Annotated in this window: 42 protein-coding genes and 1 pseudogene (1 of these 43 running past the window's edge); 13 read left to right on the top strand and 30 right to left on the bottom strand. The window is 74.0% G+C overall.

Going from position 1 to position 57,671, the window contains the following annotated elements; all coding sequences use genetic code 11:
• The 4 genes in view from IH44_RS0104100 to IH44_RS0104085 are tightly spaced (at most 6 nt apart) and all read right to left on the bottom strand, a layout consistent with a single transcriptional unit that may run on beyond the window.
• Positions 1-1,549 carry the 5' portion of an IucA/IucC family siderophore biosynthesis protein gene (locus IH44_RS0104100; protein ID WP_369794892.1) on the bottom strand. 230 nt of this gene lie to the left of the window's left edge, so only the first 1,549 of its 1,779 coding nucleotides appear in the window; it begins with the start codon at positions 1,547-1,549; the stop codon falls past the left edge of the window.
• Positions 1,530-2,957, bottom strand: a complete 1,428-nt coding sequence (locus IH44_RS0104095; protein ID WP_030457996.1) for a lysine N(6)-hydroxylase/L-ornithine N(5)-oxygenase family protein — start codon at positions 2,955-2,957, stop codon at positions 1,530-1,532. Before IH44_RS0104095 ends, IH44_RS0104100 begins: the two co-directional genes overlap by 20 nt.
• Positions 2,958-2,963: 6 nt before the next feature.
• Positions 2,964-3,521: a GNAT family N-acetyltransferase gene (locus IH44_RS0104090; protein WP_030457995.1), complete on the bottom strand. Its 558-nt coding sequence runs from the start codon at positions 3,519-3,521 to the stop codon at positions 2,964-2,966.
• Positions 3,518-5,278: an IucA/IucC family siderophore biosynthesis protein gene (locus IH44_RS0104085; RefSeq protein WP_051816533.1), complete on the bottom strand. Its 1,761-nt coding sequence runs from the start codon at positions 5,276-5,278 to the stop codon at positions 3,518-3,520. The genes IH44_RS0104090 and IH44_RS0104085 overlap by 4 nt, the downstream gene beginning before the upstream one ends.
• A 254-nt stretch (positions 5,279-5,532) precedes the next feature.
• Here IH44_RS0104085 and IH44_RS46190 point away from each other — a divergent pair, with 254 nt between their 5' ends.
• Entirely contained in the window at positions 5,533-6,687 is a 1,155-nt protein-coding gene (locus tag IH44_RS46190) for a serine protease (RefSeq protein ID WP_157852088.1), read from the top strand.
• A gap of 80 nt (positions 6,688-6,767) precedes the next feature.
• Positions 6,768-7,931 carry a serine protease gene (locus tag IH44_RS0104075; RefSeq protein ID WP_035953859.1) on the top strand — a complete coding sequence of 388 codons (1,164 nt, stop codon included), beginning with the start codon at positions 6,768-6,770 and terminating at the stop codon, positions 7,929-7,931.
• 110 nt (positions 7,932-8,041) lie between these two features.
• Here IH44_RS0104075 and hflX read toward each other — a convergent pair whose 3' ends face one another.
• The 5 genes from hflX to miaA all read right to left on the bottom strand — a co-directional run bounded on the left by hflX (position 8,042) and on the right by miaA (position 14,744).
• Entirely contained in the window at positions 8,042-9,541 is a 1,500-nt protein-coding gene (gene hflX / locus IH44_RS0104070; RefSeq protein ID WP_030457991.1) for a GTPase HflX, read from the bottom strand.
• Between the two features lies 1 nt (position 9,542).
• Positions 9,543-11,906, bottom strand: coding sequence for a bifunctional (p)ppGpp synthetase/guanosine-3',5'-bis(diphosphate) 3'-pyrophosphohydrolase (locus IH44_RS0104065; protein ID WP_030457990.1), 2,364 nt, complete (start codon positions 11,904-11,906; stop codon positions 9,543-9,545).
• Positions 11,907-12,082: 176 nt separating this feature from the next.
• A complete protein-coding gene (dapF, locus tag IH44_RS0104060) occupies positions 12,083-12,961 on the bottom strand; it encodes a diaminopimelate epimerase (RefSeq protein WP_232794811.1) in 879 nt (292 codons plus the stop codon).
• A 63-nt stretch (positions 12,962-13,024) separates the two neighbouring features.
• The gene (locus tag IH44_RS0104055; RefSeq protein WP_030457988.1) at positions 13,025-13,510 is read right to left on the bottom strand and encodes a hypothetical protein; all 486 of its coding nucleotides are present in this window, start codon (positions 13,508-13,510) and stop codon (positions 13,025-13,027) included.
• A 253-nt stretch (positions 13,511-13,763) separates the two neighbouring features.
• Positions 13,764-14,744 (bottom strand): tRNA (adenosine(37)-N6)-dimethylallyltransferase MiaA, encoded by a 981-nt coding sequence (gene miaA / locus IH44_RS0104050; RefSeq protein ID WP_051816531.1) that lies wholly within the window; start codon positions 14,742-14,744, stop codon positions 13,764-13,766.
• A gap of 109 nt (positions 14,745-14,853) precedes the next feature.
• On the opposite strand from miaA, the gene IH44_RS0104045 reads away from it, so the two are divergent.
• On the top strand, positions 14,854-15,075 hold the full coding sequence (locus IH44_RS0104045; RefSeq protein WP_030457986.1) for an antitoxin: 222 nt from the start codon (positions 14,854-14,856) through the stop codon (positions 15,073-15,075).
• Between the two features lie 58 nt (positions 15,076-15,133).
• Here the strand turns inward: IH44_RS0104045 and IH44_RS0104040 are convergent, their stop codons facing one another.
• Both IH44_RS0104040 and miaB read right to left on the bottom strand, forming a co-directional pair.
• The gene (locus IH44_RS0104040; protein ID WP_030457985.1) at positions 15,134-15,826 is read right to left on the bottom strand and encodes a hypothetical protein; all 693 of its coding nucleotides are present in this window, start codon (positions 15,824-15,826) and stop codon (positions 15,134-15,136) included.
• 359 nt (positions 15,827-16,185) lie between these two features.
• The gene (gene miaB / locus IH44_RS0104035) at positions 16,186-17,676 is read right to left on the bottom strand and encodes a tRNA (N6-isopentenyl adenosine(37)-C2)-methylthiotransferase MiaB (RefSeq protein ID WP_030457984.1); all 1,491 of its coding nucleotides are present in this window, start codon (positions 17,674-17,676) and stop codon (positions 16,186-16,188) included.
• 73 nt (positions 17,677-17,749) lie between these two features.
• Here miaB and IH44_RS0104030 point away from each other — a divergent pair, with 73 nt between their 5' ends.
• Positions 17,750-18,787, top strand: a complete 1,038-nt coding sequence (locus IH44_RS0104030; protein ID WP_035953854.1) for a TAXI family TRAP transporter solute-binding subunit — start codon at positions 17,750-17,752, stop codon at positions 18,785-18,787.
• Between the two features lie 30 nt (positions 18,788-18,817).
• Here the strand turns inward: IH44_RS0104030 and IH44_RS0104025 are convergent, their stop codons facing one another.
• Together IH44_RS0104025 and IH44_RS0104020 are read right to left on the bottom strand one after the other, a co-directional pair.
• Entirely contained in the window at positions 18,818-20,248 is a 1,431-nt protein-coding gene (locus IH44_RS0104025; RefSeq protein WP_030457982.1) for a HAMP domain-containing sensor histidine kinase, read from the bottom strand.
• A gap of 6 nt (positions 20,249-20,254) precedes the next feature.
• Complete coding sequence (locus IH44_RS0104020) at positions 20,255-21,016, bottom strand: response regulator transcription factor (protein WP_030457981.1); 762 nt, start codon at positions 21,014-21,016, stop codon at positions 20,255-20,257.
• A 442-nt stretch (positions 21,017-21,458) separates the two neighbouring features.
• Between IH44_RS0104020 and IH44_RS0104015 the strand changes: the two genes are divergently transcribed.
• From IH44_RS0104015 to IH44_RS0103995, 5 genes are all read left to right on the top strand, one after another.
• Positions 21,459-22,241 carry an amino acid ABC transporter ATP-binding protein gene (locus tag IH44_RS0104015; protein ID WP_030457980.1) on the top strand — a complete coding sequence of 261 codons (783 nt, stop codon included), beginning with the start codon at positions 21,459-21,461 and terminating at the stop codon, positions 22,239-22,241.
• Positions 22,242-22,318: 77 nt separating this feature from the next.
• On the top strand, positions 22,319-23,236 hold the full coding sequence (locus IH44_RS0104010; RefSeq protein ID WP_030457979.1) for a glutamate ABC transporter substrate-binding protein: 918 nt from the start codon (positions 22,319-22,321) through the stop codon (positions 23,234-23,236).
• A gap of 40 nt (positions 23,237-23,276) precedes the next feature.
• On the top strand, positions 23,277-23,927 hold the full coding sequence (locus tag IH44_RS0104005) for an amino acid ABC transporter permease (RefSeq protein WP_030457978.1): 651 nt from the start codon (positions 23,277-23,279) through the stop codon (positions 23,925-23,927).
• Positions 23,924-24,751, top strand: coding sequence for an amino acid ABC transporter permease (locus IH44_RS0104000; RefSeq protein ID WP_030457977.1), 828 nt, complete (start codon positions 23,924-23,926; stop codon positions 24,749-24,751). The genes IH44_RS0104005 and IH44_RS0104000 overlap by 4 nt, the downstream gene beginning before the upstream one ends.
• A gap of 107 nt (positions 24,752-24,858) precedes the next feature.
• On the top strand, positions 24,859-26,529 hold the full coding sequence (locus IH44_RS0103995; RefSeq protein ID WP_035953851.1) for an FAD-dependent monooxygenase: 1,671 nt from the start codon (positions 24,859-24,861) through the stop codon (positions 26,527-26,529).
• Positions 26,530-26,720: 191 nt separating this feature from the next.
• Here IH44_RS0103995 and rny read toward each other — a convergent pair whose 3' ends face one another.
• From rny to IH44_RS0103955, 8 genes are all read right to left on the bottom strand, one after another.
• A complete protein-coding gene (gene rny / locus IH44_RS0103990; protein ID WP_030457975.1) occupies positions 26,721-28,124 on the bottom strand; it encodes a ribonuclease Y in 1,404 nt (467 codons plus the stop codon).
• A gap of 224 nt (positions 28,125-28,348) precedes the next feature.
• Positions 28,349-29,353, bottom strand: a complete 1,005-nt coding sequence (locus tag IH44_RS47625; RefSeq protein WP_081966710.1) for a regulatory protein RecX — start codon at positions 29,351-29,353, stop codon at positions 28,349-28,351.
• A 4-nt stretch (positions 29,354-29,357) separates the two neighbouring features.
• Positions 29,358-30,458, bottom strand: a complete 1,101-nt coding sequence (gene recA, locus IH44_RS0103980) for a recombinase RecA (protein WP_030457973.1) — start codon at positions 30,456-30,458, stop codon at positions 29,358-29,360.
• A gap of 235 nt (positions 30,459-30,693) precedes the next feature.
• Positions 30,694-31,620, bottom strand: a complete 927-nt coding sequence (locus tag IH44_RS0103975; RefSeq protein ID WP_030457972.1) for a hypothetical protein — start codon at positions 31,618-31,620, stop codon at positions 30,694-30,696.
• The gene (locus IH44_RS0103970) at positions 31,617-32,150 is read right to left on the bottom strand and encodes a SigE family RNA polymerase sigma factor (protein WP_030457971.1); all 534 of its coding nucleotides are present in this window, start codon (positions 32,148-32,150) and stop codon (positions 31,617-31,619) included. Before IH44_RS0103970 ends, IH44_RS0103975 begins: the two co-directional genes overlap by 4 nt.
• 57 nt (positions 32,151-32,207) lie before the next feature.
• Positions 32,208-33,704, bottom strand: a complete 1,497-nt coding sequence (locus IH44_RS40555) for an AI-2E family transporter (RefSeq protein ID WP_369794891.1) — start codon at positions 33,702-33,704, stop codon at positions 32,208-32,210.
• Between the two features lie 34 nt (positions 33,705-33,738).
• Positions 33,739-33,933: a DUF3046 domain-containing protein gene (locus tag IH44_RS0103960; protein ID WP_030457969.1), complete on the bottom strand. Its 195-nt coding sequence runs from the start codon at positions 33,931-33,933 to the stop codon at positions 33,739-33,741.
• A 34-nt stretch (positions 33,934-33,967) separates the two neighbouring features.
• On the bottom strand, positions 33,968-35,566 hold the full coding sequence (locus IH44_RS0103955; RefSeq protein WP_030457968.1) for a S8 family serine peptidase: 1,599 nt from the start codon (positions 35,564-35,566) through the stop codon (positions 33,968-33,970).
• Positions 35,567-35,716: 150 nt separating this feature from the next.
• On the opposite strand from IH44_RS0103955, the gene IH44_RS0103950 reads away from it, so the two are divergent.
• Positions 35,717-40,318: an ATP-dependent helicase gene (locus tag IH44_RS0103950; protein ID WP_030457967.1), complete on the top strand. Its 4,602-nt coding sequence runs from the start codon at positions 35,717-35,719 to the stop codon at positions 40,316-40,318.
• Positions 40,319-40,330: 12 nt separating this feature from the next.
• Here the strand turns inward: IH44_RS0103950 and IH44_RS0103945 are convergent, their stop codons facing one another.
• The 9 genes from IH44_RS0103945 to IH44_RS0103905 all read right to left on the bottom strand — a co-directional run bounded on the left by IH44_RS0103945 (position 40,331) and on the right by IH44_RS0103905 (position 53,143).
• Positions 40,331-40,588: a hypothetical protein gene (locus tag IH44_RS0103945; RefSeq protein ID WP_030457966.1), complete on the bottom strand. Its 258-nt coding sequence runs from the start codon at positions 40,586-40,588 to the stop codon at positions 40,331-40,333.
• Positions 40,589-40,640: 52 nt separating this feature from the next.
• Positions 40,641-41,009 carry a helix-turn-helix domain-containing protein gene (locus IH44_RS0103940; RefSeq protein ID WP_030457965.1) on the bottom strand — a complete coding sequence of 123 codons (369 nt, stop codon included), beginning with the start codon at positions 41,007-41,009 and terminating at the stop codon, positions 40,641-40,643.
• A 314-nt stretch (positions 41,010-41,323) separates the two neighbouring features.
• Positions 41,324-41,809: a CinA family protein gene (locus IH44_RS0103935; RefSeq protein WP_051816530.1), complete on the bottom strand. Its 486-nt coding sequence runs from the start codon at positions 41,807-41,809 to the stop codon at positions 41,324-41,326.
• Positions 41,802-42,434 (bottom strand): CDP-diacylglycerol--glycerol-3-phosphate 3-phosphatidyltransferase, encoded by a 633-nt coding sequence (gene pgsA, locus IH44_RS0103930; RefSeq protein WP_030457963.1) that lies wholly within the window; start codon positions 42,432-42,434, stop codon positions 41,802-41,804. The genes IH44_RS0103935 and pgsA overlap by 8 nt, the downstream gene beginning before the upstream one ends.
• Positions 42,431-43,894, bottom strand: coding sequence for a 30S ribosomal protein S12 methylthiotransferase RimO (gene rimO / locus IH44_RS0103925; protein WP_030457962.1), 1,464 nt, complete (start codon positions 43,892-43,894; stop codon positions 42,431-42,433). Before rimO ends, pgsA begins: the two co-directional genes overlap by 4 nt.
• A gap of 82 nt (positions 43,895-43,976) precedes the next feature.
• Positions 43,977-44,834, bottom strand: a complete 858-nt coding sequence (locus IH44_RS0103920) for a RodZ domain-containing protein (protein ID WP_030457961.1) — start codon at positions 44,832-44,834, stop codon at positions 43,977-43,979.
• 195 nt (positions 44,835-45,029) lie between these two features.
• A complete protein-coding gene (locus IH44_RS0103915; RefSeq protein WP_030457960.1) occupies positions 45,030-47,717 on the bottom strand; it encodes a DNA translocase FtsK in 2,688 nt (895 codons plus the stop codon).
• A gap of 121 nt (positions 47,718-47,838) precedes the next feature.
• Positions 47,839-48,474, bottom strand: a complete 636-nt coding sequence (locus tag IH44_RS0103910) for a two-component system response regulator (protein WP_030457959.1) — start codon at positions 48,472-48,474, stop codon at positions 47,839-47,841.
• 202 nt (positions 48,475-48,676) lie between these two features.
• The gene (locus IH44_RS0103905) at positions 48,677-53,143 is read right to left on the bottom strand and encodes a HAMP domain-containing protein (protein ID WP_198544943.1); all 4,467 of its coding nucleotides are present in this window, start codon (positions 53,141-53,143) and stop codon (positions 48,677-48,679) included.
• Positions 53,144-53,650: 507 nt separating this feature from the next.
• On the opposite strand from IH44_RS0103905, the gene IH44_RS0103900 reads away from it, so the two are divergent.
• From IH44_RS0103900 to IH44_RS0103890, 3 genes and pseudogenes are all read left to right on the top strand, one after another.
• Complete coding sequence (locus IH44_RS0103900; protein WP_030457957.1) at positions 53,651-56,200, top strand: SpoIIE family protein phosphatase; 2,550 nt, start codon at positions 53,651-53,653, stop codon at positions 56,198-56,200.
• A 304-nt stretch (positions 56,201-56,504) separates the two neighbouring features.
• A complete protein-coding gene (locus IH44_RS0103895) occupies positions 56,505-57,059 on the top strand; it encodes a GPR1/FUN34/YaaH family transporter (protein WP_030457956.1) in 555 nt (184 codons plus the stop codon).
• A gap of 191 nt (positions 57,060-57,250) precedes the next feature.
• Positions 57,251-57,671: pseudogene (locus IH44_RS0103890) on the top strand (hypothetical protein); the annotation flags it as partial.

The raw sequence follows: 57,671 nt of genomic DNA, 5'->3' as shown, positions 1-57,671 counted from the left end.
GGATCTCGGCGCGCAGCAGTTCCCAGAACTCCGCTTCCGGCAGGTCGAGTTGGTCCTCCAGCAGCGGGGCGAGGTAGCGGTGGACGCCGATGAACAGGCCGGAGTGCAGGAACTGGCAGAGGTAGTCCGGGTCCTCCCGGTTGAGCACGTCGGCGATCTCCGCGGGCAGGCCGGCGAGTTCGGGCAGCGGCCGGTCGCTGAGGTTGACGTCGTCGACGAAGTCCTTGACGGCGAGCCGGACCGGGACGTCGTCGCGGTCGAAGACCACGATGGCGTTCTCGCCGTGCGGGGAGAACACCAGGCCGTAGCGGTACAGGAAGTGCAGCAGCGGCGGCAGCATCGCGGCGAACAGCCGGCGCACCCACTCCCGGGGCTCCAGGCCGGAGCGGGCGACGAGTTCGGCGGTCAGCGCCCGCCCGTCGGAGCCGGTCTGCAGCAGCGCGGCCAGGGTGCGGGCCCGCTCGCCGGGTTCCAGGTACCGGCCGAGCGGTTCGCGCCAGATCGCGCCGAGCAGTTCCTTGTACTGGTAGGGCGCGTCGGGCAGGTCCCGGTACAGCGGGTGCTCGACGGTGACCGAGGCGATCTCGCCGAGCAGGATCACCCGGCACTCGTCGCGCAGGTACGGGTCGGTGTCGCGCAGGTGGTGGATCCAGGCGGTGACGGCGGGCGCGGCGAGGGCGCGTTCGGTGGGCAGGCCGCGCCAGACCAGGGTGTTGAGGATGGCGAGCGGCAGTTTGACGGTGCAGCGGTCGGGGCGGCTGAGGTTGAAGAAGGAGCGGATGGACTGCTGGGGCAGCCGCAGGTCGCCGTCGCTGGGCAGCGGGATGATCCGGCCGTCGGCGATCCACGGCGCGAACAGGCCGACCACGGTCTCGTCCCACTGCCAGGGGTGCACCGGGAGCAGCCAGAACTCGTCGGCTCGCTCGCCGAGTTGGGTGCGGAAGGCGGGGTCGAGCTCGGTGTCGTAGACGGTCGGGTCACCGCGGAACTCGGCCAGGCTCTTGTGCACGGCGAGCCAGGGCAGCGGGCGGGGCAGCCGGGCCTCCGGGGTCCAGCCGGCCGCGTCGGTGGCGGAGAAGCCGAGCCGGCCCTTGTTGGCGACGATCCACGGGTGGCCGGTCTGCCGGCCCTCCAGGGCGACGTGGTCGAGGTCGGCGAGTTCGGCGGCGGTCAGCGCGGTGGCCCGCAGGTGGGCGTCGGCGATCAGGGTGGCGGTGAGTTCGCGGACCAGGTGGCCGGTGGTGTCGCCGCTCGCCCCGAGGACGTGCCGGGCCTGCTGGAGGAAGCGCAGCGGGTCGTCGCCGCCCTCGATCGAGGCCGGCTCGACCCGCCAGCTGCCGTACGCGCCGCGGCGGGCGGCGAACCGGTAGTCGGCGTCGGGGAGGCGCAGCAGGTAGCGGCCGTCGCCGTCGGGCTGCGGGTGGAGCAGTTCCTCGTAGGCGAATTCGCCGAGCAGTTTGGCGAGCATGTCCCGTCCGGCGGCCTGCCAGTGCCCGGTGGTGAGCTGGGGTGGCAGGTGGAGCACGGGGTCAGCGGCTGGCTGCGGCACGCTCGGTTCCTTCCTGGGGTCGTGGGAGCACCGCCGGCTGCGGGGCGGGTGCGGGTCCGGGGGCGGCGGGCGGGGCGAATGCTGGGGCGGAGGGCGGGAGGAACGTCGTCCAGGCGGTGCGGTGGGGCAGCGGGTGGAGGGTCTTGCCCGCGACGGCGTTGAGGATCACGGCGGCGCGGTGCGCGCCGAGCCCGAGGTCCGGGGTGCCGACACCGTGAGTGTGCAGCTCGGCGTTCTGGACGTACAGACCGCCGGTGAGTTCCGGCCGGGTGGCGACCCGGTGGTCGAGGTCGACCCGGTAGCGGCCCTGCTCGTCCCAGTCGATCAGGTCGGCGATCGGGTCGAGGGCGGCGGGGCGCACCGCGCGGTAGCCGGTGGCGAGCACCACGGCGTCGGTGCGGACCAGGTGGCGGCGGCCGGAGTCGCCGTGCCGGCAGTGCAGTTCGAGGTCGCCGCCGGGGCCCTGGGCGGCCTCGGTGACGGCGGTGCCGGGGAGGATCTCGACGGGTTCGGCGTCGATCGGGCGGCCGACGGTGCGCTCGTACAGGTGGTCGTGGATCTCGGCGAGGGTCTCGGCGCTGGCGGCCTTGTGCAGCTGCCACTGGGCGGGGACGAGGGCGTCCCGGACCTCGGCGGGCAGGCCGTGGAAGTAGCGGGTGTAGTCGGGGGTGAACTGCTCCAGGCCGAGCTTGGAGTACTCCATCGGGGCGATCGCCCGGGTGCGGGTGAGCCAGCGCAGCCGGGTGCCGTCGCCGGCCCGGTGGCGCAGCAGGTCGAGGAAGACCTCGGCGCCGGACTGGCCGGATCCGACCACCGTGACGTCCCGGGCGGCGTCCAGGGCGCGGCGCCGGGTCAGGTAGTCGGCGGAGTGCAGCACGGCGGGGTGGCGGTCCAGCGGGGCGAAGGCCGCGGGGCGGACGGGTTCGGTGCCGGTGCCGAGCACGAGGTGGCGGGCCCGGTGCACCGCGCCGGCGGCGTGCACCAGGTAGAGCCGCTCCTCGGCGTCCCAGTGGACGGCGGTGACGGGGCTGCCGAAGCGGCAGTTCGGGAGCCGGTCGGCGGCCCACCGGCAGTAGTGGTCGTACTCGCGGCGGGGCAGTTGGAAGCGCTCGCCGAAGTAGAACGGGAACAGCCGCTGCTGGTCGCGCAGGTAGTTGAGGAACGACCACGGGTTGGTCGGGTCGACCAGGGTGACCAGGTCGGCCAGGAACGGGACCTGCATCCGGGCGCCGTCGACGAGCATGCCGGGGTGCCAGCGGAACTCGGGCCTGGCGTCGAGGAACAGCGCGCTGACGGTCTCGGCCCGGTCGGCGAGCGCGGCCAGCGAGAGGTTGAACGGGCCGATGCCGACGCCGATCAGGTCGTACGGCTCGGGCGGCCGGCCCGCCGTGTCGTCGTGGGAGGTCATGTCGTCCTAGGTGTCCGCGGGGGTGTCGGCGCGCCGGCGGATCATCAGGGCGGCGCGCTTGTCGGGCAGGTCGAGGTCGGCGACGCGGTCGAACCCGGCGCGCGCGAACGCCCGGACGGAGGGCGTGTTGCGGACGTCGGGTTCGGCGAGCACCCGGGTGCAGCGGGGTTCGCGCCGCAGCAGCCGGGTGGCGATCGCGTCGAGCAGCGGGGCGGCCAGGCCCCGGCCGCGGGCGGCGGGGGCCAGCAGCAGGTGCACGCCCAGGTCGTGCGGGCGGGCGGGGTAGTGCGCGGCCAGCGGGTCGAGGTCGGCCCGGTACAGCTCGAAGTAGCCGGTGGGCGTGCCGTCGAGCAGGGCCAGGACGGGGCGGCTGCGGCCGTCGCCGTCGAGCTGGGCGGCGAGGTGGTCGGCGGTGGTCCGCGGCGGGCCGGCGAGGGCCCACCAGCGGTCGGTGTCCGGGTCGTTCATCCAGCCGGTGAGCAGCTCCAGGTCGGCGTCCAACCGCACGGTGGGCAGGACGAGTTCACCGGCCGCGGTGGGTATCGTCCCGGTCTCCGGGATCACGCCCGGGCCACCGGGTTGTCGATCTCGACGTACACCGACTGGGTCTCGACCGGGCCGACCAGTTCGTCCAGGCCGTGCAGCCGGGTGAGCAGGTTGGCCTTGCAGCGCAGGGTGGGCGCGTCCAGCAGGTGGGCGGGCAGCGCGGAGCCGGTGGCGGTGGCGGCGGGGCCGGCCAGGAAGCGGCGCAGCGCGGCCAGCAGCAGCTGCTCGTCGGCGAGGCCCTGGGAGCCGAAGGCGCCGATCAGGCCGAGCACGTGGTTGATGCCGAGGTAGTAGGCGAAGCGCTCGTCGGCGACCGCGTCGGGCACGAAGGTGTCGCTGTGCGCGCCGAGTCCGGGCAGCCGCTCGTGCAGCCGGTCGGCGTGCGAGGCGCGGAAGTAGTAGCCCTGGTTGTCGCGGTAGCGGCCGCCGGCGGGCCAGCCCTGGGGGTCCAGCAGGACCAGGCTGTTCTGCTGGTGGGCCTCCAGCGCGATGCCGGCCCGCCCGTCCAGCCAGAGGATCGGCAGGACGACGGTGTCCAGGTAGCGCAGGAACCACTCGGTGGCGACGGTCGGCACCGGGCGGCCGGTGCGGGCGGCCAACTCGTCGAGGACGTCCGCCAGTTGCGAGCCGAGCCGGTCCAGCGGCCGTTCGGCGACCAGTCCGGCCACGCACAGCGCCCGGTCGGCGGGCCCGAACGGCAGCTGCCGCAGCACGGTGTCCAGGCCGTTGGGTTCGCCGAGCGCGGGGTGGTCGACGCCGATCCAGGCCGGGTCGCGGACGATGTCGAAGCCGGGGTGGGCGGCCCGCCACTCGGCGGCCAGGCCGGACTCCAGCAGGCGGTGCACCTCGGCGCCCCGGTGCAGTTCCTTGCGGAGGTTCTCCCGGCGGGAGTTGGTGATCCGCAGGCCGAGCGAGAGCTTGAGCATCCACGGGGTGCCGGGGCGGCAGACGGTGCGCACCGAGCTGGTGGGGTGCCAGGGCTCGCCGTGCTGGCCGAGGTCGGTGAGCAGGCCCTGTTCGAGCAGGTCGGCGACGGCCGGGCGGAGCACCAGTTCGCGGGCCTGCCAGGGGTGCAGCGGCAGGACGGCCGTGTCGGCGGGCAGCGGGCGGCCGTACAGCCCGGCGGTGAGCTGCTCGACGGGGGTGCCGGCGGCGGAGTCGCCGGCCAGCAGCGAGCGGTGCACGGCCCACCAGTGCAGCCGGAAGCTGCCGTGCAGCTCCGGGGAGTACGCGGCGGACTGGGCGGGGCCGAGGCCGTCGCGGCTCTTCGGGGTGGGGTGCAGCGGGTGGCCGAGCAGCAGGGCCTGCTCGGCGCGCAGGAACGGGTCGGCGGGGGCGGCGGGGGCGGCCCGGCGGTGGGCGAGGATCTCCGCGGTGCGGGCCGAGGAGTCGGCCACCCGGGCGGTCAGGTCGGCGAGTTGGCCGGGTTCGGGGCGGCCGGTGGCGCCGGCCACCAGGGCGGCGACGGTGACCGCGTCGACCGGGTGCTCGGCGGTGCCGGTGGAGACGGTGGCCGGGCCGAACCGGTGCCAGCCGCAGGCCGACCAGTGCCGCACCGGCGCGGACAGCTGCGCGGCGCCGCCGAGCACCGGGATCCGCAGCAGGTCGCCGTCCGGGCGCTCGGCCGCGGTCTCCCGGGCCCAGCAGCGCAACAGGCTCTCGGTGGCGGCGTGTTCGGCGGCCACGGCCGGGTCGGGGTCGAGCAGCGGGTCCGGGGTGGGGTGCCCGGCCGCCGGCCGGGCGGCCGGGGGGACGCCGGTGAGGGTGCTGGCCAAATCCGCTCCTTGTAGCCGCGTGACTGCCTACGGGTAAGGGTTGCCTGTCCACCACCGCCGGGCACAAGGACGGCTCACTCGTTCCGGTGAGTTTCGGGCGATCCCTCACCCCCAGGTGTGAGCGGGCGGCATCCTGACGGACCGTCACCATCACGGTTCGGTGTCCGGACGTCAACGGCAGGGGCACCGCCCGTCCGCCGCGTCGGACCCGGATGGAAGACTGTCCCGGGGAGTCGGTCCGTTCTGGGGGGTTGATGGTGAGGGCACGGGGGGTGGTGGCCCTGCTGTCCGCGGCCGCCGTGGTGGCGGGCGGGACGAGCGCCTGCACCTCGACCGGCGGCGGCGGGGACGACGGGGCGCCGCGCAGCTTCGCCGAGTTGAAGCAGTGGGGGTACGCCGAGTGGGACCGCTGGGCGCAGCACCACGGCTTCCGCAACCCGGCGGTGCCGGGCCTGTGGAGCGCCGAGAAGATGGACCAGGCCCCGCCGCAGCAGCCCGCCCCGGCCCCGGACGGACCGTCCGCCGCGCCGTCGCCGTCGCTCCCGGTGAGCACCTCGGCGAGCGCGCCGGCGAGCGGGCCGGAGAGCGGGCCCGCGTCCGGCCCGGCCACCGCGTCCCCCTCCCCCGCCGCGCCGCCGCCGGTGGCCGCGCAGCCGGTGCCGCGCCCGTACACCAGCTACCCGGCGTCCGGGAAGGTCTTCATGACCGCGCCGAACGGCGGCACCGGCCAGTGCTCGGCCACCGTGGTCGCCGACCCGGCGCACCCGGGGAAGAGCAACCTGGTGTGGACGGCCGCGCACTGCGTGCACGAGGGCAAGGGCGGCGACTGGTACCGGAACCTGGTGTTCGTCCCGGCCTACAACAGCTCCGGCGCGGCCAGCGACCACCGGAAGGCGACGCTCGCCGAGGTCGCCCCGCTCGGGCAGTGGTGGGCCGACAAGGTGATCACCTCGCCGCTGTGGACCACCGAGGGCACCAAGGGCGGGGGCGCCGCGAACCAGTACGACTTCGCGGTGGTCAAGGTGCGCGGCCCGGAGGGCGAGACCCGCTCGCTGGAGGAGGCCGTCGGCACTGCCGTGCCGGTGTGGTTCGACGCCCCGCGCGAGCAGTTGGCGATCCAGGCCTGGGGGTACCCGGCCCTCGCGCCGTTCGACGGGCAGGAGTTGGAGCGCTGCGACTCCGGCCGGCCGGGCTCGCGTAGCTTCGACCCGGCCCGGCCCCCGATGCTGGTGATCGGCTGCACCATGACGGCCGGCGCGTCGGGCGGCGGCTGGTTCGCCGACGGCCCGGACGGCCGCCAGCGGCTGGTCAGCAACACCTCGATCGGCACCCCGGCGCACACCGCCCTGAACGGGCCCTACCTGGAGGACGTGGCCCGCCAGGCGCTCGACTACATCTCCCGGAAGTGACCGCCGCCGGCCGCCTCCGTCCGGCCCGGCCCCGGCCCCGACTCCGCACCCATTCCGACACCGACCACGGGGGAACACCCATGACCGACCAGCACCGCATAGCGCGCCGAGTCCGGAGCGCGGCCGCGGCCGCCCTGGTGACGGTGCTCGCCGTCACCACCGCCGCCTGCTCCCAGAAGCCGGTCCCGTCGCCGCCGCCCGTCAAGTCCTCGGCGTCCGGGTCGAAGGACTCCGTGGACATCGGCGACCTGCAGAACTTCCTCTCCCAGGCGCCGAACTGGAACGCCGACGACTGGAAGAAGTGGGCGTCCAAGAACGGCTTCAAGCCGGAGGACATCGAGGCGATCAAGAGCTTCTGGAACAAGAAGAAGCCCGCCGACCCGAAGAAGACCACCTCGATCGCCCCGGACGAGAAGGCCCCCTCGATCCGGGACGTGGTCTTCCCGTCCGTCGTCCAGGCCAAGGCCCAGCCGCACCCGTACGGTGCGGACACCGCCGTGATCGGCAAGATCTTCTTCGAGAGCGACGAGGGCACCGCGGTCTGCTCGGGCACCGTGGTCGCCGACCCGGGCAACCCCGGCCGGAGCAACCTGGTGTGGACGGCCGCGCACTGCGCCCACGGCGGCAAGGGCAAGGGCTACTTCACCAAGCTGATGTTCGCGCCCAGCTACAACCGCACCGGCGTCACCAGCAACGGCAAGGGCCAGAACGCCACCTGGGAGGAGGTCGCCCCGCTCGGCCGCTGGCTGGCCACCGACATGCTGGTGATGCCGCAGTGGACCCAGGAGGGCAACCTGGTGGGCACCGCGGCCAACCAGTTCGACTTCGCGGTGATCCGGGTGGCCTCGCTGGACGGCTCGAACATCTCGCTGGAGGAGACCGTCGGCAGCTCGGTGCCGATCCTGTTCAACGCCAAGCCGGAGGACATCACCGCGCCCAAGGCGTACGGCTACCCGGCCGGGAAGCCGTACGACGGCGAGGAGTTGGAGCACTGCGACTCCACCGCCAAGCTCACCCCGTTCGTCTTCGACCGCTCGCGCCCGCCGATGCTGGCCATCGGCTGCAGCATGACCGGCGGTTCCTCCGGCGGCGGCTGGATCACCCGGCAGAACGGCAAGCCGGTGCTGTTCTCCAACGTCTCGATCGGCGACAACGGCAACCGCTGGCAGGCCGGCCCGACCCTCGGGCCGGACGCCAAGAAGATGTTCGACGCCTTCCTGGCCAAGGAGTCGGGCAACCGGTAGCCGCCGGAACGCCGACGGGCGGGCGGCGCACCCCTCGCAGGGTGCGCCGCCCGCCCGTTCGCTACGGCTTCGTCCGCTACGGCGGGTAGCGGGTGCCGGTACCGGTGCCGTCAGGCCGCGACGACCGCGTACCGCTCCAGCTCGCCGGCCAGCACGGCCGCCACCTTGGCGTGCAGCAGGGTGCCGTCCGCCGTGTGCTCGGTGGAGATCAGCTCGCCCTCCGCGTGCACCCGGGAGACCAGGTCGCCGCGGGTATAGGGGACCAGGGCCTTGACCTCCACCGCGGGGCGGGGCAGTTCCCGGTCGATCAGGGCGAGCAGTTCCTCGATGCCCTGGCCGCTGCGGGCCGACACCACCAGGGCGTGCGGCTCGCGGCGCAGCAGGCGCTGGAGGACCAGCGGGTCCGCCGCGTCGGCCTTGTTGATCACCACGATCTCCGGCACGTTCTGCGCGTCGACCGAGACGATCACCTCGCGGACGGCGGCGAGCTGGGTCTCCGGCTCGGGGTGCGAGCCGTCCACCACGTGCAGGATGAGGTCGGCGTCGGCGACCTCCTCCATGGTGGAGCGGAACGCCTCGACCAGGTGGTGCGGCAGGTGCCGGACGAAGCCGACCGTGTCGGCCAGCGTGTAGAGCCGGCCGCTCGGGGTCTCGGCCCGGCGGACCGTCGGGTCCAGGGTGGCGAACAGCGCGTTCTCCACCAGGACGCCGGCCCCGGTGAGCCGGTTGAGCAGCGAGGACTTGCCCGCGTTGGTGTACCCGGCGATGGCCACCGACGGGACGTGGTTGCGCCGCCGCTCCTGCCGCTTGGTGTCGCGGCCCTTCTTCATGTCGGCGATCTCCTTGCGGAGCTTCGCCATCTTCTCGCGGATCCGCCGCCGGTCGGTCTCGATCTTGGTCTCACCGGGACCGCGGGTGGCCATGCCGCCGCCCGAGGAGCCGGAGCCACCGCCACCCATCTGCCGGGACAGCGACTGACCCCAGCCGCGCAGGCGCGGCAGCATGTACTGCATCTGCGCGAGCGAGACCTGCGCCTTGCCCTCCCGGGACTTGGCGTGCTGGGCGAAGATGTCCAGGATCAGGGCGGTGCGGTCGACCACCTTGACCTTGACCACGTCCTCCAGGTGGATCAGCTGACCGGGCGTCAGCTCACCGTCGCAGACCACGGTGTCGGCGCCGGTGGAGGCGACGATGTCGCGCAGCTCCTTGGCCTTGCCGGAGCCGATGTAGGTGGCCGCGTCGGGCTTGTCGCGGCGCTGGATCACGCCGTCCAGGACTTCGGAGCCGGCCGTCTCGGCGAGGGCGGCGAGCTCGGCCATCGAGTTCTCCGCCTCCTCCAGCGTGCCGTCCGTCCACACGCCGACGAGCACCACGCGCTCCAGGCGGAGCTGGCGGTACTCGACTTCGGTGACGTCCTGCAGTTCGGTGGAGAGTCCGCTCACGCGCCGGAGCGCGGCGCGCTCGGAGCGGTCGTACTGCTCTCCGTCGTAGTTGCCGAGGCCCTCGTCGATCGCCGCGAGGTCCTCGTCCATCAGGGCTTCCGCCTTGAGGTCGGCGAGTCGGCTGGCGGACTCGCTCGATCGGGTGCGGCTGTCGAACGTGGAGGTCATTTCATCCTTGGGTTGATCGGATCGTGCTCTCGGACAACACGGCGGAGCCGCCGTGAATTCCCCACGATGGTTGCACGTCCGCTGTGCCCGAGTCATCCCTTTTACCAGCCGCCCCCTCCGGCCCGGCCACCGCCCCCGCTGCCGCCCCCGCCCCCGCCGCCGCCTCCGCGGCCGCTCCGTCCGGCCCGGACTCCGGCCCGCCGGGCCGGTACACGTCGTACACGCCCGACACCCGGAGCACCGCCCGCATCACCGCGGGCAGCACCGCGGCGTCGGGCAGCTCCAGGGTGTAGCTGTGCCGCACCCGCAGCTGGCGGGGCGGCTCGACCTCGGCGGAGAAGATCGACGCGCCCTCGCCGGAGATCGCCGCGGTCAGGTCGGCGAGCAGCCGGGGCCGGTTGAGCGCCTCGGCGTGCAGGGTGGCCCGGTAGCCCCACTGCGGGGCGCCGCCGGGCAGCCAGCGGACCCCGACCGGGCGGCGGCCGCCGCGCAGCATCCGGGTGCCGGTGGGACAGCCCGCCCGGTGCACCGCGACGATCCCGCCGCGCAGCGCGATGCCGGTCACCTCGTCGGGCGGGACGGGCGTGCAGCAGCGGGCCAACCGGACGGCCGCGCCAGGCAGTTCGGGCACCTCGGCGGGCGCGACGGCCTCGCCGGGGCCGGCGCCGGCGACGGCACCGGGCGCGACGGCGGGCGGGGCGACGGCGGCGGGCCCGGGCGGCCCGGCGGGCCCGGGCGCGGGCACGGACGCGGGCTCAGACTCGGGCAGCTCGGCGGGCGCGGCCGGGCGGGCGGCCAGCCGCCGTTCGACGGCGAGCCGGGCGCCGGGGGTGCGGACGTACTCCAGCCACTGCGGGTCGGGCCCGCTGTCCTCGCCGTCGGGGGCGAGCAGCAGGCCGAACACGTCGCCGTCGCGCAGTTCGGTGGAGAGCGCGGCGAGCCGGCCGTTGACCCGGGCGCCGATACATCGGTGGCCGGTCTCCTCGCCGAGCAGGTAGGCGGCGTCCAGGCAGCTGGAGCCGGCCGGCAGGTGCAGGGTGGCGCCGTCCTCGGTGACGGCGGTGATCTCGCGGTCGTCGCGCAGGTCGGCGGTGAGCGCGGACCAGAAGGCGTCCGGGTCGGGGGTGTCCTGCTGCCAGTCGAGCAGCCGGGCCAGCCAGCCGGGGCGGGCCGGGTCGGTGCGGTCCTCGGGGTCGTCGGCGGTGCCGGGCCGGTCGGCGGTGCGCGGGTCGCCGAGGGCGACCACGCCGGTCTCGGCGACCTCGTGCATCCGCCGGGTGCGGACCAGGACCTCGATCACCTCGCCGCCGGTCAGCGCGACCGCGGTGTGCAGCGACTGGTACAGGTTGAACTTGGGGGCGGCGACGAAGTCCTTGAACTCGCCGGGCAGCGGCGTCCAGCAGGTGTGCAGCTCGCCGAGCACGGCGTAGCAGTCGGCGTTCTCCTCGACCACCACCAGCAGCCGCCCGAAGTCGGCGGGCCGCAGCCCGGCGCCGTCCGGCCCGGCCCCGCGCTTGATCATCACCCGGTGCAGCGAGACCAGGTGCCGGGGCCGGACGGTGACGGCGGCGGGGATGCCGGCCTCGGCGAGCTGGCGGCCGAGCTCGGCGGCGAACGGGGCGAGCACGCCGTCCGTCCAGCCGCCGGCCACCGCGCCGGTGTGCTCGTACTCCTCGGGGTGCAGGGTGGCGAAGACGATGTCCTCCAGCTCCGCCTTGACCATCTGGATGCCGAGCCGTTCGGCGAGCGGGATCAGCACGTCCCGGGTGACCTTGGCGATCCGCACCTGGCTGGCCGGCTTCATGTGCCGGATGGTGCGCATGTTGTGCAGCCGGTCGGCGAGCTTGATCACCATCACCCGGACGTCGTCGCCGGTGGCGACCAGCATCTTGCGGAAGGTCTCCGGCTCGGCGGCGGCCCCGAAGTCGACCTTCTCCAGTTTGGTGACGCCGTCCACCAGGTACGCCACCTCGGGCCCGAAGACCTCGGCGACCTGATCGAGCGTCACCTCGGTGTCCTCGACGGTGTCGTGCAGCAGCGAGGCCACCAGCGTGGTGGTGTCCGCGCCGAGCTGGGCGAGGATCATCGTCACCGCGAGCGGGTGGGTGATGTACGGCTCGCCGCTCTTCCGGGTCTGCCCGCGGTGGCTCTCCTCGGCGAGCCGGTACGCCCTGGTCAGCAGGGGTACGTCGGCCTGCGGGCGGTGCACCCGGTGGGCCTGGACGATCGGCTCGATGGCGTCGGGGACGGGCGTCCGCCCGGTGGCGAGCAGTGCCGCCCGGCCGGCCCGGCCGAGTGCCGCGCGGCTGAACCGGCCCGCCGGCTGCTTGGACGGCGGACCCGCCAGCTCGGAGCGGATGGTCATCTGCACCTCCGGCAGCAACACCGGAGCGACGGCCGACCCGGTGGTCCATGCTACCGAGCAGAGCACGTTGCGCGAGCCCCCGCTTCCCCTCTGTCACCCGGATCACTCGAACGGGCGGATTAGCCGGAAGGCCGGATGGGAAGCGGGAGCTGACGCCCCGTCGCGCTGACCTGCGGTCAGAGCAGGACGCCCTCCGCGACGATCACCGCGGGGCCGGTCATCTCGATCCGGCCGTCCGGGAACTCCTCGATCAGCAGTCGACCGCCCGGCAGGTCGACCGTGTAGCGGACGGCCTCCCCGGTGACCGCCGGGTCGGCACCGTCCCGCCGGATCGCCGCCACCGCGACGGCGCAGGCGCCGGTGCCGCAGGAGCGGGTCTCGCCGGAGCCGCGCTCGTGCACCCGCATCGCCACGTGCCGCTCGCCGCGGTCCACCACGAACTCCACGTTGACGCCCTGCGGGTACGCGCCCGCGGGGGCGGTGGCCGGGGCGTCGAGCAGGGTGCCCGCGTGCGCCAGGTCCGCGACGAACGCGACGGCGTGCGGGTTGCCCATGTTGACGTTCAGCGCGGGCCAGCTGCGGCCGTCCACGGTGACGGTGATGCCGTCCGGGCCGGGCAGCACGGCGCGGCCCATGTCCACGGTGATCTCGCCCGGGGTGCCGTCCGCGGCGTCCGCGGCGATCCGCACCTTCTTGACCCCGCCGCGGGTGGCCACCGCCAGCTCGCCCGGCTTCGCGTGCCCGGCGTGCACCAGGTACCGGGCGAACACCCGCACCCCGTTGCCGCACATCTCGGCGATCGAGCCGTCCGCGTTGCGGTAGTCCATGAACCACTCGGCCTCGTCGGCCATCCCCGCCGCGGCCGGCTCGGCCGCCGAGCGGACCACCCGCAGCACGCCGTCCGCGCCGATCCCGGCCCGCCGGTCGCACAACTCGGCGACGGTGGCCGCCGGCAGGTCGATCCGCCCGTCCGGGTCGGGGACGATCACGAAGTCGTTCTGGGTGCCGTGCCCCTTGAGGAAGGCCGTTCCGCTGATACCGCTGCGCTCGCTCACACCGCCGATGGTAACGAAGCCCGCCGGAGCCCCGTCGAGGACGGACGGCTGCCGAGACGGGTCCTAACCGCGCAGGTGGACGACCCGCCAGAGGGCGAGCGCCACGGCCGCCGCCGCCAGCAGGGTGTACAGCACGATGGCCTTCCAGCCGGCCCGCTCGGTGCTGCCGCGGCGCGGCACGCCCGGCCACTTGTAGCCGGCCCGGCGGGCCGCCATCGCGCCCCAGCCGACCGAGGCCGCGGTGATCAGCAGGCCGAGCATCCCGATCATCGCGGTCGCGCCCTCGCTGCCGAAGGCCAGCGGGAAGGCGAACATCAGTGAGCCGAACATCACCGTCGCGGCGATCGGCAGGATCTGCCACCAGCGCAACCGGCGGCGCGGCCGGATGTCCCGCTCGTGGACCACGCCCGGCGCGGCGGCCAGGTCGTCGATCGCGGGCAGCGCCACGGCGTAGGAGGTGGTGGGGACGGCGAGCTCGGGGAGGGTCTCGGACCCGTCGGAGACGTCGCCGAGCAGCTCATCGGTTTCGGGGCCGGTACCCGTTGACACGCGGCCTCCCCTGACGGCTCGACACGAGCTCCGGAGCTCGCGGGCGGTGAGGCCGGCCCGCGTGCCGGGCCTCGGTGCTACCGATGATGGCACGTACCAACACCCGGGCAGGGCGTCCCACGGGTCGATCGGGTGATCCGATGCCAGGACGTGATCCCGCCGTGACCGCCGGTGCCTTCTGCACCTGCGTCTGCCGGTGCAGACGCCGCGAGCCTGGCCGGATCCCATCCGCCCGGCAGCCGAAACGCGCCGGTCAGCCCGCCGCGCCCGGCTCTTCCGGACGGTGGATCAGTTCCAGTGCCCGGCCCAGCAGCTCGACCGGATCGGCGCCCTCCGGCCGTTCCAGCCAGTGGATCCGCGGGTCCCGGCGGAACCAGGACTCCTGCCGCCGGGCGAACCGCCGGGTGGCCCGCACGGTCTCCGCCCGCGCCTCGTCCTCGGTGCACTCCCCGGCGAAGAACGCCAGCACCTGCTGGTAGCCGAGCGCCCGGCTCGCGGTCAGCCCCTCGCGCAGCCCGGCCTTCTCCAACTCCCGCACCTCGTCCAGCAGCCCGGCCTCCCACATCCGGTCCACCCGCAGCTCGATCCGCCGGTCCAGCTCCGGCCGCGGCACCTGGACGCCGATCTGCACCGCCGCGTACACCGCCCGCTGGGTCGGCAGGCTGGCCGTGAACGGCCGCCCGGTGATCTCGATGACCTCCAGCGCCCGGACGATCCGCCGCCCGTTGCTGGTCAGGATCGCCTCCGCCGCGGCCGGGTCCAGCTCCGCCAGCCGCCGGTGCAGGACGCCGGGGCCGACCCGCTCCAACTCCTCCTCCAGCCGGGCCCGCACCGCCGGATCGGTGCCCGGGAACTCCATCTCGTCGACCGCCGCCCGCACGTACAGGCCCGACCCGCCGACCAGCACCGGCACCTGCCCCGCCGCCAGCTGCCGGTCCATCTCGGCCCGCGCCAGGCGCTGGTACTCGGCCACCGAGGCGGCCTCGGTCACCTCCCACACGTCCAGCAGGTGGTGCGGGACGCCGCCCCGCTCCGCCACCGTCAGCTTGGCGGTACCGATGTCCATGCCCCGGTACAGCTGCATCGAGTCGGTGTTCACCACCTCCCCGCCCAGCTCGCGGGCGATCGCCACCGCCAGGTCGGACTTGCCGGCCGCCGTCGAACCGACCACCGAGACCACCCGGGGCAGCACGTCGGGACGCGCGGGAGAAGAGGAGGAAGAGGAACCGCTCACCCCCCCAGTCTCGCAAAAGCCGGGCACCTCCCGTGTCACCGCGTCGTTCACCGGGGAGGATCAGCTATGTCTGATCCGGAAATGACCCGAATTGCGAAAGGTGGATGCCATGGGCCTGATGGACAACCTCAAGGGCAAGGCCGAGGAGCTCAAGGACAAGGCCAGCGAACTGGCCGGGAAGCACGGCGACAAGCTCGACGGCATGGTGGACAAGGCCGGCGAGGCCATCGACAAGGCCACCAAGCACAAGTACAGCGACAAGATCGAGAAGGGCGCCTCGGCGACCAAGCACGCCCGCGACGACTTCGCCGCCAAGCCCAAGGACGACTGAGCCCCCGGCCCGCCCGGCGCGCTCTGAGCCCTCAGAGCACTCAGGGCCCTCAGAGCGCTCAGCGCCAGGAGGCCACCAGGTAGCCGACGCCGTACGGGGCGTCCTCGTAGCGCAGTTCACCGCCGAGCGCGGCGCCCTCCGCGGCGCCCGCCAGCACCTGCCACGGGGCACGCCCCTCGGCCATCAACTCCGCCGACAGCCCCGCGTCCAACCCGGCCAGCGCCGCCGCGTCCGCCCCCGCCAGCGCGAGCGCCACCGCCCGGTCGTGGCCCTCGGCCCGCTCGTCCAGGTACCCGGGCGCCTTCACCGAACGCCGGGCACTGCCGTCACCGAGCACCAACAGCCCCACCCGGTCCGCGAGTTCGGCCAGCCCCCGACCCAGCCCCAGCAGCCGCTCCGGCGCCGTGTCCGGCCGCACCGCGACCGCGTGCGCCGGCACCCGCACGCCCGCCTCCTCCAACAGCCACGCCCCCACCGTCAACGCGGGCGACAACTCCGGCCCCGCCACCCCGCCCGACGGCAACCGCACCGCCTTCGCCACCCCGTACCGACGGAACGACCCCGCCCCGCCCTCCGTCCACACCCCGGCCCGCTCCCCGGTCCCGACCACCACCACCAGATCGACCCCGGCCAGCTCCCCCACCGCCGCCAGACACGCCTCCCGCAACCCCGCCACCTCACCGGCGGCCCCCACCGCCACCTCCGGCACGAGCAACGGCGGACACGGGCACACAGCGGCGGCAACAAGCATGCCGATCACTCTACGCGGAGCCCCCGCCCCAAAAGCAGCGACGCAGAGAGACCCGCTGCGCCAGCCCCTGCGAAACCAGGGGCGCGGTGAGGACTGCAGCAGGCCCACCCGAGCGAAACCGGGGGCGCGGGGAACTGCTACAGGCCCACCCGAGCGAAAACAGGGGCGCGGGGAGGACTGCAGCAGGCCCACTCGAGCGAAACCGGGGGCGCGGGGAACTGCGCGGCCAACCGAGCACCCACAGCCAGATCGCCTCGCAGGACAACCACTTGCACTATCCCGCGATCTCGCTGACGTGCTCCTCCGCTGCGCGCAGTTCCCCGCGCCCCCGATCTCGCACCATCCCGCCCGCGCAGCGACTACTCGCAGCCGCAGCCACCCGCCGCCGCAGCCTCCGTCCGCACCGGAACCCCGATCGTCGGCAGCCCCAGCATCACGCCCGCGGGCTTCGCCGCCGGCGCCGCCTGCCGCTTCTCCCACGCGTCGCCCGCCCGGGTGCGGCGCACGCCGAGCACGGGCCCCTCCGCGAGGAGGTGGTGCGGGGCGGCGTAGGTGATCTCGACGGTGACCATGTCGCCGGGGCGGACGCCGCCCTCCGGCCGGGAGAAGTGCACCAGCCGGTTGTCGGGGGCGCGCCCGGAGAGCCGGTCGGTGCGGTCGTCCTTCTTGCCCTCGCCCTCGGCGACCAGGATCTCCAGCTTGCGGCCGACCTGCTTCTTGTTCTCCTCCCAGGAGATCTCCTCCTGGAGGGCGATCAGCCGGTCGTAGCGCTCCTGCACCACGGCTTTGGGCACCTGGTCGGCCATCTCGGCGGCCGGCGTCCCCGGGCGCTTGGAGTACTGGAAGGTGAAGGCGTTGGCGAACCGGGCCTCGCGGACCACGTGCAGGGTCTGCTCGAAGTCCTCGTCGGTCTCGCCGGGGAAGCCGACGATGATGTCGGTGGAGATCGCGGCGTCCGGCATCGCGGCCCGGACCTTCTCGATGATGCCGAGGAAGCGCTCCTGCCGGTAGGAGCGCCGCATGGCGCGCAGCACGGTGTCGGAGCCGGACTGCAGCGGCATGTGCAGCTGGTGCATCACGTTGGGCGTCTCGGCCATCGCGGCGATCACGTCGTCGGTGAAGTCCTTCGGGTGCGGCGAGGTGAAGCGGACCCGCTCCAGGCCCTCGATCTCCCCGCACGCCCGCAGCAGCTTGGAGAACGCCTGCCGGTCGCCCAGGTCGGAGCCGTACGCGTTGACGTTCTGCCCGAGCAGGGTGACCTCGACGACGCCCTCGGCGACCAGTGCCTCGACCTCGGCGAGGATGTCGCCGGGGCGGCGGTCCTCCTCCTTGCCGCGCAGGGCGGGGACGATGCAGAAGGTGCAGGTGTTGTTGCAGCCGACCGAGATGGCGACCCAGGCCGCGTACGCGGACTCGCGCCGGGTGGGCAGGGTGGAGGGGAAGGTCTCCAGCGACTCGAGGATCTCGACCTGGGCCTTGCGCTCGACGGCGGCGCGCTCCAGCAGCGCGGGCAGGTGGCCGATGTTGTGGGTGCCGAAGACGACGTCGACCCAGGGGGCCTTGCGGACGATGGTCTCGCGGTCCTTCTGGGCGAGGCAGCCGCCGACGGCGATCTGCATGCCGCGGTTGGCCTGCTTGGCGGGGGCGAGCCGGCCGAGGTTGCCGTACAGCTTGTTGTCGGCGTTCTCGCGGACCGCGCAGGTGTTGAAGACCACCAGGTCGGGATCGCCGTCGCCGTCGGCCTTGGCGTAGCCGGCCTCCTCCAGCAGCCCGGACAGGCGCTCGGAGTCGTGGACGTTCATCTGGCAGCCGTACGTGACGACCTTGTAAGTTCGCAAGCTCTCCTCCATACCCACAGAGCCAAGGGTACGGGCAGCGGGAAGGGCCTCCCGCCGGGCGGTGGGGGCTGGCAGTATCCACGGCATGGCTGCTGCGAACCTCCTCTCCCGCCCCGCCGCCGGGCTGCGCTCCGCGGCGCGTTCCGTCCTGCGCGGCCGGCTGCTGCGGATCGTCGTGGTGCTGCTGCTGGTGGCGGGGGGCGCGGGCGGCTGGTGGGTGTCCTCGGCCCGGTCCTCGTCGGGCCCGCACGGGCGGGTGGCGTTCGCCACCGGGGTGGACGGCGGGGTGTACGACCGGTACGGGGTGCTGCTGCAGCAGTACCTGGGCGACCACATGCCGGGGCTGAAGGTCCAGCTGGACAACTCCGAGGGCTCGCTGGACAACCTGGAGCGGCTGGTCTCGGGCCGGGACGACTTCGCGGTGGCCACGGCGGACGCGGTGGCGACCTTCGACAACCCGGGGAAGCCGAAGCTGCGGGCGATCGCCCGGCTGTACGACGACTACATGCAGCTGGTGGTGCCGGCCGGCTCGCCGGTGCACTCGGTGGCGGACCTGCGCGGGCTGCGGGTCGGGGTGGGGCAGGCCAAGTCGGGGGTGAACCTGGTGACCCGGCGGCTACTGGAGGCGGCCGGCCTGGACCCGGACAGGGACGTGCGGCCGGCGCCGGTCAGCGTCGTCCAGGCGGCGGACGGGCTGCAGCGCAAGGAGCTGGACGCGTTCTTCTGGTCGGGCGGCCTGCCGACCACGGCGCTGTCCAACCTGTCGGAGCACGTCCCGATCCGGATCGTGCCGATGGGCGACCTGTCCGACCCGCTGCACCGGCTGGCCGGGCCGGGGATGGACGCGTACCGGGCGGCGACCATCCCCGCGGACGCCTACCCGAACGTGGAGCCGGAGCGGACGCCGGTGCCGACGGTGGCGGTGCCGAACCTGCTGGTGACCCGGGCCGACGTGGACCCGGCGCTGGTGGAGGCGCTGACCCGGGCGGTGATCGACAGCCGGGACGACATCGGCCGCCAGGTGCACGCCGCCCAGCTGGTGGACCTGCGCACCGCCGTGTACACCGACCCGCTGCCGCTGCACGACGGCGCCAAGCGCTACTACCTGTCCGTCAAGCCCTGAGCCCCCGAATCCTGCGACCCCGGGCCCGGCTCAGCGCCGCCCCCGGCGCCGGGGCACGCTGAGCCGCACGGTCAGGCCGTTCGGCTCGGCGGGCGCGAAGTCCAGGCCGCCGCCGCCGGCCAGCAGCAGGGTGCGGGCGATGGACAGGCCGAGGCCGGAGCCGTCGATGTTCTGGTGCCGGGAGGAGCGCCAGAACCGGTCGCCGACCCGGGCCAGCTCCTCCTCGGTGAGGCCCGGTCCGGCGTCGGTGACGGTGGCGGTGACCTCGTCCTTGCCGATCAGCAGCCCGACCCGGACCTCGCCGCCGGCCGGGGTGAACTTCAGCGCGTTGTCCAGGACGGCGTCCAGCGCGCTGCCGAAGCCGATCGGGTCGGCCCAGGCGTGCGCCATCGGCGGGCCCTCCCAGTGCAGGGCGACGCCGCGCTGCCCGGCGAGCGGGCGCCAGGCGTCGGCCCGGGTGCGGACCAGGTCGACCAGGTCGACCGGTTCGGGCTCGGGCCGGGAGCCCTCGGCGGTGGCCAGGCCCAGCAGGTCGTCCAGCACCCGGGCCAGCCGGGCGCCCTCCTCGCGGACCGCGACGAGCTCCTCCTCGTGGCCCTCGGGCAGGTCGAGGCCGATCAGCTCGACCCGGAGCAGCAGCGCGGCCAGCGGGTTGCGCAGCTGGTGCGAGGCGTCGGCGACGAACGCCCGCTGCTGGTCGATGGCGAGCACCACGTGGTCCGCCATGTCGTTGAACGAGCGGGCCAGCCGCCGCAGTTCGGGCGGCCCGCCGCTGGGGGCGACCCGGGCGCCGAGCCGACCGGTGGCGATGTCGTGGGTGGCCCGGTCCAGGGTGCGGACGGGGCGCAGCACCCAGCCGGTGAGCCGGACGGCGAGCAGGATGGCGACGATCATGGCGAGCGCCTCGCCGCCGGCCAGCACCATCCAGCGGTGCAGGATCCGCGAGCGCAGGCCGCCGGTGGGCGATTCGGTGAGCACCACGGCGATGACGTCGCCGTCGCGGACCACCGGCAGGGCGACGGCCAGGGTGCGGTCGGGGGTCCACGGCCAGACCTGCGGCGGGTTGTGGCTGCGGCGGCCGGCCAGCGCCTCGTGGTACGCCTGCTGGCCGGGGCCGGCGGCGGGGGGCCGCCAGCCGGCCGGGGAGACCGCGATGGCACTGCCGTCGCGCTGGAACAGGCCGATCCGGGCGCCGTACAGCTCGTGGTAGCGCTCGGCCTCGGTGGTGAGGGCGTGCAGCCGGCCGACGTCGCCGGGGCCGGGTTCCGGGTCGCCCTTGACGGCGGTGGTGAGGCGGCCCTGGGTGGGCAGGTCCTGGGCGAAGCGGGCGGCGTCGTCGATCCGGTCGACGACCACCTTCGACTGCTCGGAGGCGGCGATCAGGTAGGCCAGGGGCACCCCGAGCGCGGCCAGCACGCAGGCCATCAGGGCGATCAGGATGCCGAGCAGGCGGTTGCGCACGTGCGGTCAGCGCTCCGCCGGGCCGTCGCCGGGGGCGGTGCCGGGGCCGCCGTCGGACGGGTCGGGCTGGTCCGGCTGGTCGGGGATCAGCCGGTAGCCGACGCCGCGGACGGCCTCGACCAGGCCGGGCAGGCCGAGCTTGGTGCGCAGCGAGCCGATGTGCACCTCCAGGGTGCGGCCGTTGCCCTCCCAGCCGGAGCGCCAGACCTCGCTGAAGATCTGCTCCCGGCGGTAGACCACGCCGGGGCTCTGGGCGAGCAGCGCCAGCAGGTCGAACTCCTTGCGGGTGAGCGGGACGTCGCGGCCCTCGACCGAGACCCGGCGGCGCTCGCGGTCGATCTCGACGCCGCGGGAGGCCAGCGGACCGGACGGCTCGGGGCCGCTCTCCTCGGCGCCGCGGGGGGTGCCGCGGCGGGCCACGGCGTGGATCCGGGCCAGCAGCTCGCCCATGTCGTAGGGCTTGACCACGTAGTCGTCGGCGCCCAGGTTGAGGCCGTGGATCCGGGAGCGGATGTCGGCCCGCGCGGTCACCATGATGACCGGGACGCCGCTGCCGGCCCGGATCCGGCTGCACACCTCGAAGCCGTCCCGGTCGGGCAGGCCGAGGTCGAGCAGCACCACCCGGTAGGGGTCGCTGCCGTCCGGGACGAGCGCGTCCAGCGCCTCGTGGCCGCTGCGGGCGTGCCGGACCTGGAAGCCGTGCCGGCCGAGCACCGCGACCAGGGCGGCGGCCACGCGGTCGTCGTCCTCGACCAGGAGCAGGCGCATCGGGTTCCCCTTCCGGCGTTCGTTCGGTCTGTTCGGTCTGTTCGCTCTGTTTCGGTCCGCGCGTCCGGGCCGGTGCGGAGGCCCGCGGGCCCGCGGGCCGCGCGGTGGCGCGGTTCGCGGTCCGGCGTTGTCATGGCTCGGCCGGTGGCGGATCCGGGCCATCCTGGCATCCATGCCCATCCGGCGTCACCCGGTCAACCGGGTTGCCCGGTCCGTTACCCAGCCGGTATCCGCTACCCGTCGACTACCCGGCGTAGCCGAACCGTGATCCTCAAGTTCAGCTCAGATCGGCTGACGAGGAGTCGTGTACCTGCCTAAAGTCACCCCAGTCCGGGGGCCGTGGGCTCCGCCGGCTCCGGCCCCCGGACATCAGACGGACCATCACCGGCTCTGCGGCCCCAGCGCGTTGGCCCGGGTTGGCAGGACGAGGGAGCGAGCCGCGATGACCGAGAACAGTGCCGACCTGCGCGAGCCCGAGGACGGCGGGGCCGCCCCGCTGGTGTCGCTGCGCGGGGTGAACAAGCACTTCGGCGCGCTGCACGTGCTGCAGGACATCGACCTGGACATCGCCCAGGGCGAGGTCGTGGTGCTGATCGGCCCGTCCGGCTCCGGCAAGTCCACGCTGTGCCGCACCATCAACCGGCTGGAGACCATCGACTCCGGCACCATCGAGGTGGACGGCCGCCCGCTGCCCGCCGAGGGCCGCGAACTGGCCCGGCTGCGCTCCCAGGTCGGCATGGTGTTCCAGTCCTTCAACCTGTTCGCGCACAAGACCGTGCTGCAGAACGTGGTGCTGGCCCAGGTGAAGGTCGGCCGGGTGCCGAAGGCCGAGGCCGAGAAGACCGCCCGCGAACTGCTGGAGCGGGTCGGCGTCGGCGCACAGGCCGACAAGTTCCCCGCCCAGCTGTCCGGCGGCCAGCAGCAGCGGGTGGCGATCGCCCGCGCGCTGGCGATGAACCCCAAGGTGATGCTGTTCGACGAGCCCACCTCGGCCCTCGACCCGGAGATGGTCAACGAGGTGCTGGAGGTGATGCGTTCGCTCGCCGCCAAGGGCATGACCATGGTGGTGGTCACCCACGAGATGGGCTTCGCGCGCTCGGCCGCCAACCGCGTCCTGTTCATGGCGGACGGCCGGATCGTCGAGCAGAACACCCCCGAGGCGTTCTTCACCGCGCCGCGCAGCGACCGCGCCAAGGACTTCCTTTCGAAGATCCTGCACCACTGAGCCAGCCATTGTTCTAGCGTCAGTTCGCAATTTGCCCGGAGCCAGCGATGGCCCCTACCGAGGAGAAGAACGACCGCATGAAGGCCCGTCGTACCGTAGCCGCCGCCCTGTCCGTGCTCGCCCTGACCGCGGTCGCGGCCTGCGGCAAGGACGGAACGCCGAACTCGGACAGCAACAAGGGCGGCTCGGCCGCCCCGCAGCTGCCCACCTACCAGGTGAACGCCGACGCCAAGCTGGACGGCTCGCCGGTGTGGACCAAGGCCAAGGCCGCCGGCAAGCTCCGCATCGGCGCCAAGTCGGACCAGCCGTTCCTCGGCTTCGAGGACGTGCAGACCGGCAAGCGCAACGGCTTCGACATCGAGATCGCCAAGATGGTCGCCGCCGACCTCGGCTTCTCCCCGGACCAGATCCAGTTCACCACCATCAACTCCAGCGCCCGCGAGACCTCGATCGCCGGTGACCAGATCGACTACTACGTCGGCACCTACTCGATCAACGACAACCGCAAGAAGCAGATCGACTTCGCCGGCCCGTACTACATCGCCGGCCAGTCGCTGCTGGTGAACAAGGACAACACCGCCATCACGGACGCGAAGTCCACCGAGGGCAAGGCCGTCTGCACCGTCACCGGGTCCACCTCGGTCGACAACATCAAGACCTACAACGCCAAGGTCACCACCTTCGACAGCTACTCGCTCTGCGTGGAGAAGCTGCTCACCAAGGAGGTCGACGCGGTCACCACCGACGACGCGATCCTCAAGGGCTACGCCGCGAAGAACCAGGGCAAGCTCAAGGTCGTCGGCGAGCCGTTCTCCAAGGAGCGCTACGGCATCGGCCTGAAGAAGGGCGACGCGGTGCTGCAGAAGGCGATCAACGACGCCCTCAAGAAGCACGAGGACAACGGCGACTGGAAGAAGGCGTACGACGCCACCCTGGGCCTGTCCGGCTCCGCCGCCCCGGCGGTCCCCGAGCTGGACCCGACCACCGCCTCCTGACGCCCGTCCCGACCGATACCGAGAAAGGAGGGCCGCCGGCATGGGCATACCGTTCGAGGACGGCAACTTCTCGCTGTTCGTCCGCGGGTTCCTGGGGACGATCGAACTGAGCGCGCTCAGTGCCCTGTTCGCCCTGCTGCTGGGCTTCATGCTGGCGGCCTTCCGCGTCTCGCCGGTCCCGGTGCTGCGGGGCTTCGGCACCGCCTGGGTGACGATCTTCCGCAACACCCCGCTGACCCTGATGTTCTTCGCGGTGACCTTCGTGCTGCCGCGGCTGGACGTGCACATCAGCAGCTTCACCGCCGCGGTGGCCGCGCTCAGCATCTACACCGGCAGCTTCGTCTGCGAGGTGCTGCGCGCGGGCATCAACACCGTGCCGCTGGGCCAGGCCGAGGCCGCCCGCTCGCTGGGCATGGGCTTCGGCCAGACCCTCGGCCTGGTGGTGCTGCCGCAGGCGGCCCGCGCGGTGCTCGCGCCGATGGGCTCGGTGTTCATCGCGCTGCCCCGCAACTCGGCCATCGGCGGTGCCTTCAACGTGTTCGAGCTGTTCAGCGTGCAGAAGACCCTGACCGAGAAGGGCTACGCCATCTTCGCCATCTTCTTCTGGGTCGCCCTGGCCTATCTGGTGATCAGCTTCGCGGTCGGCGCGGTCTTCTCCGCCCTGGAGCGGCGCACGGCGGTGGCCCGATGAGCACCCGCACCGCCTCCGTCCTGTACGACGTCCCCGGCCCGCGGGCCCGGCGCCGCTACCTGGTGGCCGGCGTGCTCGGCACGCTCGGCATCGCCGCCCTGCTCTGGTGGGTCGTCTCCACCCTGGCCGACCAGGGCCAGTTCGACGCCTCGCTGTGGGACGCCTTCCAGTACACCGCCGTCCAGCAGCGGATCCTCGACGGCGTGCTGGCCACCCTGGAGACCTTCGCGCTGGCCGCGGCCGGCTCGCTGGTCCTCGGCTCCCTGCTCGCGGTCGGACGGCTGTCCGACCACCGCCCGGTGCGGGCGGTGTGCACCGTCGTGGTCCAGTTCTTCCGGGCCATGCCGCTGGTCATCATGATCTTCGCGCTGTACCAGGCGGTGTTCACCGCCAAGCCGATGTGGGGCCTGGTCATCGGCCTGACCCTGTACAACGGCGCCGTGCAGGCCGAGATCATCCGCTCCGGCATCAACGCCGTCCCGCGCGGCCAGGCCGAGGCCGCCCACGCCCTGGGCCTGCGCAAGACCCAGGTGATGAGCCTGGTGCTCGTCCCGCAGGCGGTCCGGACGATGCTGCCCGCGATCATCGGCCAGCTGGTCGTCACCCTCAAGGACACCTCGCTCGGCTACATCATCACGTACTCCGAGCTGCTGTACGTGGGCAAGCTGATCGCCTCCAACTCCGACGGCTACCCGTACATCCCGGTCGTCCTGGTGATCACCCCGATCTACATCGTCATGTGCCTCGCCCTCAGCGGCCTGGCCCGCTGGATCGAGTCCCGCGGCCGCCGCGGCGCGACCCGTCGCGGCGCAGCCGCTGCTTGACGGACACCCAGGTGATCTGTTGCATTGCTCTTCGTGACACCACCTGGGACCTCCCACCCGGCATATGACGCACCGGCGGCCGCCGCCGCCCGCCCGAAGGCCCCGACATGGACGCGGTGATCATCGTCGGGGCCGGGCCGGTCGGCCTCGCCCTGGCCCTCGCCCTGGCCCGCAACGACGTCCCCAGCACCGTCCTGGACGAGGGCACCGGCGTCAGCCCGGAGAGCCCCCGCACCGTCGTGCTCGGCGGCGACACCACCGCCTTCCTGGCCCGGATCGGCTACACCCGGGTGGTCTCCGACGCCGCCCGCTGGGACGCCTTCACCATCTGGCGCCGCCGCGCCGAGGTGCTGCGCCTGCCGCTGGACGCCGAACCCGTCCTGCACCTCGCCCAGCACCGCCTCCAGCGCGGCCTGCGCGACGCCGTCGCCGCCACCCCGCTGATCCACCTGCTCCCCCGCCACAAGGTGGTCGAACTCGCCCAGGACCACGACGGGGTGACGGTCCGCACCACCTCCGCCGGCCAGGACGCCTGGTGGCGCGGCAGCCACCTGGTCGGCTGCGACGGCGCCCGCTCCACCGTCCGCAAACTGCTCAAGGTCCGCTTCCCCGGCCGCCCCGCCGTCGACCGGCACGCCGTCGCCACCGTCCGGGTCGACCTACCCTTCCTCGGCGAGGCCCGGATCCACCGCGAACCCCCGTGGCGCGGCGACCGCGAAGCCTCCGCCCGCCCGCTGCCCGACGGCCTCTGGCGGCTCGACTGGCGGCTGCCCCCCGGCCGCCCCCAGCCCACCGAGCCCGTCGACCCGCACGCCACCTGGCCCGGCATCGTCACCGGCGACACCCTGCTCACCCGGGTCACCTCCGCGCTGACCGGCTGGTGCGGCGAACTCCCGCCCCACCAACTCCTCGCCGCCGCCGACCACACCTACCAGCAGCGCCTGGCCGGCCGCTTCCGCACCGGCCGCTGCTTCCTGGCCGGCGACGCCGCCCACCTGCACGGCGCCCTCGGCATGCAGAACCTCGCCGACGGCCTGCGCGACGCCGACAACCTCTCCTGGCGGCTCGCCCTCGCCCGGCACCTGCCCCCCACCGGTGACCGCGCCGACCGCGCCCTGCTCGACGGCTACGAGGCCGAACGCCGCGGCGCGGTCGGCGCCCGGCTGCGCGCCGTCGACCAGAGCATGCCGCTGCTGCGCCCGCTGCGCGGCTGGGCCGAGACCCGCCGCTCGCTGCTCTCCGGCTCCTTCCGCAAGAACGCCCCGCTCCTGGCCGACGGCCAACTCGGCACCGGCCGCTTCGGCGGCGCCCCCGCCTACCCGGCCGCCCCCTCCGGCGTCGCCCCCCGGGTCCCCGAACAGCGCGGCGCCCAGCGCGGCACCTCCCTGACCGAACAACTCCCGGCCACCGCCCCCGGCGTCCTGGTCCCCGACCTCCCGGTGGTCACCGCCGACGGCACCGCCGACACCCTCCGGGCCCGCCTCGGCGGCCCCTTCCTGCTGGTCCTGGTCGCCCCCGGCACCACCGTCTGGTCAGCCGAACACTGGCTCGGCGCCGGCCTGATGCCCCGCCTCGCCGAACTCGCCGCCGCCCTCCCCGTCCCCACCGAAGTCCTGGTCACCGACACCTACCCCGGCGCCACCCCCCACACCGTCCTCCTGGTCCGCCCCGACGGCCACCTCCTCGGCACCACCCCCGGCCTCCACCCCGAAACCCTCCACGCCCTCACCGCCCCCCTCTCCCCCCAGCCGGGCCTGGAACAAGAGAAGACCCGGTAGGGGCGCGAGGAACTGCGCGCCCAGCCACCCCCACACCCGCACGGACAAGACCACACGCGCCACACCAGGGGCGCGAGGAACTGCGCGCCCAGCCACCCCCACACCCGCAAGATCGCGCCCCCGACAACCAGTTGCCGCCCGGGGCGCCCCTCCCTGCGCGCCCCTCCCCTGCCGATCCCCACCTCCCCTCTCTACCGCGCAACCTCCGTCGCCCGCGACTCCCGCACCACCGTGATCCGGATCTGCCCCGGGTACGTCAGCTCCTCCCGCACCTGCCGGGCCACCTCCTTGGCGATCTCCTGCGCCCGCAGGTCGTCCACCGCCTCCGGCTGCACCATCACCCGGACCTCCCGCCCGGCCTGCATCGCGTACACCTTGGTGACGCCCTCGTGCGCCCGGGCGATCTCCTCCAGCCGCTCCAGCCGGCGCACGTACGCCTCCACCGACTCCTTGCGCGCGCCCGGCCGCCCGGCCGAGCAGGCGTCGGCGGCCTGGGTGAGCACCGCCTCCACGGTCTTGGCCTCGACCTCGCCGTGGTGCGCCGCTATCGCGTGCACGACCTCCTCCGCCTCGCCGTGCCGCCGGGCGAACTCCGCACCGATCGCGGCGTGGCTGCCCGGCACCCGGTGGGTGAGCGCCTTGCCGATGTCGTGCAGCAGCGCGGCCCGCCGCACCGGCTCGGGGTCGACGCCGAGTTCCGCGGCCATCATCCCGGCCAGGTGCGCGGACTCCACCAGGTGCCCGAGCACGTTCTGCCCGTACGAGGTGCGGTAGCGCAACGTCCCCAGGGTGCGGACCAGTTCGGGCGACATCTCGCCGCTCGTGCCGATGCCGACGGTCAGCAGCGCGTCCTCCCCGGCCCGGACGCACAGCCGCTCGACCTCGGCCCGGCTGCGCTCGTGCTCCTCCTCGATCCGCGCGGGCTGGATCCGCCCGTCGACCAGCAGCGCCTCCAGGGTGAGCCGGGCGCTCTCCCGCCGGACGGGATCGAAGCAGGAGAGCTGCACCAGTCCGGGGGTGTCGTCGACGATCAGGTTGACGCCGGTGACGGCCTCGAAGGCGCGGATGTTGCGGCCCTCGCGCCCGATCACCCGGCCCTTCATGTCCTCGCTGGGCAGCCGCAGGGTGGTGACCACGGTGTCGGCGGTGTGCTCGGCGGCCAGCCGCTGGATGGACGCGGCGATGATCTCCCGGGCCCGGCCCTCGCCCTCGGTGACGGCCCGCCGTTCGATCTCCCGGACGGTCAGCGCGGCCTCCCGGCGGGCCTCCGACTCGGCGGCCCGGACGATCTCCTCGCGGGCCTGCACGGCGGTCAGCCCGGCGGTGCGCTCCAGCAGCAGGCGGTTCTCCGCGGCCTGGTCGGCGAGTTCGCCGCGGACCCGCTCGGAGTCGGCGGCGCGGGCGGCGAGTTCGTCCTCGTGCACGTGCAGGCGGTGGAGTTCGGAGGTCAGCCGCTCCTCGCGGCGGTCGAGTTCGGCCCGGCGCTGACGGAGCATCAGGAACCCGGCGGCCAGCACCAGCACCAGGGCGCCGATCAGCACTCCGGCCGCCAGCAGCAGGGAGGAACCCGTTTCGGTGCCCTGAGCGATGCCCATCCGGCCACTCCCCGTCCTGCTCACGCTGCCGCTGAGGCGACCTCCGCGATCGTCCTACCACTGAGTGTGAGGCTAGGCCGAGGTTACGAAACGGTCAAGATGCGATCGAGAATTGACTCCGATGAACTGATCACCAGTCATCAAATCCCACCACCGCCCGGCCCGTTCCGACATCCGCGCCCAGCCGCCCGCTCACTCGCCAGCCCGCTCAGTCCTCCGACCGCTCACTCCTCCGGCTCCTCCGTCCCTTCTTCCTCCACCCCTTCTTCCGCCAGCGCCTCCCGCACCACCCGGAACGCCAGGCCCTCGGCGTAGCCGCGCCGGGCCAGCACCCCGACCAGCCGCCGGATCCGCACGTCCCGGTCCAACCCGGCGGTGGAGCGCAACTTCCGGTCCACCAGCGCCCGGGCGGCCTCCGACTCGTCCTCGGCGTCCACCTGGAGCAGGGCCCGCTCGGCGGTCTCCCCGGTGACGCCCTTGGTGCGCAACTCCTGGGCCAGCGCCCGCCGGGACAGGCCGCGCACCGCGTGCCGGGACTCCACCCAGGCTTCGGCGAAGGCGGCGTCGTCGATCAGCCCGACCTCCTCCAGCCGGTCCAACACCTGCTCAGCGACCTCGTCCGGGATCTCCTTGCGGCGCAGCGCGTCGGCCAGCTGCTTGCGGGACTTGGCGGCTCCGGTGAGCAGCCGCAGGCAGATGTCCCGGGCCCGGTCGGCCGGATCGCCCGCCGGCTCGGCAGCCCGCCCGCGCCGCCCCTGACGCGGCTCCCGCTCGCCCCTTTCCTCCCCTTCTTCCCCCCGCTCGGCCTTCGCCCGCCGCCGGGCCCGCGGCCGCTCCGCCGCCACCGGCTCCGCGACCGGCAACTCCCCCAGCGCACTGCGCCGTCGCCGCCGCCCCCCGGCCAGCTCGGACGCCCGCACCAGCCCGGGCAACTCCCCCAGGTCCGCCACCTGCGCGGCCCCGCCTCCGCCGCCGCCCGCCCCCGCGCCGGGCGGTTCCTCGGCCACCGCCGCGAACCAGTCCGGCGGCCCGTCCGACACCTCCTCCTCCGCGACGGCGGCGAACCAGTCCGGCGGCCCGTCCCCGCCGCCGGACCGACCACCGTCGCCGCGTCCGCTGCCGCTCTCGCCGTATCCGCTGCTGCTCTCGTCGTTGTCCCCGGGAACGCCCGCACCGGGCCCGTCCTCGGACGGGCCCGGTGCCGGGTGGTGGTGCTGGTGGCGTGTCAACGGATCAGCTCTTGGCAGCGGCCGCCGTCTTCTTGGCGGCGGCCTTCGCGGGGGCCGCCGCGGCCGGGATCTCCACGGCGGGGGCGGCGTCGCCCTCGGCCTCGGGGAGCTTCGGGCCGATGCCCAGCTTGCCCTTGATCTTGGCCTCGATCTCGTCGGCCAGCTGCGGGTTGTCCTTCAGGAAGTTGCGGGCGTTCTCCTTGCCCTGGCCGAGCTGGTCGCCCTCGTAGGTGTACCAGGCACCGGACTTCCGGATGAAGCCGTGCTCGACGCCCATATCGATCAGGCCGCCCTCGCGGCTGATGCCGACGCCGTAGAGGATGTCGAACTCGGCCTGCTTGAACGGCGCGGCGACCTTGTTCTTGACCACCTTGACGCGGGTGCGGTTGCCGACCGCCTCGGTGCCGTCCTTCAGGGTCTCGATGCGCCGGATGTCGAGGCGGACCGAGGCGTAGAACTTGAGCGCGCGGCCACCGGTGGTGGTCTCCGGCGAACCGAACATCACGCCGATCTTCTCGCGCAGCTGGTTGATGAAGATCGCGGTGGTGTTCGACTGGTTCAGCGCACCGGCGATCTTCCGCAGCGCCTGGCTCATCAGACGGGCCTGGAGGCCGACGTGCGAGTCGCCCATCTCGCCCTCGATCTCGGCGCGCGGCACCAGCGCGGCCACCGAGTCGATGATCACCAGGTCGATCGCGCCGGAGCGGATCAGCATGTCGGTGATCTCGAGCGCCTGCTCGCCGGTGTCCGGCTGGCTGACCAGCAGGGCGTCGGTGTCCACGCCGAGCTTCTTGGCGTACTCGGGGTCGAGCGCGTGCTCGGCGTCGACGAAGGCGACGGTGCCGCCGGCCTTCTGGGCGTTGGCCGCCAGGTGGAGGGTCAGGGTGGTCTTGCCGGAGGACTCGGGGCCGTAGATCTCGACCACCCGGCCGCGCGGGATGCCGCCCACGCCGAGCGCCACGTCGAGGGCGGTGGATCCGGTGGAGATCACCTCGACCGGCTCGTTCGCCTTCTCACCGAGCCGCATCACCGAGCCCTTGCCGAACTGCCGCTCGATCTGGGCGAGTGCGGCCTCCAGGGCCTTCTCGCGATCCGTTCCTGCCATGGCTTCCACCCTCGGGTTCTGTCCTGTGCGCTTCATCGTCATCGACGCTAGCGCGTCCCACCGACAATCGGCCCCGGACGGGCTCGGCCTGTGGAAAACTCCGCACCGAAGAGTACAAAGAACGTTTGTTCGATTCCAGTCCCGCACCCCACCGCCCCGCAACGGGCCGGGGCCCGACCCCACGGCCGTCGAGCCGCGGCGCCGGGCCCTCGCCCCCGCACCCCCTACTTGAGAGCTACTTGAGCATCTCCTCGCCCGCGTTCGGCACCTCGGCCCCGCTCCGGTCGAAGAACTGCCAGGACACCACCCGCTTCCCGGCCTGCTCCGGCACCACGATCCGCCGGTACGGGGAGTCCCCGACGGTGACCAGCTGCGGCTCGACCACGCTGCCGTCACTCCAGGTCACCACCACCTTGGCGATGTCCGGCCCGAACGCCATCACGGCGAGCGTCACCGGCAGCGGCCCGGAGTGGTCGTCCTTGGTCCGGGGACCCATCAGGTTGCCGTTGAAGGTGGTCGCCATCCACGGCTCCAGGTGCCCGGGCGCCGGGTAGCTGCCCTGCTCGTCGTACTTCTGCCGGACGCCGTCCAGCGTCGCGTAGGTGTCGACCACGTCCTCGTTCGGCTGCCAGTACTGCTGGACGTACGCCTCGGTGGGCTTGTCCAGCGAGGGGTCGACGGCGCTGCGCTCCTGCCAGACCGCCACCGCCTGCTCGTACGCCCGCTCCTGCGGGGCGACCGGCCAGAGCGCCTCCCAGAGCTTCCACTCCTTGCCGTCGACGACGCCCTGCCCGATCACCACCCGGACCGGCGCGAACGGGTCCCGGGCGGCCGCCGACGGGGAGGCCGGGGTGCCGTCGTCCCCAGCCCCGACCAGGCTGCCGCCGCCCGCGCCGCCGCCGGCCGGCCCGATCGCCCGCGCGGTGCCGGCCCCGGCCGTCCCGGCGTGCAGCCCGGCCGCCGTGCCGCCGCCCAGGACCACCACCGAGGCCAGCGCCAGCGCGCCGACCGCGGTGCGCCGCCGGCGCCGGATCCGCCGCCCGCCGGCCTCGATGCCCGCGACCGGGACCGACCCGATCCGCACCTCCGCCGCGGCCCCCGCGAGGCCCAGCTCCACCCACATCTCGCCGTTGCCCCGCGCTCCGTTGTCACCCGTGGTCACACCGCACCCCCGATCCGAGTCATGTCCTTCAGTTCCCCCAGGTCCGCGGTCTCCCGCAGCCTGGCTATCCCCTTCGCGGCGTGGCTGCGCACGGCACCGGCCGAGCACCCCATCGCCGCGGCCGCCTGGCTGTCGCTCAGGTCCTCCCAGTGCCGCAGCACCACGGCCTGCCGCTGCCGGGCGGGCAGCCCCGCGAGGGCCGCCATCAGCATCCGGCGCTGGTCCGACCTGGCGTACCCGTCCTCGGACCCGGCTGCGTCCGGCACCGCCTCCACCAGGACCTCGGGGGCCCGGCGGCGCCAGCGGCGGGCGTGCTGGTTGACCATGATCCGGCGCACGTAGCTGTGCGGGTCGTCGGCCCGGCGGACCTTCGACCAGGCCGCGCAGGTCCGCTCGGCGGCGGACTGCGCGAGGTCCTCGGCGGCGTGCTGCTCGCCGGTCAGCAGGTACGCCGTCCGCAGCAGCCAGGGCCACGCCCCCACGATGAACGTCCGGAACTCGTCGTCCGGACCGTTCTGCTTCTCTCCCATGAACACCTCCTCACCCATCCAGAGCCCGGAGGAGGCACCAAACGCTTACCCGCCGGGTCATTCCCCCGGCGGTTCCTCCCGCCGCTCCCCCTCCACCCGTCCCCCACCGACACCGTCCGCACCCGAACGACCGGAGCCGCCAGGACCGTCCGCACCCGAGCCACCGGCCCGCCCCGGACCGCCCGAGCCGCCCGAGCCGCCCGAGCCGCCCGAGCCGCCCGAGCCGCCCGAGCCGCCCGACATGATCCGCCGCAGCCGCCGCACCGTGTGCCGCCGCCGCTCGCGCCGCTCCTCGCCGCGGTCGATCCGCGGATCGTCCTCGACCTCGTAGCGGCGCACGTACGTCCCGACGAAGCCCTGCAGCGTCGCGGCGACCGGGATGGCGATCAGCGCGCCGACCGCGCCGAGCAGCGCGGCCCCGGCGATCACCGCGCCGAACGCGACGGCGGGGTGCACGTCGACGGTCTTCGCGGTGATCCGCGGGTGCAGCAGGTAGTTCTCGATCTGCTGGTAGACGATCACGAAGACCAGCACCCACAGCGCCTCCACCGGCCGCTCGGTCAGCCCGACCAGGACCGGCAGCGCGCCCGCCAGGTAGGTGCCGATGGTCGGCACGAACTGCGACATGACGCCGACCCAGACGGCCAGCGCCGCCGCGTACGGCAGGCCGATGGCGGCGAAGAACGCCCAGTGCGCGAGGGTGGAGATCAGTGCGAGCAGCGCCCGGGAGTACAGGTAGCCGCCGGTCTTGGCGAGCGCGATCTCCCAGGCCCGCAGCACCTCGCCCTGCTTGGACGGCGGCAGCAGCGAGCAGACGGTGCGCCGCACCCGGGGGCCCTCGGCGGTGAAGTAGAAGGTGAACAGGCCGACGGTGAAGGCCTGGAACAGCCCGCCGATGACGGTCCCGGTGACGCCCCAGACGTTGTCGGCGGCCTGCTGGGCGTACTTCTCGATGGTGCCGGAGTCCTTGAGCACCTGGTGCTGGAGCTGGTCGAGGGACAGGTCGGTGTGGAAGGTGTGGTTGATCCAGTTGATCAGGTCCTGGAGCAGCTGCGGCAGCTTCCCGGCGATCTGGGTGATCTGGTCGACCAGCAGGGTGCCGAGCGAGGCCAGGAAGCCCGCCACGGCCAGGGCCAGGCCGATGAACACCAGGAAGGTGCCCAGGCCGCGGCGCACCCCGCGGGCGGCCATCCGGTCGACGGCGGGCTCCATCGCCAGCGACAGGAAGAACGCCACCAGCAGCATCACGAACAGGTCGATCAGCTGGTGGAACGCCCAGTCGGCGAGCTGGAACAGGCCGACGCCGAGCAGCGCCAGCAGGATCGCCCGGGGCAGCCAGCGGGGCATCGCGCCGTTGCCGGTCTCGGCCCGGCGCAGCAGCCGGGCGGCGGCGGTGCGCGCCGTCTCGGCGTCGGCGGCCGCCACGGCCTCGGCGGCCCGGTCCGTGGTGCCGGGCCCGGCCTCGGCCGGGGTGTCGGCCGGGGTGTCGAACGGGGTGTCGGGGGTCGTCCGGCCGGGGGCCGTCGGGTCGGGGTGCTCTGCGCTGCTCGCCACCGGGACAGTCTCACCCACGGCGGGGCGGATGGTCTCACCTCAGCAGGGACGACACCCCTTGCGTGACGCAGACCACCCGCCACACGTCCTTGGCCTCCCACCCGGCGTCCAGCGCCTGCCGGACGGTGCGGCCGCCGAGCTCGCCCATCACGTGGTCCTGCGCGAAGGACTCCGCGTACGCCTCGCCGAAGTGCTCGTGCATCCGTCGCCAGAACTCGGTCAGCCTCATGCGCCCAGTATCGGGCACCGGCGGCCCCGCCCGGTCAGTCGGTGGGCAGGGCGAGGATCCCGGCGCCGTAGAAGTCGCGGTCCTGGCAGCCGAGCGGCAGGGCCCTGGTGCAGTTCTCGTCGGCGGCCCGGGCGAGGTCGGCGGAGATCCGGTCGGGGCTCCAGTCGGGGTGCCGGGCGGCGACCACGGCGACCGCGCCGGTGACGTGCGCGGCGGACATCGAGGTGCCGGCCAGGGCGGCGTACCGGCCGCCGGGCCAGTCGGAGACGACCGCGCCCTGGGTGCCGCCGTCGGGGTCGCCGCCGGGGGCGGCGATGGAGACCTTGCCGCGCCCGTAGTTGCTGTACCCGGCGGGCAGGCCGTTGCGGTCGACGGCGGTGACGGTGACCACGCCGGGCAGTTCGCCGGGCAGCCGGATGCACTCGGTGCCGAGCTGCCGGTCGTCCGGGGGGCCGGTGGTGCGGTCGTTGGGGCTGCGCCGGTCGGCGCGTCCGGCGTTGAGGTCCTGGCCGTCGTTGCCGGCCGAGGCGACCACCACGGCGCCCTTGCGCTGGGCGTAGGCGACCGCCCGGCCGACGGCGGCGGCCAGCGCGGCCTGGTCGGCGTCCTCGGGGCAGTTGTACTTCCACGGGTCGGCGAAGTAGCTGTCGTTGATGGCGCGGGCGCCGTGGTCAGCGGCCCAGAGCATGCCGCAGACGATGTTCTCGGCGTAGTACTGGCCGAGCGGTCCGAGCAGCCGGACGGCGGCGATCCGCACGCCGGGGGCGACGCCGGTGACGCCGTGGCCGTCGCGGGCGGCGCCGACGATCCCGGCGACGTGGGTGCCGTGGCCGCTCTCGTTGATCGCGTCGTCGGGCCGCCAGGCGCCGCTGCGGGAGTCGGGGCGGCCGTCGGCGCAGGACGCGGAGGCGCCCGGGTCGACGGCGGCCCGCAGGTCGGGGTGGGTGTCGTCGACGCCGGAGTCCAGCACCGCGACGGTGACCTTGGACAGCTGCTGGGCGGTGGGCAGGACGGCGGCCCGGTCGGCGGAGGTCGTTGTGCCGCGGTCGGCGACCGGCGGGCGCAGCAGCGCGGCGCCGCGTCCGGCGGGGCGGTCGAGGGCGCCGATCATGGCGAGGTTCCAGTCGGACTGCTCGCCGGGGTCGGGCACGGTGGCGGTGGAGTCGTCGGCGCGCTCGGCGGTGTCGCCGGGCGGCGCGGCGTCCCCGAGCGGCAGTGCGGCGGCCTCGGGGCCGTGCGCGGTGCCGGTGTCGAAGGCGGCGCCGGCCAGCGGCCGGGGCGGGGAGGGCACCGGGACGGTGCGGGTGGCGCCGACGGCGGCTATCCCGGGCCTCTGCCGCAGCTTCCCGGCGAACCGGGGCCCGGCGTAGGCGAGCACCGCGCCGATCTGCGGGTAGTCCTGGACGACCTTGCCGCCGAGCGCCCGGGCCTGGTCGGCGGCGTGCTCGGCGCCCCGGGCGTCGGTGCGCTCGTCCAGCACCAGGTAGCTGAGGTAGGTGTCGCCGGTGCCGGTGACGTAGGGGACGGCGCCGCCGAGCAGCAGTCCGGTGAGCAGCGTCGCCCCGAGCACCCGGACGCTGCGGCGCCGGCGGGTGGCGGGGGTGTCGCTGCGGGCCTGGCTCACCTGCTCCATCGCACGGTCTCCGCTCGTCAGGCAGGGCCGGACGCCGGGGATCGGGTCCGGTTCCTCACGATATGAGCGATTTGTACGATTTGCTGCACGGGGTTGGGTCAGACGGTGACCGTTCCGTGACCTGTCAGCCTGTCGGGGCACCATGGGGGCATGGGCACCTCCGACGCTGATCCGCTGCAAGGCTTCGCCCCGGCCACCCGGGCCTGGTTCACCGGGGCGTTCGCCGCCCCCACCGAGGCGCAGTCCCGGGCCTGGTCGGCGATCCGGCTGGAGACGGACGTGCTGGTGGTCGCCCCGACCGGCTCCGGCAAGACGCTGGCGGCCTTCCTCTCCGCCCTGGACCGGCTGGCCGCCACCCCGCCCCCGGCCGACCCGAAGCGCCGCTGCCGGGTGCTCTACGTCTCCCCGCTGAAGGCCCTCGCGGTCGACGTGGAGCGCAACCTGCGCGCCCCGCTCACCGGGCTCCGGCAGGCCAGCGTCCGGCTCGGCCTGCCGGAGCCCGAGGTGCGGGTCGGCATCCGCTCCGGCGACACCCCGGCCGCCGACCGCCGGAAGTTCGCCACCCACCCGCCGGACATCCTGATCACCACCCCCGAGTCGCTGTTCCTGCTGCTCACCTCCGCCGCCCGGGACGCCCTGCGCGGCATCGACACGGTGATCCTGGACGAGGTGCACGCGGTGGCCGGCACCAAGCGCGGCGCGCACCTGGCGCTCAGCCTGGAGCGCCTCGACGAGCTGCTGGAGCGCCCGGCCCGCCGGATCGGCCTGTCCGCCACCGTCCGCCCGGTCGAGGAGGTGGCGCGCTACCTCAGCCCGCGGCGCGGCGCCGCGATCGTCCAGCCAGGCTCCGACAAGCGCTTCGACCTGTCCGTGGTGGTCCCCGTCCCGGACCTGGCCGACCTGCCCGCCGCGCCCGCCGAGGAGTCCGACCCGCAGCGGCAGTCCTCGATCTGGCCGCACGTCGAGGAGCGGATCGTCGACCTGGTCCAGGCGCACCGCTCGACCATCGTGTTCGCCAACTCCCGCCGGCTGGCCGAGCGGCTGTGCCACCGGCTGAACGAGATCGCCTACGAGCGGGCCACCGGCGCCCCGCTGCCCGAGGCGCACTCCCCCGCCGAGCTGATGGGCGGCTCGGGGGCCGCCGCGGGCGCCCCGCCGCTGCTCGCCCGGGCCCACCACGGCTCGGTCTCCAAGGAGCAACGGGCCCTGGTGGAAGAGGAGTTGAAGGCCGGCCGGCTGCCCGCCGTGGTGGCCACCTCCAGCCTGGAGCTGGGCATCGACATGGGCGCCGTCGACCTGGTGGTGCAGGTCGAGTCCCCGCCCTCGGTGGCCTCCGGCCTGCAGCGGGTCGGCCGGGCCGGACACCAGGTCGGCGCGGTCTCCAGCGGCGTGTTCTTCCCCAAGTACCGCGGAGACCTGGTGCAGTCCGCCGTGGTCACCGAGCGGATGCGCACCGGCCGGATCGAGGCCCTGCGCGTCCCGCGCAACCCGCTGGACGTGCTGGCCCAGCAGCTGGTGGCGATCACCGCGCTCGACGTCTGGGACGTCGACGAGCTGCTCGCCCTGTGCCGCCGCGCCGCCCCGTTCGCCACCCTCCCGCAGTCCGCGTTCGACGGCGTCCTCGACATGCTGGCCGGCCGCTACCCGTCCGACGCCTTCGCCGAACTGCGCCCCCGCCTGGTCTGGGACCGCGTCGCCGGCACCGTCACCGGCCGCCCCGGCGCCCAGCGCCTCGCCGTCACCTCCGGCGGCACCATCCCCGACCGCGGCCTGTTCGGCGTCTTCATCGCCGGGGCCGACCCCAAGAAGGGCGGCGGCCGGGTCGGGGAGCTGGACGAGGAGATGGTCTACGAGTCCCGGGTCGGGGACGTCTTCACCCTGGGCACCACCTCCTGGCGGATCGAGGAGATCACCCACGACAAGGTGCTGGTCACCCCGGCCCCCGGCGTCCCCGGCCGGCTCCCGTTCTGGAAGGGCGACACCCTCGGCCGCCCGCTCGAACTCGGCCGCGCCGTGGGCGCGTTCGTCCGCGAGATCGGCGCCCTGGAGCCCGCCGCGGCCACCGCCCGCCTGCACGCGGCGGGCCTGGACGACTGGGCCGCCGCCAACCTGCTCGCCTACCTCGCCGAGCAGCGCGCGGCCTGCGGCCACCTGCCCGACGACCGCACCATCGTGGTCGAGCGCTTCCGCGACGAGCTCGGCGACTGGCGGATCGTCGTGCACTCCCCGTTCGGCGCCCAGGTGCACGCCCCGTGGGCGCTGGCCATCGGCGCCCGGCTGCGCGAGAAGCACGGCCTGGACCCGCAGGTGATGCACGCCGACGACGGCATCGTGCTGCGCCTGCCGGACGCCGACCTGCTGGCCGACTTCCCCTCCGCCGCGCCCGCGGCGCCCGCCGACGAGGCCCCGGTCGGCGCCGACGCCGCGGTCTTCGACGCCGCCGAGATCGAGCAGCTGGTCACCGACCAGGTCGGCGGCTCCGCCCTGTTCGCCGCGCGCTTCCGCGAGTGCGCCGGCCGCGCCCTGCTGCTGCCCCGCCGCAACCCCGGCAAGCGCACCCCGCTGTGGCAGCAGCGCCAGCGCGCCTCCCAACTCCTGGAGGTGGCCGCCGAGTACGGCTCCTTCCCGATCGTCCTGGAGGCCGTCCGCGAGTGCCTGCAGGACGTCTTCGACGTGCCCGGCCTGGTCGAGCTGATGGGAGACCTGGAGTCCCGCGCGGTCCGCCTGGTCGAGGTCACCACCCCCGAACCGTCCCCGTTCGCCCGCTCCCTGCTGTTCGGCTACGTCGCCCAGTTCCTGTACGAGGGCGACTCCCCGATCGCCGAGCGCCGGGCCGCCGCCCTCGCGTTGGACTCCCGGCTGCTGTCCGAACTGCTCGGCCAGGCCGAGCTGCGCGAACTGCTCGACCCGCAGGTCCTCGCCGACCTGGAGGCCGAGCTCCAGCGCCGCACCCCCGAGCGCCGGATCAAGGACGCCGAGGGCGTCGCCGACGCGCTGCGCCTGCTCGGCCCGCTCGCCGAGGCCGAACTCGCCGAGCGCGGCGCCGAACCGCTGTGGGCCCTGGAGCTGGAGGCCGCCCGCCGGGCGATCCAGGTCCGGATCGGCGGCGCCCTGCGCTGGGCCGCGATCGAGGACGCCGGGCGGCTGCGCGACGCCCTGGGCACCCCGCTGCCGGTCGGCGTCCCCGAGGCGTTCACCGAGCCGGTCAAGGACCCGCTCGGCGACCTGCTGGCCCGGCACGCCCGCACCCACGGCCCGTTCACCGCGCAGGAGGCCGCCGAGCGCTTCGGCCTCGGCAGCGCCGTCGTCACCGGCACCCTGCACCGCCTCACCGCCGCCGGCCGCCTGGTCCAGGGCGAGTTCCGGCCCGACGGGACGGGCACCACCCCGGAGTGGTGCGACACCGAGGTGCTGCGCCGCCTGCGCCGCCGCTCGCTGGCCGCCCTGCGGCACGAGGTGGAGGCCGTCCCGCCGAAGGCCCTGGCCGCCTTCCTCCCGCAGTGGCAGCACCTGGCCGGGCACCGCCTGCGCGGCGCCGACGGCCTCTACCGGGTGGTCGAGCAGCTCCAGGGCACCGCGCTGCCCGCCTCCGCCCTGGAGAAGCTGGTGCTGCCCGCCCGGCTGTCCGACTACTCCCCCGCCCTGCTGGACGAGCTGATGGCGGCCGGCGAGATCGGCTGGTCCGGCGCGGGCGCGCTGCCCGGCAAGGACGGCTGGATCAGCCTGCACCTGCCGGAGAACGCCCACCTGCTGCGCCCCGAGCCGCTCCCGCTCACCCCGGGCCCGGTGCACACCGCCCTGCTGGAGGCGCTGACCGGCGGCTACGGCGCGTTCTTCCGCCAGCTCGCCGAACGCGTCCCGGACACCCCGGACGCCGAGATCGCCGACGCCCTGTGGGACCTGGTCTGGGCCGGGTACGTCACCAACGACACCCTGGCCCCGCTGCGCGGCCTGCTCGGCTCCGGCCGCACCGCCGGCGCCACCGCGCACCGCGCCCCGCGCGCCACCCCGCGCGGCCGCTACGGCGGCGCGGCCCGCGGCCCGGCCCGCCCGGCCTCCCGCACCGGCCCGCCGACCGCGGTCGGCCGCTGGTCGCTGCTGCCCGCCCTCGGCGGCGAGGCCACGGTGCGGGCCGCCGCCCGGGCGCAGGCCCTGCTGGACCGGCACGGCGTGCTGACCAGGGGCGCGGTGGCCGCCGAGCGCGTCCCGGGCGGCTTCGCGGGCGTCTACCGGGTGCTGTCGGCGTTCGAGGAGCGCGGCCGGGCCCGCCGCGGGTACTTCGTCGAGGGCCTGGGCGGCGCCCAGTTCGCCATGGACGGCGCCGCGGACCGGCTGCGTTCGGTCAGCTCCCGGCTGGAGCGGACGGTGGGCGCCGAGTGGTCCGCCGAGCCCGCCGCGCAGGCCCCGCAGGCCCTGGTGCTGGCCGCCGCCGACCCGGCCAACGCGTACGGCGCGGCCCTGTCCTGGCCGGAGCCGCCCGCCGACACCGCCGCCGCCCACCGCCCGGCCCGCAAGGCCGGCGCGCTGGTCGCCCTGGTCGACGGCGAGCTGGTGCTGTACCTGGAGCGCGGCGGCAGGTCGCTGCTGGCCTGGCCCGCCGAGGGCCCCGCGCTGGACGCCGCCCTGGCCGCGCTGGCCGGTCCGCTCACCGTGGAGCGCATCAACGGCCACCCCGCCCTCACCAGCCCCCTGGGCCCCCGGCTGGAAACGGCCGGTTTCCACCCCACCCCGAAGGGCTACCGGCTCCGGTAGCGGGGGCTCGCCTCACCCGCCCTGGGGAGCGTCCCCCGCCCCGGGCGGGCCGGGCCGCGGCAGGACCGGGCCCGCCGCGGCCTCCCGCCGCGCGGGCTCCGGCGCGGTCCTGGCGTGCACCGGGATCAGCCCCACGCCCCACCAGCCGGCCGCGAGCACGCCGAGGGCGGCACCGCCGTGTATCGCGGTGCCGCCCATCAGCAGCAGTATCAGGCCCAGGCCGACCAGTGCCGTCGCACCGAGCAGCAGCGCACTGCGCGCACTCCGCATCGTGGCCCTCCTTCACCCGGCGTCCCGCACCAGCGGGACGGTCGAGGTCCGGTCAGGCCGCCACCACGTCCATCGCCGCCTTGGGCGAGATGGACCCGGACCGGTCGACACCGGGCGCCGGCAGCGGAACCGGTTCGAGCACCGGCCTCAGCAGATCACCCTCCGAGAGTGTCGCCATCGCCGCAAGTTCGGCGAGCGACAGTTCGTCGCTGACCTCCCGCATGACCTCCGACATCCGCACGTCGAGCGCGTCGCAGATGGCGGAGAGCAGCTCGGAGGACGCCTCCTTCTGACCCCGCTCGACCTCGGAGAGGTAACCGAGCGAAACCCTGGCGGCTGCCGACACCTCGCGGAGTGTGCGGCCCTGGCGCTGGCGCTGCCGACGCAGCACATCGCCCAGCAGGCGACGGAGCAGAATCATCGGTGCCTCCCTCCTCGGACTGCGGATCGAGATGTCACGACCCCACCGTACCGCCTTGCCAGCATCCCGTGCGGGGACCGGGGTCGTGTTCACTCTGGGCTGCAAGGCGCCCCCTCCCTGTTTCTTCCCCTCCGGGGCCGTCGAACCACCCGTGACGGGCAGATGTCCGGCTCCGGACGCGCAATCGACGCCGGGTCGACGCGTGTGCTCCCGGCCGGGGCGGCCCGACCGGAGCCTCCGGTGTAACACGTTCCCCCGCCGGGTGCGGCGGGTTCGCGGGTTTTCGGCGCACCGCACCGGGTCTTCGGCGAAGCTCAGACCTGCCCGGACGCCAGCCGCCGGAGCAACAGCTCCAGCGCGGCGTCCACCGATCCGTGCCGGATCGTGTCACGCCCACCCGACAACCGGAGCGGGAGCGCTTCTGTTCCCGACGGTCCGGCCAGCGCCACGTACACGGTGCCGACCGGCTGCCCGTCCTGCGGGTCGGGGCCGGCCACGCCGGTGGTGGCCAGCGCCCAGTCGGCGCCGAGCAGGCGGCGCACGCCCTCGGCCATCTGCCGGGCCACCACGGGGTGGACCGGGCCGTGCACGTCGAGCAGTCCCTCGTCGACGCCGAGCACGGAGGCCTTGAGGTCGGTGGCGTACGCGGTGACCGAGCCCCGGAACACCGCGGAGGCGCCGGGCACCCGGACCAGGGCGGCGGCCAGCAGGCCGCCGGTGAGCGACTCGGCGACGGCCAGGGTGGCGCCGTCGGCCTCCAGCGCGGCCAGCACCCGGGCGGCCGCGGCGCCCTCACTCACCGCGGCGCTCCCGGGCGATGCCCTCGCGGCGCAGCCGGACGGCCTGCAGCACGTAGTCGAGGCCGGTGGCCAGGGTGAGGAACACCGCGACGCCCATCACCACGGCGCGGGCGGTGGCCAGCGGCCCGGTGAGCACCAGCACGTACATGCCGACCGCGGTGCCCTGGGCGAGCGTCTTGATCTTGCCGCCGCGGCTGGCCGGGATGACGGCGTAGCGGATCACCCAGAACCGCATCAGGGTGATGCCGAGCTCCCGGGCCAGGATCACCGCGGTGATCCACCAGGGCAGGTCGCCGAGCAGGGACAGGCCGATCAGGCCGGTGCCCATGATCGCCTTGTCGGCGATCGGGTCGGCGATCCGCCCGAAGTCGGTGACCAGGCCCTTGCGGCGGGCCAGCGCGCCGTCGAAGACGTCGGTGATCATCGCGATGGCGAAGGCCGCCCAGGCGAGGGCCCGCCACTTGGGGTCGTGGCCGCCCCCGGCGAACAGCAGCGCGGCAAAGACCGGGACGAGCACCAGCCGGAACATGGTCAGCACGTTGGCGATGTTCCACAGGCCGGGCTCCGGCGGGACCGCGGCCGGGGTCGGCCGGGTGGCGGCCGGGGCCCCCGGCCCCTTGGTCATACGTCGGCTCCGGCGGGCTGCGGGACCTCGATCGCCTCGGCGATCAGGTCGACGCCTTCGGTGCCGGTCACGGTGGCCCGGTAGAACCGGCCGACCACCGCGTCCGGGACGCCGAGCAGGGTGGTCAGGCCGTCGGTCTCCGGGGCCTGGTGGGCGGCCCGGCCCTCCACCACCCCGTCCTCGACGGACTCGACGAGGACGGTGACCTCGCTGCCGATCCGCTGCTCGGCGCGCTGCGCGGTGAGCTCCTCGGCGAGCTTGGAGAGCCGGGCGACCCGGTCGTCCACCACGTCCTGGTCGAGCTTGCCGTCGTAGCCGGCGGCCTCGGTGCCGTCCTCGTCGGAGTAGCCGAACACGCCGATCGCGTCGAGGCCGGCGTGGGTGATGAACCGTTCCAGCTCCGCGTAGTCCTCCTCGCTCTCGCCGGGGAAGCCCACGATGAAGTTGGAGCGGGCGCCGGCCTCGGGGGCCTTGGCCCGGATCGACTCCAGCAGGCCGAGGAACTGCTCGGTGGAGCCGAAGCGGCGCATCCGGCGCAGCACGGCGGGCGCCGAGTGCTGGAAGGACAGGTCGAAGTACGGGACGACCTTGTCGGTGCCGGTCATCACGTCGATCAGGCCGGGGCGCATCTCGGCGGGCTGCAGGTAGCTGACCCGGACCCGCTCGATGCCCTCGACCGCGGCGATCTCGGTGAGCAGGGTCTCCAGCAGGCGGATGTCGCCGAGGTCCTTGCCGTAGGAGGTGTTGTTCTCGGAGACCAGGGCGACCTCGCGCACGCCCTGCCCGGCCAGCCAGACCGCCTCGTTCAGCACGTCGCTGGGGCGGCGGGAGATGAAGGAGCCGCGGAAGGCCGGGATGGCGCAGAACGAGCAGCGGCGGTCGCAGCCGGAGGCGAGCTTGATCGAGGCGACCGGGGCGTCGTCCAGCCGCTTGCGCAGGGTGCGCGGGCCGGAGGCGGGAGCGACGCCGTCGGGGAGGTCCGCGGGGGCGCCGTGGCCGGGGAGGGCGATCTCGGCCGCGGCGGCCTGCCGCTCGACCGGGGTGAGCGGGAGCAGCTTGCGGCGGTCGCGGGGGGTGTGGGCCTCGACGTGGCCGCCGGAGAGGATGGTGTTCAGGCGGCTGGAGATGTCGGCGTAGTCGTCGAAGCCGAGCACGCCGTCGGCCTCGGGGAGGGCGTCGGCGAGTTCCTTGCCGTAGCGCTCGGCCATGCAGCCGACGGCGACCACGGCCTGGGTGCGGCCGTGCCCCTTGAGGTCGTTGGCCTCCAGCAGGGCGTCGACGGAGTCCTTCTTGGCGGCCTCGACGAACCCGCAGGTGTTGACGACGGCGACGTCGGCCTCGCTGGCGTCGTCCACCAGTCGCCAGCCGTCGGCCTCCAGTCGCCCGGCGAGTTCCTCGGAGTCGACCTCGTTGCGGGCGCATCCGAGCGTGACCAGGGCGACAGTGCGGGTTTCAGGCATGACGCCAAGATTAACGCGCGCCCCCCGGTGGAGTTCCCCCCGGAGGGCGCGCGCGTTGCTTCGGCGGGCGGATCGTCCCGGTTCAGCCCGCCTGCGGGTCGCCGGGGGTGTAGGCGAGGTGCACGACCTGGCCGTCCTGGCCGGCCGGGCCGAGGTCCTTGCCGTTGACGAACAGGTGGACGGCCCCGGCGTTGCCGATCACCAGGGTGATCTTCTTGCCGTCGGTGAAGGTCTGGTCCTGGCCGGCTTCCAGGTTGTTGGAGTACAGCGACTTGCCGTTGCCGTCCTTGGCGGTCACCCAGCTCTTGTCCTGCCCGGCGACCAGCTTGACGGTGACCTTGTCGGCGGGCGCGGCGGCGATCGCGGCGACGCTGCTCTCGGGGGCCGGCGGCTGCGCGGACGGGGAGGTGGTGGCGGGGGCGGAGACGCCGGAGGGCAGCGGGGCACTGGCCGCACCGGGCTGGTCGCCGCCGGAGGACGAGGAGCCGACCAGGTTGTAGCCGATCAGCGCGACCACGGCGACGATCGCCACCACCATCGCGGCGGTCCAGTTCGGGCGGTTGTGGTCCTTGACCTTGATCGGGCCGGAGTCGAGCAGTTGTCCAGCGGTCGGCGAGGGCGCGCCGCCGTGCTCGGCGTCGTAGCGGGCGACCAGCGCCTCGCCGTCCAGGCCGACCTCGCGGGCCAGCAGCCGCAGGTGGCCGCGGGCGTAGAAGGCGCCGCCGCAGCGGTCGAAGTCGTCGGACTCGACGGCGTGCACGATCGGCACCCGGATCCTGGTCCGGGTGCTCACCTGGTCGACCGTCAGGCCGGCGTCGATCCGGGCCTTGGCGAGCATCCGCCCGATGCTCGGCCCGCCGGTGGTACGGCTCGACTCCTCGGCGGCGGCGGGCGCGGAGGAGTCGGGGGCGGAGCTGCGGGGGGACTTGCCGATGGTCACTGGGCACGCCTTTCGAGCGGAGGCCACCTGCTGAAGCACCAGTCTAGGGGTGGGGGCGGAACGTTTCTCAACCGGAGGGGGCCCGAACGTGCCACAGTCTCGCAACAGAAGTTGACGCGCGCTCACCGCGCTTTCCGGCCACCGCCCCGCCCTGCCGGGAGACCGGCGGGGCGGGGGGCGGGGGGCGGAGGACGCTCAGCCGCGCAGGGTGACCAGCACGCCGTCCAGCTCGTCGGGCTTGATCAGCACGTCGCGGGCCTTGGAGCCCTCGCTGGGGCCGACGATGCCGCGGGACTCCATCAGGTCCATCAGCCGGCCGGCCTTGGCGAAGCCGACCCGGAGCTTGCGCTGGAGCATCGAGGTCGAGCCGAACTGGGTGGTGACGACCAGTTCGGCGGCCTGGATCAGCAGGTCGAGGTCGTCGCCGATCTCCTCGTCGATCTCCTTCTTGGGGCCGCCGCCGACCACCACGTCGTCGCGGTAGCGGGCGGTCAGCTGGTCCTTGCAGTGCTGGACGATCTTGGCGATCTCCGCCTCGGTGACGAACGCGCCCTGCATCCGGACCGGCTTGGAGGCGCCCATCGGCAGGAACAGCGCGTCGCCCTTGCCGATCAGCTTCTCGGCGCCGGGCTGGTCGAGGATGACCCGGGAGTCGGCCATCGCCGAGGTGGCGAAGGCCAGCCGGGACGGCACGTTGGCCTTGATCAGGCCGGTGACCACGTCCACCGAGGGGCGCTGGGTGGCCAGCACCAGGTGGATGCCGGCGGCCCGGGCGAGCTGGGTGATCCGGACCACCGAGTCCTCGACGTCGCGCGGGGCGACCATCATCAGGTCGGCCAGCTCGTCGACGATCACCAGCAGGTACGGGTAGGGCGCCAGTTCGCGCTCGCTGCCCAGCGGCGGCTGCACGGTGCCGGCCCGGACGGCGGCGTTGAAGTCGTCGACGTGCCGGAAGCCGTAGGCCGCCAGGTCGTCGTAGCGCATGTCCATCTCGCGGACCACCCACTGGAGGGCCTCGGCGGCCTTCTTCGGGTTGGTGATGATCGGCGTGATCAGGTGCGGGATGCCCTCGTAGGCGGTCAGTTCGACCCGCTTGGGGTCGACCAGCACCATCCGGACCTCGTCGGGGGTGGCGCGCACCAGCACCGAGGTGATCAGGCAGTTGATGCAGGAGGACTTGCCCGCGCCGGTGGCGCCGGCCACCAGGACGTGCGGCATCTTCGCCAGGTTGGCCATCACGGTGTGGCCCTCGACGTCCTTGCCCATGCCGACCACCATCGGGTGGGTGTCCTCGGCGGCGGCGCGCGAGCGCAGCAGGTCGCCGAGGGTGACCATCTCCCGGTCCCGGTTGGGGATCTCCACGCCGACCGCGGACTTGCCGGGGATCGGCGAGATGATCCGCACGTCGGGGGTGGCCACCGCGTAGGCGATGTTCTTGGCCAGCGCGGTGATCCGCTCGACCTTCACGGCCGGGCCGAGCTCGACCTCGTAGCGGGTCACCGTCGGGCCGCGGGTGAAGCCGGTGACCCGCGCGTCGACCTTGAACTCGGTGAACACGCCGCTGAGTTGGGTCACCACGTCGTCGTTGATCTGGGACCGGGCCTTGCCGGGGGCGCCGCGCTCCAGCAGGTCGAGGGAGGGCAGCGCGTAGTCGCCACCGCCGGAGAGCTGGAGCTGTTCCATCCGGGCCGGGGCCGCGCCGTGGCCCTCGGGGGCGTCGGCGGCCCGGGCGGCGGGCACCTCCGGCGTCCAGGGCTCCTCGGGCGGGGCGGTGTTGTCCTTGACCTGGCCGAGCATGCTGGCCACCGCGGGCGAGCCGGGCACCCCGTACAGCAGCGCGCCGTCCAGGTCGGCGGCGACGCCGGCCGCCAGGTCGCGGGTCTGGTACGGGTCCTTCTCGAAGGAGAGGGGCTCGGCGGCCTCCGTGGCCTCGACGTCGTCGTCGGCCTTGCGGCGGCGGCGCTTGCGGCGGGCGGAGAGTTCGTCGCCCTCGATGGTGATCGGCAGCGCGTCCGGGTCGGCGTCCTCGGGCGGGGCGGTGGAGTAGGCGCGCTCGGCGTCGGACGCTCCGGCCTCCGCCGGGTCCGGCTCGCCGGGCAGCGGCTCGACCACGCCCAGGCGCACGCCGAGCAGCCGCAGCCGCTCGGGGATCCGGTTGACGGGGGTGGCGGTGACCACCAGCAGGCCGAAGAAGGCGACCAGCAGCAGCAGCGGGACGGCCAGTGGCGGGCCGGCCGCGGCCATCATCGGGGTGGACACGGCCCAGCCGATCAGGCCGCCGGCCTGCCGGATCCTCGTCGCGCCGGCGCCCATCGCGGGCGCCCCGCAGCCGATGTGCACCAGGCCCAGCACGCCGACCACCAGGGTGCTCAGGCCGATCGCTATCCGGCCGTTGGCCTCCGGGAGTTCGGGGTGGCGCATCAGCCGGACGGCGAGCGCACCGAACAGGAACGGCACCAGCACGTCGAGCCGGCCGAACAGGCCGGAGACCACGTTGGTGGCGGCCTCGCCGAGCCAGCCCTGCGGGCTGAACCACGTCCCGGCGGCGGTCACCAGGGCGAGCGCCAGCAGCAGCAGCGCCACGCCGTCCTTGCGGTGCTCGGGGTGCAGGTTGCGGGCGCCGTGGCCGAAGCCGCGGAACACCGCGCCCACCGAGTGTGCCAGGCCCAGCCAGAGGGCCCGGACGGCCCGGAAGAGTATCGGCCGCTTCGGCGGGGGCGGCGGGGCCGGGGCGGCGGCCTTCTTGGCCGGCGCGGCCTTCTTCGCCGGGGCCTTCTTGGCGGGGGCGGCCTTCTTCGCCGCGGCCTTCTTGGCCGGCGCGCCCTTGGCCGGCCCGGGCTTGCTGGTGCGTGCGGCGGCGCTTCCGGGCGTTCGTGTGGCCATGGGGGGCAGCCTACCGGCGCGCCCGGGCCGCGGACATGCGCGGGCGCACTTCGGCGGGTTGTGTCGCCGACGCGCCGTCAGCCGCCCGGGAACCACCCGGACGGGCGACGCCGACGACCCGTCAGTTCGCGCCGGGGCGCAGCGCGTCCAGCGCCCCGCGCAGGCCCGCGATCTTCCGCTCCAGGTGCGCGGCGGTCGCCGCGGCGCCGCTGTCGGAGCCCGCGTCGAGCTGCTTGGTGAGCGCCTCGGCCTGCTCCTCGACGGCGGCCAGCCGGGCCGACAGCTCGCCGAGCAGCGCCCCACCGATGGCCGGCTCCGCGCCCGCCTCCAACTGCAGGCGCAGCAGCGCGGCCTGCTCCTTGAGCTGGGTGTTCTTCTGGTACAGGTCGACGAAGACGGAGACCTTGGCCCGCAGCACCCACGGGTCGAAGGGCTTGGAGATGTAGTCGACCGCACCGGCCGCGTAGCCGCGGAAGGTGTGGTGCGGACCGTGGTTGATCGCGGTCAGGAAGATGATCGGGATGTCCCTGGTCCGCTCCCGGCGCTTGATGTGCGCGGCGGTCTCGAACCCGTCCATGCCGGGCATCTGGACATCCAGCAGGATGACCGCGAAGTCGTCGGTGAGCAGAGCTTTGAGCGCTTCCTCGCCGGAGGAGGCGCGCACCAGGGTCTGGTCGAGCGCGGAGAGGATCGCCTCGAGGGCGAGCAGGTTCTCCGGACGGTCGTCGACCAGGAGGATCTTCGCCTTCTGCACCAGGACCCGCCCTCCTGCCGGTTGTTTCCCGAGGGCCGGCACCTTCGTGCCGCCCATCACTGCCCCGGTCATGCTAGCCGTACCCCCTTGCCTGCCACAGGCCCGGTGCCGGGCGTCACCGTCCGGTCACTGTTGGCAACGACGGGTGACCTTACCGGGTTCCCGCCCGCGGGGGCCAGCCGGAGCGGGCCCCCGCGGGCGGCGGTCACCTGACAGGCAGGTGCTGGCGCATCACCGCCAGCAGGTGGTCGGTCTCCACCGGCTTGGTGATGTGGTCGGTGGCGCCCGCCTGGAGGCTCTTCTCGCGGTCGCCCTTCATCGCCTTGGCGGTCAGCGCGATGATCGGCAGGCCGGAGAACCGGGGCATCCGGCGGATCTGCTCGGTGGTCGCGTAGCCGTCCAGCTCGGGCATCATGATGTCCATCAGCACCAGGGCGACCTCCTCGTGCTGTTCGAGCATCTCGATGCCCTCGCGGCCGTTCTCGGCGTACAGCACGGTCAGGCCGTACTGCTCCAGCACGCTGGTGAGGGCGAACACGTTGCGGATGTCGTCGTCGACGATCAGCACCCGCTCGCCGTCGAAGCGCGGCGGGGCCGCGGTGGCGGGGCGGGACGGCTCGCCCTGGCGCGGGACGGTCTCCTCGGCGGGGCGGGGGGCCTCGGCGGGGCGGCGGCGCTCGGCGGTCGAGCGGCGGCGCTCCTCGACCAGGCCGCGGGCCTCCTGGGTCCACTGCTCGGCGGGCGTGCGGGGCGCTTCGAGGGCGCGCGGGGCACCTCCGCGCTCCAGGGTGACCGGCTCGGGGCCCTCGCTGCGCAGCGGCAGGTAGAGGGTGAAGGCGGAGCCGCGGCCCAGTTCGCTCTCGACGTGGATCTCGCCGCCGAGCAGCCGGGCGATCTCCCGGCTGATCGACAGGCCCAGGCCGGTGCCGCCGTACTTGCGGCTGGTGCCGCCGTCGGCCTGCTTGAACGCCTCGAAGATCTCCCGGAGCTTGTTGCCGGGGATGCCGATGCCGGTGTCGGAGACCGAGAAGGCGATCAGCGGCTCGTCCGGGTCGGCCATGGTGCCGGACTCCAGCAGCTGCTCGCGCACGTGCTGCGGGATCTCCGCCCCGGCCACCGGGCGGATCATCAGCTCGACCGCGCCGGCGTCGGTGAACTTCACCGCGTTGGACAGCAGGTTGCGCAGCACCTGCTGGAGGCGCTGCTCGTCGGTGTGCAGGGTGACCGGCAGGTCCGGGGAGACCCGGACCGCGAAGTCCAGGTTCTTCTCGGCGGCCAGCGGCCGGAACGCGGCCTCCACGTAGTCGACCAGCTGGACCAGCGCGATCCGGGCCGGGCGGACGTCCATCTTGCCCGCCTCGACCTTGGACAGGTCGAGGATGTCGTTGATCAGCTGGAGCAGGTCGCTGCCCGCGCCGTGGATCGTCTCGGCGAACTCGACCTGCTTGGCCGACAGGTTGCCCTCGTTGTTGTCGGAGAGCAGCTTGGCCAGGATCAGCAGCGAGTTGAGCGGGGTGCGCAACTCGTGCGACATGTTGGCGAGGAACTCGCTCTTGTAGCGGGAGGCCAGCGCGAGCTGCTCGGCGCGCTCCTCCAGGATCTGCCGGGCCTCCTCGATCTCGCTGTTCTTGATCTCGATGTCGCGGTTCTGCTGGGCGAGCTGCTCGGCCTTCTCCTGCAGTTCCTCGTTGGTGCGCTCCAGCTCCTCCTGGCGGGCCTCCAACTCGGCGGAGCGCATGGAGAGTTCGGCGGTCAGCCGCTGGGACTCCAGCAGCAGGCCCTCGGTCTTGGTGTTGACCGAGATGGTGTTGACGGTGACGCCGATCTGGTCGGCGATCTGGTTGAGGAAGTCCAGCGCGACGGTGGTGAAGCTGGAGAAGGTGGCGAGTTCGATCACGCCGAGCAGCCGGCCCTCGAACAGCACCGGCATCACCACCACGTGCGCCGGGGAGGACTCGCCGAGGCCGGAGGAGATCTTCAGGTAGCCGGGCGGGGTCTCCTTGAGCACGATCGGCCGCTTCTCCACCGCGGCCTGCCCGATCAGTCCCTCGCCGAGCCGGAAGGTGGTGGGCATGGTGCGCCGGTGGTAGCCGTAGGAGCCGATCAGGCGCAGCACGATGTCGTTCTCGTCGTCGTCCTCGGTGACGAGTTCGGCGGTGCGCCCGGCGGGCTGGGCGAGGAAGAAGGCGCCGTGCTGGGCGGAGACCACCGGGGTCAGCTCGCTCATGATCAGCGAGGCGACGGCGGAGAGGTCGCGGCGGCCCTGCAGCATGCCGGACATCCGGGCCAGGTTGGACTTGAGCCAGTCCTGTTCCTTGTTGGTGCGGGTGGTCTCGCGCAGGTTGGCGATCATCTGGTTGATGTTGTCCTTGAGCTCGTCGAGCTCGCCGGACGCGTCCACGTTGATCCGGGGCGACAGGTCGCCGCGGGTGACGGCGGTGGCGACCTGGGCGATCGCGCGCACCTGCCGGGTCAGGTTGTTGGCGAGTTCGTTCACCGACTCGGTGAGGTCCTGCCAGGTGCCGGCCACGCCGGGGACCCGGGCCTGGCCGCCGAGGCGGCCGTCGGTGCCGACCTCGCGGGCGACCCGGGTGACCTCGTCGGCGAAGGCGCCGAGCTGGTCGACCATGGTGTTGATGCTGGTCTTGAGTTCGAGGATCTCGCCGCGGGCGTCGACGTCGATCTTCTGCGAGAGGTCGCCGCGGGCCACCGCGGTGATGACGAGGGCGATGTTGCGGACCTGGCCGGTGAGGTTGTTGGCCATCAGGTTGACGTTCTCGGTCAGGTCCTTCCAGATCCCGGCGACGCCCGGCACGCTGGCCTGGCCGCCCAGGATGCCGTCGGTGCCCACCTCGCGGGCGACGCGGGTGACTTCGACGGCGAAGGCCGACAGCTGGTCGACCATGGTGTTCAGGGTGTCGGCGAGCGCGGCGACCTCGCCGGCCGCGTCGATGGCGATCTTCTTGGACAGGTCGCCGCGGGCCACCGCGGCCGCCACCTCGGCGATGTTGCGGACCTGGCTGGTCAGGTTGGACGCCATCAGGTTCACGTTGTCGGTCAGGTCGCGCCAGATGCCGGCCACGCCGGGGACCCGGGCCTGCCCGCCGAGCCGGCCGTCGGTGCCCACCTCGCGGGAGACCCGGGTGACCTCGTCGGCGAACGCGGACAGCTGCTCGACCATGGTGTTGACGGTGGTGACGAGTTCGCGGATCTCGCCCTTCGCGTCGACGGTGATCTTCTTGGAGACGTCGCCGCGGGCCACCGCGGTGGTCACCTCGGCGATCGAACGCACCTGGCTGGTCAGGTTGTTGGCCATCAGGTTCACCGAGTTGGTGAGGTCCTTCCAGGTGCCGGAGACCCCGGGCACGCTGGCCTGGCCGCCCAGGATGCCCTCGGTGCCGACGTCCCGGGCGACCCGGGTCACCTCGTCCGCGAACGCCGAGAGCTGGTCGACCATGGTGTTGATGGTGTTCTTCAGCTCCAGGATCTCGCCGCGCGCGTCGACCTGGATCTTCTGCGACAGGTCGCCCTTGGCGACCGCGGTGGTGACCTGCGCGATGCCGCGGACCTGGCTGGTCAGGTTGTTCGCCATCGAGTTGACGTTCTCGGTCAGGTCCTTCCAGACGCCGGCCACGCCGGGCACCTGGGCCTGCCCGCCGAGGATGCCCTCGGTGCCCACCGCGCGCGCCACCCGGGTCACCTGCTCGGCGAACCCGGACAGCTGGTCGACCATCGTGTTGATGGTGTTCTTCAGCTCCAGGATCTCGCCCCGGGCGTCCACCTCGATCTTGCGCGACAGGTCGCCGAGCGCGACCGCGGTGGTCACCTCGGCGATGTTGCGGACCTGCGCGGTCAGGTTGGCGGCCATGAAGTTCACCGAGTCGGTGAGGTCGCGCCACACGCCGGCCACGCCCGACACCTGCGCCTGGCCGCCCAGCCGCCCCTCGGTGCCCACGTCGCGGGCCACCGTGGTGACCTGCGCGGCGAACGAGTTGAGCTGGTCCACCATCGTGTTGACGGTGTTCTTGAGCTCCAGCATCTCGCCGTCGACGTCGACGGTGACCTTGCGCGACAGGTCGCCGCGGGCCACCGCGGTGGTCACCTCGGCGATGTTGCGCACCTGCGCGGTCAGCCGGCCGGCCATGGTGTTGACCGAGTCCGACAGGTCCTTCCAGGAGCCGGAGACGCTGCGCACCCGGGCCTGGCCGCCGAGCTTGCCCTCGGTGCCGACCTCGATCGCCACCCGGGTCACCTCGTCGGTGAACTCCGACAGCTGGTCGACCAGGCCGTTGACGGTCCGGCCGACCTTCAGGAACTCGCCGCGCAACGGGTAGCTCGCCCCGGTGGTGTGCACCGAGCGCAGCTCCATGGTCTGGGTCAGGTCGCCCTCGGCGATCGAGCCCAGCACCCGGCCGACCTCGGCCATCGGCCGGGCCAGGTCGTCGATCAGCGCGTTGCAGTTGTCGACGGCCGCCATCCAGGCGCCCTCGCCGACGCCGGTCTCCAGCCGCTCCGAGAGCCGGCCCTCGCGGCCCACCGCCCGCCGCACCCGGGCCAGTTCACCGGTGAGGTGCTGGTTGCGCTCGGCGACCTCGTTGAACACCGCGGCGATCTCCGCCAGCAGGCCGTCGCCGGGAAAGGTCAGCCGGCGGCGGAAGTTGCCGTCCCGCATCGCGGTCAGCGCGGTCAGCAGCTTGCGCAGCTCCGCGGGCTCCGCGCCGCGCCCCGGCCCCGGGCGCCGCCCGCCGCCGGCCCGCGACGGCGGCACCGGGCGGGCGCCGCGCGCAGCGGCGGTCGTCGTACCGGACACGTCCTTGGTCGCCGAACTCAACGGGGCCCTCCCAGGTCCTGACTCGGTTCACCGCCGCGGGAGGATCGGCGTCCGGCCGGTCGGCTCCCGCGCCGTCCCTGTCGACCGTACTGCGGCGGTGACGGCACGCGGACCCCCCAGTGTGACAGCACTGGCACCCGGTGTCGGTCCGGTTCTCCAGGAGTTTTCCCGACGACCAGGGAAAGTGGTGAACGAAATCACCCCCAGGTGCCTGTTTCGACGCCCCGGCCCCACTGGGTACCAACCGGAAAGTAGGGTGGAGGGCCGCACCGGACCGAGGCGACGCCGCCCCGCGTCCGCCGCACCGCCCGAACCGTCCGCCGGACCAGCAGCAGAGGAGCCGTGGCCGTGGTCACCGCGCGCACAGCCGCCACCTTCGAACCGGTCGACCGGTCGGCCGCCGCGGCCCGCGGCTTCGTCCGGGACGCCCTGCTCGGCTGGGGCCTGCCCGAGGTGGTGGACGACGCCGTGGTGCTGGTCAGCGAGCTGGTCACCAACGCGGTGGTGCACGCCGGGACGGCCGCCGAGGTGGTCTGCCTGCGCGAGGAGGACACCGTCCGGATCGAGGTCAGCGACCGGCACCCCGAGCGCGGCCTGCCGTCCTTCGCCAACGTGACGATGAACTCCGAGCGCTACGCCGACCCGGACGGCGAGGGCGGCCGCGGCCTGCTGATGTGCTCGGCGCTCTCCAGCAGCTGGGGCGTGGAGTACACGGCCGGCCGCAAGACCGTCTGGTTCCGCCTCGCCCTGCCCGAGCAGCGCCCCGGCACCCGCTACGCCCTGCCCAGCCTGCCCGGCGGCGAACTCCCGGCCGCGGACGGCCCGGTGCGGGTCGCCGTGGTGCAGCTCGACGACCACGGGCGGATCCGGCACTGGAACCCCGACGCCGAGACGCTCTTCCACCGCCCCGCCGACGCCGTCTTCGGCCGCCCCTGGGCCGAACTCGCCGTCTGGCCGCAGACCCCCGGCCTCGGCCTCGGCGACACCCTGCGGCTGGCCCGCTGGGAGGGCTCGTACGCGGTGCGCGGCGGCGACGGCGCGGTCCAGGAGGTCTACGGCACCCACGTGCGGCTGCGCGACAGCCAGGGCACCCCGACCGTGCTGTGCGTGCTGGTCCGGGAGGCCGACCGCGCGGTGCTGCGCACCCCCGGCACCCCCGGCAGCGCCGTGGAGGGCGCCGCCACCGCCGTCGAACCGCTGGACCTGCTGGTCGGCCCGGTCTCCCCCGACGACCTGTCCAGCCTGCTGCAGCGGATCGTCGAACGCGCCCGCGACCTGCTCGACGCCGACGCCTCCTACCTGCTGCTCACCAGCGAGGACGAGACCGAGTTCGAACTGCGCGCCGCCACCGGCCTCACCGGCCCGTCCCGGCGCTTCGCCCGGCTGCCGATCGACGCCGGCGCGGGCCGCTTCGACTCGGCCCGGCTGCCCGCCGTCCACGAGGACCTGTCGGTCCGCCCGACCGGCGCCGCCCCGCTGCTCGACGGCACCGAACTGCGCTCGCTGATCACCGTCCCGCTCAAGGTCGAGGGCCGGCTGACCGGCTCGCTCGGGGTGGCCGCGGCCGCCCCCGGCCGCTACGACAACGAGGACGCGCTGCGCCTGCAGTTCGCCGCCGACCGGATCGCGCTGGCCCTGGAGAGCGCCCGCCTGGGCGAGCTGGAGCGGCTGCGGCGCGGCTCGCTGTCCTTCCTGGTCGAGGCGTCCGACCTGCTCGCCGGCACCCTGGAGCACGAGCAGACGCTCGCCCTGATGGCGCAGATGGCCGTCCCCACGCTCTCCTCCTGGTGCGCCGTCTACACCACCGCGGACGCCGCGGCCGGCGCCGAACTCGCCTTCGTGCTGCACGAGGACGAGGACCGGATCGACGCGCTGCGCGCCCTGCTCGACAAGTCCCCCGCCCCGGAGGCGGAGCCCAGCCCCGGCGCCCGCCCGTGGACGGCGCCCGCCGAGACCGCCCGGGCCCTCGGCCACCCGGTCGGCCCGGACCTCGGCGAGACGGTGGTGCTGCCGCTGTCCGCCCGCAACCGGGTGATCGGCCTGCTGGTGCTCGGCACCCGGCGCGGCGTCCGGTTCCGCCAGGAGATCCTGGAACTCGGCGAGGACCTCTCCCGCCGGGCCGCCCTCGCCCTGGACAACTCCCGCCTGTACTCCGAGCGCACCGCCATCAGCCAGGCCTTCCAGCGCGCCCTGCTGCCGCCGGAGCTGCCGAAGATCCCCGGCGTCGAGGTGGAGGTCTTCTACCAGGCCGCGGGCGAGGGCAACGAGGTCGGCGGCGACTTCTACGACCTGTTCCCGATCCGCGAGGGCACCTACGGCTTCGCCATCGGCGACGTCTGCGGCACCGGCCCCGAGGCCGCCTCGGTCACCGGCCTGGCCCGCAACTCGCTGCGCCTGCTGGCCCGCGAGGGCCTGAGCGCCCCGCAGGTCCTCACCCGGCTGAACGCCGCGATCCTCGACGAGGGCAGCCGGGCCCGCTTCCTCACCCTGCTGTACGGCGAGCTGACGCCCCGCGAGGACGGCTCGACCGCCCTGTCGCTGGTCTGCGCCGGCCACCCGCTGCCGCTGCGGCTGCGCACCGACGGACAGGTCGACCAGGCCGCCTCGCCGCAGCCGCTGCTCGGTGTGATGGACGAACTCGACCTCACCGCCGAGGAGTTGGTGCTCGCCCCGGGCGAGGTCCTGCTGTGCGTGACGGACGGCGTGACCGAACGCCGGGAGGGCCGCCGGATGCTCGGCGACGACGGCCTGGTCGAGGTGCTGACCGGCTGCGCGGGCCTGACCGCGGGCGCCGTCGCGGCCCGGGTGCACCGGGCGGTGGAGCGGTTCGCGCCCGAGCCGCCCTCCGACGACATGGCCATCCTGACCCTGCGGATCCCGACCCAGCGTCAGAACTGACCGGACCTCCCCAGCGCCGGAACCGACCAGGCCCCGCACCCGAACTGGTCACGGTTTGCTCACACTTGCTCATTCTGCGTGATTCACAAGGGTACAAAACCGGGGCGCCGGGTACACCGTAAGCACCGGGGGCTTCCACCCCGGAGGGCATGACCAGCGGCTCGGCCGCCGGTTCTCTCACTCGCCGCAGCCGCCGCACCCTCCCTTCGGTGCGCCCACGACCCGGCACCCGGCACCACCCCTCGCACACCCACTTTTCACCGTGATCCCGCCATGCCCTGGCGCAGAGTGAAAGGAGCCTCCGGTGAGCAATGAAGCCTCCGGGGCGAACGCCCGATCCGCTGACGCGGGTCCGCTCGGTTACCTGGCCCTCGGTCTGACTCTGCTGGCGTACGGCCTGCTCGGCACGGGTGTCCTCAGCGGCACCTCGGTCGGCGGCGCGTCCTCGCTGGCGCACCTGGTCGGCGGTGTGACGCTGTTCGTCGCCGGCCTCTGGCAGTTCCGCGGCGGCGACCGCTTCAGCGGCACCGCGTTCACCGCCCTCGGCGCCTTCTGGGCGACCTGGGCCGCCGCCGGCCCGGCCGGCAAGAACACCGCGGGCCTGTTCCTGCTGCTGTGGGCGCTGCTCGCGCTCACCCTGACCGCCGCCTCCTGGGGCGCCGGCCAGCTCACCCGCGCCGTCTACGGCCTGCTGACGGTCTCCCTGGTGCTCAGCGCCATCGGAGTCCTCGGCGACGCCGCCGGCTGGGGCAAGGTCGGCGGCTGGGTCGCCGCCGTGGCCGGTCTGGCCGCCTGGTACTCCGCCACCGCCGACCTGACCGGCGGCCGCTGGGGCAAGGTCGCCCTCCCGGTCAAGTAACCGCCCCCGCACCACCGTTCACCGCACCACCCCGGGGCCCGGACGCCACCCCCACGGCGCCCGGGCCCCGACGCGTCCGCGGGCCGGCCCCTCCCCCGCTCCCGGTCCCCGGTGATCGGGCAATCGCCTGCCCCCGTTCACCGCCGATTGCTACTGTCTGCGTTCGGAGGGGACGCATGGGTCATTGGCTGGTGAGCACGGAGTCCCTCGCCGCATGCCGTTTCGCGCTCTCACCGCTGGTCGAGACCGTCGCCGCGGTCGGCGTCCTCGCCGAGCTCCACCCCGAACCCTGGCGCCGCGACTGGCTCGCCACCCACCAGCCCGCCTTCCGCGCCCACCTCGAAGCCACCCCGCACCTCGCCGCCTGGCTGGCCGCGCACCGGCCCGCCGACTGGCCCACCGCCCTACGGCTGCCCGTCCCCGACCCGGACGCCGACCCCCGCCTGCCCGACCTCGCCGACCCCCGCCTGCCCGCCGAACCCGCCGAACTCCTCGCCTGGACGTGGCAGCACGTCGTCCGCCCCGAATGGCCCGCCCGCCTGTGCGCCCTCCGCGCCGACCTCACCACCCGCCGCGAACGCGCCCACCGCCACGGCTGGCCCGCCGCCCTCC

Origin of the sequence: Kitasatospora sp. NRRL B-11411, assembly GCF_000721345.1 — a bacterium.
GTDB classification, from domain to species: domain Bacteria; phylum Actinomycetota; class Actinomycetes; order Streptomycetales; family Streptomycetaceae; genus Kitasatospora; species Kitasatospora cineracea.
Note: the sequence above shows the minus strand (reverse complement) of the source record. Positions and strands in the feature narration are given on the sequence as shown.

What these genes read in the sequence shown, in the direction of transcription:
- IH44_RS0104045 (WP_030457986.1), top strand. Translation starts at nt 14,854, where the DNA reads ATGGGCCTGATGGACAACCTCAAGGGCAAGGCCGAGGAGCTCAAGGAC.
- IH44_RS0104040 (WP_030457985.1), bottom strand. Translation starts at nt 15,826, where the DNA reads ATGCTTGTTGCCGCCGCTGTGTGCCCGTGTCCGCCGTTGCTCGTGCCG.
- IH44_RS0104005 (WP_030457978.1), top strand. Translation starts at nt 23,277, where the DNA reads ATGGGCATACCGTTCGAGGACGGCAACTTCTCGCTGTTCGTCCGCGGG.
- IH44_RS0104020 (WP_030457981.1), bottom strand. Translation starts at nt 21,016, where the DNA reads ATGCGCCTGCTCCTGGTCGAGGACGACGACCGCGTGGCCGCCGCCCTG.
- IH44_RS0103995 (WP_035953851.1), top strand. Translation starts at nt 24,859, where the DNA reads ATGGACGCGGTGATCATCGTCGGGGCCGGGCCGGTCGGCCTCGCCCTG.
- recA (WP_030457973.1), bottom strand. Translation starts at nt 30,458, where the DNA reads ATGGCAGGAACGGATCGCGAGAAGGCCCTGGAGGCCGCACTCGCCCAG.
- hflX (WP_030457991.1), bottom strand. Translation starts at nt 9,541, where the DNA reads ATGACCTCCACGTTCGACAGCCGCACCCGATCGAGCGAGTCCGCCAGC.
- IH44_RS0104030 (WP_035953854.1), top strand. Translation starts at nt 17,750, where the DNA reads ATGGCTGCTGCGAACCTCCTCTCCCGCCCCGCCGCCGGGCTGCGCTCC.
- IH44_RS0103915 (WP_030457960.1), bottom strand. Translation starts at nt 47,717, where the DNA reads ATGGCCACACGAACGCCCGGAAGCGCCGCCGCACGCACCAGCAAGCCC.
- IH44_RS0104000 (WP_030457977.1), top strand. Translation starts at nt 23,924, where the DNA reads ATGAGCACCCGCACCGCCTCCGTCCTGTACGACGTCCCCGGCCCGCGG.
- IH44_RS0103950 (WP_030457967.1), top strand. Translation starts at nt 35,717, where the DNA reads ATGGGCACCTCCGACGCTGATCCGCTGCAAGGCTTCGCCCCGGCCACC.
- IH44_RS46190 (WP_157852088.1), top strand. Translation starts at nt 5,533, where the DNA reads ATGGTGAGGGCACGGGGGGTGGTGGCCCTGCTGTCCGCGGCCGCCGTG.
- rny (WP_030457975.1), bottom strand. Translation starts at nt 28,124, where the DNA reads ATGGGCATCGCTCAGGGCACCGAAACGGGTTCCTCCCTGCTGCTGGCG.
- pgsA (WP_030457963.1), bottom strand. Translation starts at nt 42,434, where the DNA reads ATGACCAAGGGGCCGGGGGCCCCGGCCGCCACCCGGCCGACCCCGGCC.
- IH44_RS0103955 (WP_030457968.1), bottom strand. Translation starts at nt 35,566, where the DNA reads ATGGAGCAGGTGAGCCAGGCCCGCAGCGACACCCCCGCCACCCGCCGG.
- IH44_RS0104010 (WP_030457979.1), top strand. Translation starts at nt 22,319, where the DNA reads ATGAAGGCCCGTCGTACCGTAGCCGCCGCCCTGTCCGTGCTCGCCCTG.
- miaB (WP_030457984.1), bottom strand. Translation starts at nt 17,676, where the DNA reads ATGGAGGAGAGCTTGCGAACTTACAAGGTCGTCACGTACGGCTGCCAG.
- IH44_RS0103970 (WP_030457971.1), bottom strand. Translation starts at nt 32,150, where the DNA reads ATGGGAGAGAAGCAGAACGGTCCGGACGACGAGTTCCGGACGTTCATC.
- IH44_RS0103945 (WP_030457966.1), bottom strand. Translation starts at nt 40,588, where the DNA reads ATGCGGAGTGCGCGCAGTGCGCTGCTGCTCGGTGCGACGGCACTGGTC.
- IH44_RS0103940 (WP_030457965.1), bottom strand. Translation starts at nt 41,009, where the DNA reads ATGATTCTGCTCCGTCGCCTGCTGGGCGATGTGCTGCGTCGGCAGCGC.
- IH44_RS0103960 (WP_030457969.1), bottom strand. Translation starts at nt 33,933, where the DNA reads ATGAGGCTGACCGAGTTCTGGCGACGGATGCACGAGCACTTCGGCGAG.
- IH44_RS0104065 (WP_030457990.1), bottom strand. Translation starts at nt 11,906, where the DNA reads ATGACCATCCGCTCCGAGCTGGCGGGTCCGCCGTCCAAGCAGCCGGCG.
- IH44_RS0103905 (WP_198544943.1), bottom strand. Translation starts at nt 53,143, where the DNA reads ATGCGGGACGGCAACTTCCGCCGCCGGCTGACCTTTCCCGGCGACGGC.
- rimO (WP_030457962.1), bottom strand. Translation starts at nt 43,894, where the DNA reads ATGCCTGAAACCCGCACTGTCGCCCTGGTCACGCTCGGATGCGCCCGC.
- IH44_RS0104095 (WP_030457996.1), bottom strand. Translation starts at nt 2,957, where the DNA reads ATGACCTCCCACGACGACACGGCGGGCCGGCCGCCCGAGCCGTACGAC.
- IH44_RS0104015 (WP_030457980.1), top strand. Translation starts at nt 21,459, where the DNA reads ATGACCGAGAACAGTGCCGACCTGCGCGAGCCCGAGGACGGCGGGGCC.
- IH44_RS0104075 (WP_035953859.1), top strand. Translation starts at nt 6,768, where the DNA reads ATGACCGACCAGCACCGCATAGCGCGCCGAGTCCGGAGCGCGGCCGCG.